At 61.7% G+C, this 41,013-nt stretch carries 45 protein-coding genes, 3 tRNA genes, 2 rRNA genes and 1 pseudogene (2 of these 51 cut by a window edge); 13 read left to right on the top strand and 38 right to left on the bottom strand.

Annotated elements, in window-relative coordinates:
• From SD196_RS22810 to SD196_RS22850, 9 genes are all read left to right on the top strand, one after another.
• A tRNA-Gln gene (locus SD196_RS22810) sits at positions 1 to 32 on the top strand (it extends 43 nt beyond the left edge of the window).
• Positions 33 to 93: 61 nt separating this feature from the next.
• Positions 94 to 168 (top strand) — tRNA-Gln (locus tag SD196_RS22815).
• A 52-nt stretch (positions 169 to 220) separates the two neighbouring features.
• On the top strand, positions 221 to 1,162 hold the full coding sequence (locus SD196_RS22820) for a ribose-phosphate pyrophosphokinase (RefSeq protein ID WP_015478849.1): 942 nt from the start codon (positions 221 to 223) through the stop codon (positions 1,160 to 1,162).
• A 113-nt stretch (positions 1,163 to 1,275) separates the two neighbouring features.
• Positions 1,276 to 1,890, top strand: a complete 615-nt coding sequence (locus SD196_RS22825) for a 50S ribosomal protein L25/general stress protein Ctc (protein WP_275608634.1) — start codon at positions 1,276 to 1,278, stop codon at positions 1,888 to 1,890.
• A 38-nt stretch (positions 1,891 to 1,928) separates the two neighbouring features.
• Positions 1,929 to 2,513 carry an aminoacyl-tRNA hydrolase gene (gene pth / locus SD196_RS22830; protein ID WP_275608635.1) on the top strand — a complete coding sequence of 195 codons (585 nt, stop codon included), beginning with the start codon at positions 1,929 to 1,931 and terminating at the stop codon, positions 2,511 to 2,513.
• Between the two features lie 39 nt (positions 2,514 to 2,552).
• A complete protein-coding gene (gene ychF, locus SD196_RS22835) occupies positions 2,553 to 3,653 on the top strand; it encodes a redox-regulated ATPase YchF (RefSeq protein ID WP_331319302.1) in 1,101 nt (366 codons plus the stop codon).
• 248 nt (positions 3,654 to 3,901) lie between these two features.
• Positions 3,902 to 3,978, top strand: a tRNA-Met gene (locus SD196_RS22840).
• A gap of 154 nt (positions 3,979 to 4,132) precedes the next feature.
• Positions 4,133 to 4,558, top strand: a complete 426-nt coding sequence (locus tag SD196_RS22845; protein WP_416310699.1) for a hypothetical protein — start codon at positions 4,133 to 4,135, stop codon at positions 4,556 to 4,558.
• Entirely contained in the window at positions 4,555 to 5,223 is a 669-nt protein-coding gene (locus tag SD196_RS22850) for a DUF6988 family protein (protein ID WP_416310700.1), read from the top strand. The genes SD196_RS22845 and SD196_RS22850 overlap by 4 nt, the downstream gene beginning before the upstream one ends.
• Here the strand turns inward: SD196_RS22850 and SD196_RS22855 are convergent.
• The 14 genes from SD196_RS22855 to SD196_RS22920 all read right to left on the bottom strand — a co-directional run bounded on the left by SD196_RS22855 (position 5,215) and on the right by SD196_RS22920 (position 13,921).
• Complete coding sequence (locus SD196_RS22855) at positions 5,215 to 5,634, bottom strand: type II toxin-antitoxin system VapC family toxin (RefSeq protein WP_416310701.1); 420 nt, start codon at positions 5,632 to 5,634, stop codon at positions 5,215 to 5,217. The two genes, SD196_RS22850 and SD196_RS22855, sit on opposite strands and share 9 nt — an antisense overlap.
• Entirely contained in the window at positions 5,631 to 5,876 is a 246-nt protein-coding gene (locus tag SD196_RS22860; protein WP_416311768.1) for a FitA-like ribbon-helix-helix domain-containing protein, read from the bottom strand. Before SD196_RS22860 ends, SD196_RS22855 begins: the two co-directional genes overlap by 4 nt.
• Positions 5,877 to 5,902: 26 nt before the next feature.
• On the bottom strand, positions 5,903 to 6,901 hold the full coding sequence (locus tag SD196_RS22865; RefSeq protein WP_416310702.1) for a tyrosine-type recombinase/integrase: 999 nt from the start codon (positions 6,899 to 6,901) through the stop codon (positions 5,903 to 5,905).
• Positions 6,898 to 8,190 (bottom strand): hypothetical protein, encoded by a 1,293-nt coding sequence (locus SD196_RS22870; protein ID WP_416310703.1) that lies wholly within the window; start codon positions 8,188 to 8,190, stop codon positions 6,898 to 6,900. Before SD196_RS22870 ends, SD196_RS22865 begins: the two co-directional genes overlap by 4 nt.
• A 237-nt stretch (positions 8,191 to 8,427) precedes the next feature.
• Positions 8,428 to 9,717, bottom strand: coding sequence for a zonular occludens toxin domain-containing protein (locus SD196_RS22875; RefSeq protein ID WP_416310704.1), 1,290 nt, complete (start codon positions 9,715 to 9,717; stop codon positions 8,428 to 8,430).
• A gap of 7 nt (positions 9,718 to 9,724) precedes the next feature.
• Positions 9,725 to 10,081, bottom strand: a complete 357-nt coding sequence (locus SD196_RS22880) for a DUF2523 family protein (RefSeq protein ID WP_416310705.1) — start codon at positions 10,079 to 10,081, stop codon at positions 9,725 to 9,727.
• Between the two features lie 3 nt (positions 10,082 to 10,084).
• A complete protein-coding gene (locus tag SD196_RS22885) occupies positions 10,085 to 11,443 on the bottom strand; it encodes an attachment protein (protein ID WP_416310706.1) in 1,359 nt (452 codons plus the stop codon).
• 91 nt (positions 11,444 to 11,534) lie between these two features.
• Entirely contained in the window at positions 11,535 to 11,783 is a 249-nt protein-coding gene (locus SD196_RS22890) for a major capsid protein (protein WP_416310707.1), read from the bottom strand.
• 13 nt (positions 11,784 to 11,796) lie between these two features.
• Positions 11,797 to 12,045: a hypothetical protein gene (locus SD196_RS22895; protein ID WP_343577291.1), complete on the bottom strand. Its 249-nt coding sequence runs from the start codon at positions 12,043 to 12,045 to the stop codon at positions 11,797 to 11,799.
• Positions 12,046 to 12,207, bottom strand: coding sequence for a hypothetical protein (locus tag SD196_RS22900; RefSeq protein WP_343577289.1), 162 nt, complete (start codon positions 12,205 to 12,207; stop codon positions 12,046 to 12,048).
• Positions 12,208 to 12,222: 15 nt separating this feature from the next.
• Positions 12,223 to 12,657, bottom strand: coding sequence for a DNA-binding protein (locus tag SD196_RS22905; RefSeq protein WP_416310708.1), 435 nt, complete (start codon positions 12,655 to 12,657; stop codon positions 12,223 to 12,225).
• Between the two features lie 231 nt (positions 12,658 to 12,888).
• Positions 12,889 to 13,095, bottom strand: coding sequence for a hypothetical protein (locus SD196_RS22910; protein WP_416310709.1), 207 nt, complete (start codon positions 13,093 to 13,095; stop codon positions 12,889 to 12,891).
• A gap of 3 nt (positions 13,096 to 13,098) precedes the next feature.
• Positions 13,099 to 13,434, bottom strand: coding sequence for a lysogeny maintenance protein PflM (gene pflM / locus SD196_RS22915; RefSeq protein ID WP_416310710.1), 336 nt, complete (start codon positions 13,432 to 13,434; stop codon positions 13,099 to 13,101).
• Between the two features lie 214 nt (positions 13,435 to 13,648).
• The gene (locus SD196_RS22920; RefSeq protein ID WP_045217776.1) at positions 13,649 to 13,921 is read right to left on the bottom strand and encodes a hypothetical protein; all 273 of its coding nucleotides are present in this window, start codon (positions 13,919 to 13,921) and stop codon (positions 13,649 to 13,651) included.
• Between the two features lie 642 nt (positions 13,922 to 14,563).
• On the opposite strand from SD196_RS22920, the gene SD196_RS22925 reads away from it, so the two are divergent.
• Positions 14,564 to 14,896, top strand: a complete 333-nt coding sequence (locus SD196_RS22925; RefSeq protein WP_416310711.1) for a hypothetical protein — start codon at positions 14,564 to 14,566, stop codon at positions 14,894 to 14,896.
• A gap of 86 nt (positions 14,897 to 14,982) precedes the next feature.
• Here the strand turns inward: SD196_RS22925 and SD196_RS22930 are convergent, their stop codons facing one another.
• From SD196_RS22930 to SD196_RS23020, 19 genes and pseudogenes are all read right to left on the bottom strand, one after another.
• On the bottom strand, positions 14,983 to 15,438 hold the full coding sequence (locus SD196_RS22930) for a hypothetical protein (RefSeq protein WP_416310712.1): 456 nt from the start codon (positions 15,436 to 15,438) through the stop codon (positions 14,983 to 14,985).
• Between the two features lie 23 nt (positions 15,439 to 15,461).
• A complete protein-coding gene (locus SD196_RS22935) occupies positions 15,462 to 16,406 on the bottom strand; it encodes a ParA family protein (RefSeq protein ID WP_416310713.1) in 945 nt (314 codons plus the stop codon).
• A 57-nt stretch (positions 16,407 to 16,463) separates the two neighbouring features.
• Positions 16,464 to 17,318: a restriction endonuclease gene (locus SD196_RS22940; RefSeq protein WP_416310714.1), complete on the bottom strand. Its 855-nt coding sequence runs from the start codon at positions 17,316 to 17,318 to the stop codon at positions 16,464 to 16,466.
• A gap of 319 nt (positions 17,319 to 17,637) precedes the next feature.
• Positions 17,638 to 17,949 carry a type II toxin-antitoxin system RelE family toxin gene (locus SD196_RS22945; protein ID WP_275608654.1) on the bottom strand — a complete coding sequence of 104 codons (312 nt, stop codon included), beginning with the start codon at positions 17,947 to 17,949 and terminating at the stop codon, positions 17,638 to 17,640.
• Complete coding sequence (locus SD196_RS22950; RefSeq protein ID WP_275608655.1) at positions 17,939 to 18,187, bottom strand: type II toxin-antitoxin system Phd/YefM family antitoxin; 249 nt, start codon at positions 18,185 to 18,187, stop codon at positions 17,939 to 17,941. The genes SD196_RS22945 and SD196_RS22950 overlap by 11 nt, the downstream gene beginning before the upstream one ends.
• A 343-nt stretch (positions 18,188 to 18,530) precedes the next feature.
• Entirely contained in the window at positions 18,531 to 18,764 is a 234-nt protein-coding gene (locus SD196_RS22955) for a restriction endonuclease (RefSeq protein ID WP_343577736.1), read from the bottom strand.
• Complete coding sequence (locus tag SD196_RS22960; RefSeq protein WP_343577734.1) at positions 18,764 to 19,120, bottom strand: SOS response-associated peptidase family protein; 357 nt, start codon at positions 19,118 to 19,120, stop codon at positions 18,764 to 18,766. The genes SD196_RS22955 and SD196_RS22960 overlap by 1 nt, the downstream gene beginning before the upstream one ends.
• 55 nt (positions 19,121 to 19,175) lie before the next feature.
• Positions 19,176 to 19,259: pseudogene (locus SD196_RS22965) on the bottom strand (SOS response-associated peptidase); the annotation flags it as partial.
• Positions 19,238 to 19,417, bottom strand: a complete 180-nt coding sequence (locus tag SD196_RS22970) for a hypothetical protein (protein ID WP_331319322.1) — start codon at positions 19,415 to 19,417, stop codon at positions 19,238 to 19,240. The pseudogene SD196_RS22965 and the gene SD196_RS22970, both read right to left, overlap by 22 nt.
• An 86-nt stretch (positions 19,418 to 19,503) precedes the next feature.
• A complete protein-coding gene (locus SD196_RS22975; RefSeq protein ID WP_416310715.1) occupies positions 19,504 to 20,502 on the bottom strand; it encodes an isocitrate/isopropylmalate dehydrogenase family protein in 999 nt (332 codons plus the stop codon).
• 77 nt (positions 20,503 to 20,579) lie between these two features.
• A complete protein-coding gene (gene can, locus SD196_RS22980) occupies positions 20,580 to 21,224 on the bottom strand; it encodes a carbonate dehydratase (RefSeq protein WP_275608658.1) in 645 nt (214 codons plus the stop codon).
• A 63-nt stretch (positions 21,225 to 21,287) separates the two neighbouring features.
• The gene (locus SD196_RS22985) at positions 21,288 to 22,532 is read right to left on the bottom strand and encodes a C69 family dipeptidase (protein ID WP_416310716.1); all 1,245 of its coding nucleotides are present in this window, start codon (positions 22,530 to 22,532) and stop codon (positions 21,288 to 21,290) included.
• Positions 22,507 to 23,898 (bottom strand): flavin monoamine oxidase family protein, encoded by a 1,392-nt coding sequence (locus tag SD196_RS22990; RefSeq protein ID WP_416310717.1) that lies wholly within the window; start codon positions 23,896 to 23,898, stop codon positions 22,507 to 22,509. Before SD196_RS22990 ends, SD196_RS22985 begins: the two co-directional genes overlap by 26 nt.
• 464 nt (positions 23,899 to 24,362) lie before the next feature.
• On the bottom strand, positions 24,363 to 24,815 hold the full coding sequence (gene rimI, locus SD196_RS22995; protein ID WP_370600050.1) for a ribosomal protein S18-alanine N-acetyltransferase: 453 nt from the start codon (positions 24,813 to 24,815) through the stop codon (positions 24,363 to 24,365).
• Positions 24,812 to 25,642 (bottom strand): energy transducer TonB, encoded by an 831-nt coding sequence (locus tag SD196_RS23000; RefSeq protein WP_416310718.1) that lies wholly within the window; start codon positions 25,640 to 25,642, stop codon positions 24,812 to 24,814. Before SD196_RS23000 ends, rimI begins: the two co-directional genes overlap by 4 nt.
• Before the next feature lie 97 nt (positions 25,643 to 25,739).
• Entirely contained in the window at positions 25,740 to 26,249 is a 510-nt protein-coding gene (locus SD196_RS23005) for a DUF6160 family protein (RefSeq protein WP_275608663.1), read from the bottom strand.
• Positions 26,250 to 26,265: 16 nt separating this feature from the next.
• Positions 26,266 to 27,849, bottom strand: a complete 1,584-nt coding sequence (locus SD196_RS23010; protein WP_275608664.1) for a hypothetical protein — start codon at positions 27,847 to 27,849, stop codon at positions 26,266 to 26,268.
• A 1-nt stretch (position 27,850) separates the two neighbouring features.
• Positions 27,851 to 28,933 carry a hypothetical protein gene (locus tag SD196_RS23015; RefSeq protein WP_331319309.1) on the bottom strand — a complete coding sequence of 361 codons (1,083 nt, stop codon included), beginning with the start codon at positions 28,931 to 28,933 and terminating at the stop codon, positions 27,851 to 27,853.
• A gap of 240 nt (positions 28,934 to 29,173) precedes the next feature.
• Positions 29,174 to 29,779, bottom strand: coding sequence for a hypothetical protein (locus SD196_RS23020; RefSeq protein WP_275608666.1), 606 nt, complete (start codon positions 29,777 to 29,779; stop codon positions 29,174 to 29,176).
• 204 nt (positions 29,780 to 29,983) lie between these two features.
• Between SD196_RS23020 and mksB the strand changes: the two genes are divergently transcribed.
• Genes mksB through mksF form a run of 3 tightly spaced genes read left to right on the top strand, consistent with a single transcriptional unit; the run spans position 29,984 to position 34,837 of the window.
• Positions 29,984 to 31,261 (top strand): Mks condensin complex protein MksB, encoded by a 1,278-nt coding sequence (mksB, locus tag SD196_RS23025; RefSeq protein ID WP_343577251.1) that lies wholly within the window; start codon positions 29,984 to 29,986, stop codon positions 31,259 to 31,261.
• Complete coding sequence (gene mksE / locus SD196_RS23030; protein WP_275608668.1) at positions 31,251 to 32,006, top strand: Mks condensin complex protein MksE; 756 nt, start codon at positions 31,251 to 31,253, stop codon at positions 32,004 to 32,006. The genes mksB and mksE overlap by 11 nt, the downstream gene beginning before the upstream one ends.
• On the top strand, positions 32,003 to 34,837 hold the full coding sequence (mksF, locus tag SD196_RS23035; RefSeq protein WP_275608669.1) for an Mks condensin complex protein MksF: 2,835 nt from the start codon (positions 32,003 to 32,005) through the stop codon (positions 34,835 to 34,837). Before mksE ends, mksF begins: the two co-directional genes overlap by 4 nt.
• A 282-nt stretch (positions 34,838 to 35,119) precedes the next feature.
• Here mksF and SD196_RS23040 read toward each other — a convergent pair whose 3' ends face one another.
• The 5 genes from SD196_RS23040 to SD196_RS23060 form a co-directional block, all read right to left on the bottom strand.
• Positions 35,120 to 37,420, bottom strand: a complete 2,301-nt coding sequence (locus tag SD196_RS23040) for a PqiB family protein (RefSeq protein WP_275608670.1) — start codon at positions 37,418 to 37,420, stop codon at positions 35,120 to 35,122.
• Complete coding sequence (locus SD196_RS23045) at positions 37,413 to 38,033, bottom strand: paraquat-inducible protein A (protein WP_275608671.1); 621 nt, start codon at positions 38,031 to 38,033, stop codon at positions 37,413 to 37,415. The genes SD196_RS23040 and SD196_RS23045 overlap by 8 nt, the downstream gene beginning before the upstream one ends.
• Positions 38,020 to 38,676 (bottom strand): paraquat-inducible protein A, encoded by a 657-nt coding sequence (locus tag SD196_RS23050; RefSeq protein WP_275608672.1) that lies wholly within the window; start codon positions 38,674 to 38,676, stop codon positions 38,020 to 38,022. Before SD196_RS23050 ends, SD196_RS23045 begins: the two co-directional genes overlap by 14 nt.
• 409 nt (positions 38,677 to 39,085) lie before the next feature.
• A 5S ribosomal RNA gene (gene rrf / locus SD196_RS23055) occupies positions 39,086 to 39,201 on the bottom strand.
• A 131-nt stretch (positions 39,202 to 39,332) separates the two neighbouring features.
• Positions 39,333 to 41,013: ribosomal RNA gene (locus SD196_RS23060) — 23S ribosomal RNA — on the bottom strand; it runs 1,211 nt beyond the window's last position.

Raw genomic sequence — 41,013 nt, forward strand, 5'->3', positions numbered from 1 at the left:
ATGCGTTGGTTCGAATCCAGCCGCCCCTGCCATAACCCACAGGGTCATACGTACAGCGTCAACGAACACATTGCTCCGCAAGTTGTAAGCTACAGGGGCGTCGCCAAGCGGTAAGGCAGCAGGTTTTGATCCTGCCATGCGTTGGTTCGAATCCAGCCGCCCCTGCCATTTTCTTCTGGCTCAACCGGGCCTACCCTCAAGCCGACACAGGTACCGCAGCGTGTCCAAAATGATGGTTTTCACGGGGAACGCCAACCCCGATCTGGCACGCCGTGTCGTACGGCAGCTGCACATCCCCCTCGGTGACGTTTCTGTCGGTAAATTCTCCGACGGCGAAATCAGCGTCGAAATCAACGAAAACGTCCGTGGTAAGGACGTCTTCCTGATTCAGCCGACCTGCGCACCGACCAACGACAACCTGATGGAACTGGTGGTAATGGCTGACGCCTTCCGCCGCTCCTCGGCGACTCGTATCACGGCCGTCATCCCCTACTTCGGTTACGCCCGTCAGGATCGCCGTCCGCGTTCCGCCCGCGTGGCCATCAGCGCCAAAGTCGTTGCCGACATGCTGACAGTCGTAGGCGTCAACCGCGTTCTGACCGTTGACCTGCACGCCGACCAGATCCAGGGCTTCTTCGATATCCCCGTCGACAACATCTACGGCTCGCCCGTACTGGTCGACGACATCGAAGACCAGCGCTTCGAGAACCTGATGATCGTCTCCCCGGACATCGGTGGCGTGGTTCGTGCTCGCGCCGTCGCCAAGTCCCTGGGCGTCGACCTGGCCATCATCGACAAGCGTCGTCCGAAGGCCAACCAGTCCGAAGTCATGCACATCATCGGTGATGTCGAAGGCCGTACCTGCGTACTGGTCGACGACATGGTCGATACCGCCGGCACCCTCGGCCATGCCGCCAAGGCTCTGAAAGAGCACGGCGCCGCCAAGGTCATCGCCTACTGCACCCACCCGGTGCTGTCCGGCCGTGCCATCGAGAACATCGAAAATTCCGTACTGGACGAGCTGGTGGTGACCAACACCATCCCGCTGTCCGCTGCTGCACAAGCCTGTGGCCGCATCCGCCAGCTGGACATCGCTCCGGTTGTCGCTGAAGCCATGCGCCGCATCAGCAATGAAGAATCGATCAGCGCCATGTTCCGCTAAGGCGGAGCAGAGCTGACGTAAAGCGCCCCGTCATGTCGATGGGGCATAAAGCAAAATCGCCCGAACGCTGGTCGCAAGCGTCCGGGCGATCTTGTCATTTTGGAGATATACAAATGGTTGATTTTGTACTGAATGCTCAAGAGCGTTCCGACCTGGGGAAAGGTGCGAGCCGCCGCCTGCGTCGTAATGCCGGCCTGATCCCGGCTGTGGTTTACGGTGGCGAGAAAGCCCCGCAATCCCTGACCCTGGAACTGCGCGAAGTTGCCAAGCTGCTGGAAAACGAGGCTGCCTTCAGCCACGTGATCACCCTGAACGTCGGTGCCGCGAAGGAAACCGTACTGATCAAGGCCCTGCAGCGTCACCCGTCCAAAGGCTTCGTCATGCACGCTGACTTCCAGCGCGTCGTTGCCGGCCAGAAGCTGACCGCTCACGTACCGCTGCACTTCATCAACGAAGCCACCGCTGTTGGCGTCAAGGTTGGTGGCGGCGAGATCTCCCACGTGATCGCCGAAGTCGAAGTTTCCTGCCTGCCGAAAGACCTGCCGGAATTCATCGAAGTCGACCTGGCCAAGGTAGAACTGGGCCAGATCGTTCACCTGTCCGACCTGAAGCTGCCGAAAGGCGTAGAGCTGGTGCAACTGGCCCACGGTAACGACCTGGCCGTCGCCAACATCCACGCTTCCCGCGTAGTGAAAGAAGAAGGTGAAGGCGAAGCTGCTGCCGAGTAATCGCGCGCACCATTGCCTTTAAGGAAGGGGCCCCCGTCGTGACTGCCGTACAACTGATCGTTGGCCTGGGAAATCCAGGCCCTGAATACGACCAGACCCGGCATAACGCGGGGGCCCTTTTCGTTGAGCGACTGGCGGACGCGCAACGCGCGAACCTGTCTCTCGACAAGAAGTACTTCGGCCTGGTTGGCAAGTTCAACTACAAGGGCCGCGACGTTCGTCTGCTCATCCCCACCACCTACATGAACCGCAGCGGCCAGGCCGTGGCGGCGCTCGCCGGATTCTTCCGCATTCCGGTCGAAGCCATCCTGGTGGCCCACGACGAACTCGACATGCCCCCCGGCGTCGCCAAGCTCAAGAAGGGCGGCGGACACGGCGGGCACAACGGGCTGCGCGACATCATCGCCCAGCTTGGCAACCAGAACGGTTTCCATCGCCTGCGGCTTGGCATCGGCCATCCGGGGCACAGCAGCCTGGTCTCCGGTTTCGTTCTTGGCCGCGCCCCGCGCGCCGAACAGGAACTGCTCGACACCAGCATCGACTCCGCCCTCGGCGTGCTGCCGGAAATGCTCGACGGGGACTGGACCCGCGCGATGCAGAAGCTGCACAGCCAGAAGGCCTGATCACACCTCTTTTCCGCCACCTGGCGCGAGGGACCTAGCATGGGATTCAACTGCGGCATCGTCGGCCTGCCCAACGTCGGCAAGTCCACCCTGTTCAACGCCCTGACCAAATCCGGCATCGCGGCGGAAAACTTCCCCTTCTGCACCATCGAGCCGAACAGCGGCATCGTGCCGATGCCCGACGCCCGCCTTGATGCGCTGGCCGAGATCGTCAAGCCCGAGCGCGTCCTGCCTACCACCATGGAATTCGTCGACATCGCCGGCCTCGTTGCGGGCGCGTCCAAGGGTGAAGGCCTGGGCAACAAGTTCCTCGCCAACATCCGCGAGACCGACGCCATCGCCCACGTGGTGCGCTGCTTCGAAGACGAGAACGTTATCCACGTCTCCAACAGCGTCGACCCCAAGCGCGACATCGAGATCATCGACCTCGAACTGATCTTCGCCGACCTCGACAGCTGCGAGAAGCAACTGCAGAAGGTCGCGCGCAACGCCAAGGGCGGCGACAAGGACGCCCTGGCGCAGAAAGCCCTGCTGGAAAAGCTCATCCCCCACTTCAGCGAAGGCAAGCCCGCCCGCTCGCTGATGAAGAACATGAGCGATGAGGACAAGCGCGTCATCCGCGGCTTCCATCTGCTCACCAGCAAGCCGGTCATGTACATCGCCAACGTGGCCGAAGACGGCTTCGAGAACAACCCGCACCTGGACGTCGTCCGCGCCATCGCCGAAGAAGAAGGCGCCATGGTGGTGCCGGTGTGCAACAAGATCGAAGCCGAAATCGCCGAACTGGACGACGGCGAAGAGAAGGACATGTTCCTCGAATCCCTCGGCCTCGAAGAGCCGGGCCTGAACCGCGTGATCCGCGCCGGCTACGAACTGCTGCACCTGCAGACCTACTTCACCGCCGGGGTGAAGGAAGTCCGCGCCTGGACCGTCCGCGTCGGCGCCACCGCCCCGCAGGCCGCCGGCGTGATCCACACCGACTTCGAAAAAGGCTTCATCCGCGCCGAAGTCGTCGCCTACGACGACTTCATCCAGTTCAAGGGCGAACAGGGCGCGAAAGAAGCCGGCAAATGGCGCCTGGAAGGCAAGGACTACATCGTCAAGGACGGCGACGTGATGCACTTCCGCTTCAACGTCTAAGCACCTGCCAGACCCGAAAAGCCCCGGCTACCCGCCGGGGCTTTTTTATGCCCATCGCTCTTGTAGGAGCGAGCTTGCTCGCGAACACCCCAGCCCCTCATATTCCCCTTCCGAGTCCTGGAAGCCGCCCTCCCCGCCCGGCAATCCCCGAAATCAGGCCTTTCCGCCTAAACGATTGATAGATCAGAAAAATATTCAAGAAAAGGGGTTGACACCCCCCCTCGATCTGCGGAAAATGCGCGCCACTCGGCTACATAGCTCAGTCGGTTAGAGCGCAGCATTCATAATGCTGATGTCCCAGGTTCAAGTCCCGGTGTAGCCACCATACAAAACAAAGGGTTAGCGAAAGCTAGCCCTTTGTGCTTTCTGGGGTAGTGACTACGAAGTGACTACACCCTGTCTACATCTCGTTTTGCCTCTCTGAAGAACTTCCCTTAACCTCCCTGTGGCCTTTTGGCATTACAAACAAGGAGGTTTTGATGTTCGGTATCCCATGGAGCGATCTGCTTCTGCCGATGGCCTGCGCAGTGGGCGCTGTCTTTGGCAGCATTACCCAGGCGATGGTTGCCACCATTCAGATTGATGGCCCTCCAAACAAGCTCGGCATACTCGAAATAGCCCCACCAGAACTCGCAAAGATAAGAGGTGCATGGGTGTCCATGCGAATCTTTATCGGTGCAGTACTGGGCTTTGTCTTTGGCCTCTACTTCGTCGGCTCGCTCAACGAGACGGTGGGCACTTTCTGCAAGATCTGGGCGCTATCATTCGGCGTCGGCTACGCGGCTCCGAAAATTTGGGCTGCTCAAGAGCAATCCCTTCTAAAGCAGGTCGGTGCGGGCAACCCACAAGCCGCCAATCCCGACTTGATATCCTCACCGAGTGGAACTCAGGGTGTCCGTGAATGAGCATGGAGCTGGACGCCATACTGGATAACTCAGACGAACTGTACCTGACGATTGGAAATCTTCTCGAGCTCGCACCTCTCGAAGACTCTGATCGGGTGGAAGCAAGCTTCATCACATGCGAGCTATCACTAACGCACGGTAGTGGCCTCCGACGTCTAATCGCGGTCGGCAATGCAGTTTCCGCAACAGCCTTGCTGCGACTGCAATTCGAAGCTCTTGTGCGAGGTATCTGGCTTTGGCATGCAGCAAATGAGCTGCAGATCGAAAAGATCACCAGTCCTCTTACGACGGAATCAGAACAGGCAGCAAAGGGCTTGCCTGGACTGGATGAGATGATAAAGAAGCTTGCCAATACGCCAAGCGTTCCTCCCATGGCGATATCTCAGCTAAAGCACTTCCAGGACGTTCAGGTGAAGGCCCTGAACTCCTATATCCACGGGGGTATCCATCCTCTCAGAAGGCACGCCGAAGGATTTCCATTACCGCTGGCCCTCCAAGTTTTGAAAAGCTCTAACGGGCTGGCAGTCATGGCAGCAATGATGATGGCAATTCTCACAGGATCGCCTGAGGTATGTGCGGCAGTGCGAGAGCTTCAGATTAAGTTCAAAGGTTGCCAGCCACCACTGCTCTACCCTGCAGCGCAGCCAAGTAGTAGTTCAGGCTGACCAGGGATTAACCAGGGGAACACCAAAGCTTTCAAAGTGACGGACATTCCGTGTAGCGATCTTGACTCCGTGTAACTTGGCAATTGCAGCAATCTGCCCATCAGCCATATCAGCAATTTTTCCTTTTGCCTCGCTCTCTGCGGCCAGTTCAGCGTAATGAACAGCGGCATCCGCATCGAAGGGCAGGATCCTGCCGCCGAAGTCCTCTTCGAACATTGCAATGGCCAGATCCTGCAGAGCTTGTCTGCGCTTCCCCTTCGGCATCCTGGCTATGCCATAGAGGATCTCTGCCACAGTGATCGAGCTGGTCAGCAAATCCTGGGCGGGTTGAGCATCGATCCAAGCAACCACAGCCGGATCCGGTTTGGCCCGCATTAACTCTGACAGGACATTGGTGTCGAGCAGGATCATTCGTCGAAGTCCGCAGCCCGAGCCTTAGTGTTGCGAGCGGGCAGCTCAATATCAGCCCCGCCAACCGACGCAAAGCGGGCGTGAATCCGGCTCCCCAAGCCCCCCTTCTTCTCATCCCGAGAGAGAGCCTGCGCAAGGATCACGCGAACTTCTTCTTCCATGGAGCGGCCATGGTTTGCAGCGACCACGCGAAGCTTGGCCTTGAGGTCTTCATCTAGGTTTCTAATCGTGATGCTGGCCATGAAATCCCCCAACGCAATCAATGAAATCATTGACAGCATACGGGAGATTGTCCGAGCTGTGCGAGCGGTGATAGACGCATGGCTGATTCAAGATGCTCCGGCGACAGGTGCGCGTACCGCATCGTCATCGTGATCGACGAGTGCCCGAGGATCCGCTGCAGCGTGAGGATATCCCCTCCTCCCATCATGTAATGGCTGGCGAAGGTATGGCGGAGGATGTGGGTCAGTTGCCCCGGTGTATCGAATCCACAGCGCTCATAGGCGCAACGGAATGCGGCGCGGCAGGACATGAACAGTCGCCCGGTTCCAGGCATGCCCACCTTGAACATCAGTTGCTCCAGCTCGGCCGGGATCGGCACTGACCGGCTCTGACGGTTCTTGGTCCGGTGGTAGTGGACCTTTCCCCCATGCACGGCACCCCGGGCGATGCTCTCGGCTTCTTCCCAGCGGGCACCTGTAGCCAGGCACAGGAGAGCAACCGGGTAGGTATGGTTGTTCGTGCTGGCTTTGCACTCTTCAAGCAACTGGGCGACCTGATCCAGGGTGAGGAAGGTCAGTTCGACCTGATCGGTCTTGATCTGGCGGACGTTGGCCAGCGGGTTCGCCTTGTGCCAAGTGCCTAAGCGGATCAGCTCCGAGAAGATGGCCGACAGGTAGCGCTGTTCATGGTTGACCGTCTCCGGCTTCACCTCAGTCAGACGGCGTTGCCGGTAGCGTGCCCACGCGAGCGAGTCGAACTCAAAGGCCTGCGGATCTCCGAGGCGTTCGGCCAATGCTTGGCAGCGAGCCAGGCGCTGTTTACCGTCCTTCAAGGTGCAGCCGTGGAGGTCATACCAGACCTTCACCAGATCGGAGATGCGATCATCCAGCGGGCGGCCGGTCTCGCCCAGGACAGCGAAGAAGTCCTGTTCATAGCGAATGGCGGCGGACTTGGTGGCGAAGCCTTTCTTGCGGATCCTGCGACCGGAGCGACCGTTTTCGTAGAAGTCAGCCGTCCACGTCTTCCCATCCTTGCGTGCGGTCATATCGCGTAGCCCCGCCTGATGTAGCGATCGTTGATCAGTCCAATGACGTGCTTTTCGAGGTCGCGAGTGCTGTAGCCCTTGGCGGTGTAGTGGTCTTCGATCACGTGCCAGAAGGGAAGCGTTCTCCCGACCTCAAGCGCTTTTTTTGGTGGGATGCGCTCCCGTGCAATCAGGCTGGCGAACTGGCCCAGGAACATCTCGCAGTTCTTGCCGGAGAAGCCCTGAGCGGTCTTGTAGTAGCGCCGGTACTCGGCGCGCTCTATGAGCGGATCCGCTTCCACCTGGACCTTGGTATCGAGGCTGATCAGAGACCAGAAGGCATCGAACACGCCTTCCCGGGAAAGGAGCTTGTAGTTATCGCAGGCGTACTGCCACAGGCCCTGCAGGTGCGGGCAGAGGCCCGAGTAGGTACGGCAGCCGATCACCTCGCCAGAGGACATCGTGGAGCCTTCGGAGAACTGCTGGACGATGGAGTGGTGATAGCGGAACTCGATACGCCACACGGTTTCCAGCGGGTTGTAGGTGGGTTCGCCATCGCCGAAGGGGTCACCGTTGAGGGAGGCCCACACGGATTCCCAGTAATCGAGCTTGTCGGTCGCCCTCGCCTGCAGCGTCTTGTTGTACAGGCACATCTGCAGGCCATTGGCCGAGCCGAACATGAAGGTCTCACCACGCCCATACACCGAGGCGTTGCCATCGTATTCGATGCGCTCGATGCCGCTGATCTGGCGCACACGCCGGGACCGGCAATGCATGCGATCCACGAAGTCTGCAGGCGGGGTCCAGCCCTGAACGTCGAGCGCGATATGCACAGCGCATTGGTTGGCTTCGCAGGCAACGAGTACACCAGCGGCCAGATCATCCATCACGCCCTGCAGGATCTTCGGATCGGCGCCGTCCAGGGCGTGGGGAGAAACTTCGATTTTCAGGTGCGGACCGATGACGTCGATCTTCACGTTGTGGTTCTTGATCAGCAGGATCAGCCCCATATCGGCGTTCTGCAGACGGTACTGGTAGCCAGAGTCCCGACCGATACGGCCCTTGGCCCACTGGTAGCCGGCGAAGTGAACGATGTCTTCCGGCTCATCGAACAGCGCCATCACTTCCGGGCGGATCATGCCGTTGTACAACTGCCGTACGGTGTCCACGCCACAACGCAGCAGGCGAACACCTGACAGATCCGCAAATCGACCACTGGCCGGGTCCATAAAAATCCGTCCTTCGGACGACTCATAAAAGTCCCCGTTCTCCTTGAGGATCAGGCGTAGGGGGTGAATCGGCTTTTTCATGTTTCTTACCCTTCAATGAGGTTTATTGAGGTGGGTGATCGATAGTTATCCGACGTGTTACAGGGTCGTCGGCCGCGCCTTCGGCCTACCGCTCGTGCCTTACGCTCCCGGCCGGCGGCGCGGCCACGACTCAAAACGGAAACGCCGCTACCGGCTGCATCACCTGCAGCGCCGTGAGAAATCCCAGGGCGTACGCGAGCGCGAGCAGTCCCAGGGCGTTGATCAGTCCATGCAGGGTCATTGGCTTTTCCTCCAGGGGCGTGAGGCGTATTCGGAGTTGGGCACCACGGTCAGCGTGCTGGCCGCTGCTGGCGGGGCGCTGGCGGTCGCCGTGAGGGGCGCGGTGGGGGCGAGGTTGGCGAGGGCTTTCGGCTGAGCGCCGCCACAGGTGACGGTCTGTTTCCACGTCTCAAAAGCCAGCTCGGCCACGCATTCACCCTTGGCAGTGACGTGGTAGCCGGAGCCGATCAGTTGCCAACTGGTCAGTTCCAGATGGCGGCCTTCGGGGTCATCCAGGGCGAACATGTAGATGTCGCCCTTCGTGGGGCGGTAGGCGTGGGCGAGGATGGTGATGCGCCGGTCCGCGAAGGGATGCGCGCTCAGGTCAACAGGCGCACCAGTTGCCCGGTCAGGTACAAGGCCAGCAGGAAGAAGCCCAGTCGCAGCAGGACGCGCCGGAATACCCACGACAGCGCTTTTTGTATCGCTCGCAGCAGCGGCAGGAGGAGTTGCCACATCAGCCTTGGGAGCTGTTTCAGCAGCCTCACCGCCAATCGTGCGCAGAGGCCCCATGTACCAAACAAAGCCAATACAAGCGGCCAGCAGTGCCAATAGAAGAACCAACTTAGGCGACCGGAACAGGCTTTTGCCGGCCTTGGTGTCCTGGGTCTTGCCGGTGGCGGTGGACTGGTAGAGGGCGAAGGTCTGCTTCTTGATGCGCTTGTATTCGATGATGGTGCCATCGGCGGGTGGCCGGTTGAGCTGGGCGTCATGCTGGGCCTCCTTGTAGCGGCCAGGGATGCCGATGACCGCGAGGTTGGAATGCTTGTAGGCCATCTCGCAGGTCATGCGGATGTCGTCGCGGATGTAGGAAATGTTCGGCGTGGTGAGGACGATGTCCCAGTTGAAGTGACGGTGCCGGGTCCAGGCATCCAGCCAGTTCATGGGCCGGTCGGCTGCGTGCGCCGCTTCGGGGCCGCCGGGGAAGTCGAACTTCTCCAGGTCCTTCTCGCGCCAGGATTTGGGGAACAACAGCTGGGTTTCATCGAAGATCAGGAACGCGCCCCGCGGTGCCCACTGAAACCACGTGCGCATGCGTTCAAGGTCATCCAGTGACTCGAGATCGAGGTTGATGATCTGGGCGGTGTTGGGCAGGTCGGGGAAGACCTCGTAGGCGCGCTCCAGGGTGAAGCCGCGCACGTTGGTGATGATCACCCTTCCCTCTTTCAGAGCCGGTACGGCGTCGTCCTGAATCGCGCCGGAGGTCTTGTAGGAGCCGTTGGGGCCGTGGTGAATCTTGATCGACATGATTCACTCACCTCCCTATGAACGGCACGAAGCGCATACAGAAGCGCGTGGCCGCCGCCAACATGATGATGTTGAGCGCCTGGGGGATGCCGAAGAACGCCAGCGCCGCCGCGATATCGCCGGGCAGTGCCGCGTACATGCTGCGCACCATGGCGGAGATACCCAGGCTGTCGATCAGCTCGCGGGCCACAGTGAAACTGACATCGAGCAGCAGGATGAAGGTCTGCAAGGCGCTGTACATGGCCGCCTTGGTGGCGACGACCAGGCCGTCTTTGACGAAGTCGTACACGCCCTGGGCGAAGAAATCCCAGATCCACTGAAAGAAGCTGAGGATCTGGTCGAAGACACCGGATAGCCATTCCATGATTCACTCCTTCAGGATGACGAAGGCGGCGATGAGCGCGGCCATGAGCAGCAGCGCAAGCCGCAGGTTGGAGAGTTCGCTGGAGTAGTCGGCGATGCAGAGCCGATAGGCCTTGCCCCAGACGGTGAAGGACTCGCAGGGCAGTTGGCCGCCGCCGGTGGAAAGCTGCAGATCGAAGGCACCCTTGAGCTGGTCAATGTTGGCTTTCACCGCGTCTTTCAGTTCTTTCTTGGCCTCCTGCACCTTCTTGTCCCACTCCTTGTTGGCCTCATCCCAGCTACCGGCCTCGGGTTCGGACAGATCAGTGCCGGGGCCTTCGCCCTGGCAGCCGTTGGGGTCTTTGGCCGGGTCGCATTGGCCTTCGCCTTCGCCGTTGCCATTGCCATTGCCATTGCCGCTGCCGGAGCCATCGCCGGAGCCGTCACCGTTGCCCGTCCCGGAGCCGTCGCCATTCCCGGAACCACTGCCGTCCCCGGAGCCGGAACCATCACCCCCGCCGCTGTCGCCGCCACCGGAGTTACCGCCACCGGTATCGCCGCCGCCCTCGCCTTCCCCTTCGCCACTGCCGTCGCCGGGATTGGAGGGATCGACTTTCACGCAAGTGGTGCCCGACCAGGCCCAGCCTTCGCCGCAGCCGGGGTCATTGGGGTCGGAGGGCGGCACCGCTGGGTCGGGTGGATCGGTGGCCGGGTTGAGCGGATCGCCCGTGGTGGAGAACTGGTAGGCATCGGCGGAGCAGTTCTCCCCGGTGCCCTTGAGGATGTAGTTGCAGAAACCTTGGGTGGTGGATCCCTTGACCAGATAGCAACTGGTGGAGCGGCCCGATTCGCTGGTGTATTGGCACTTCTCGTAGCAGGCGGTCGGCGGGCCGCTGTCGGCGATGTAGTTACGTCCACCGGAGTTGATCACCGGGGAGTCGGCTCCCTTGGCGGGAAAGGGTGAGCCGATGGTGGCCGAGCAGTCCTTCGGCGGCGCTTTGCACTCACCGGTCGCGGGATCGAAGGTCGCTTCCGGATCGCTGCAGGTATCGCCGAACCGGGTCACGTTGAATTTGAGTCCCGTCGCGCCGGTCTCGGTAGTCGCGCTGCATAACCACAGAAAATCTTGCTGCCGGCTGCACCACTCCAGCTTCCGCCATTTATTCATGGCAACGGCAGCGTACGCCGCCTCCACCGGAGAGGCGCCCTTCGCCCAGCCGTAGCCCTTAACCTGCCAGTAATAATCCGCAGCAAAAACCTGCGAAGAGCCGGCCAGCCACAGGGCCAAAACCATCAATACATGGCGCATAGGAAATCCGCCCAAAGCCAAAGCCGCCAATGCCGGAAAAAAGAACCCCGCCGAAGCGGGGCCCAGGTTCGGCACATGCAGTGCAGTCAGAAGAATTCGCCGCAGCGGTAGCCCGTGATGAAGGCCCCGGCGAAGAAGGCCCCCAACCACACCGACCACAGCACGCTTAGGCTTTACGCAGCATGCTGTAGATGAGACCGGCCACCGCGAGGATGACCAGGGCCGCGACGACATAGCCGCCGATGGTTTTCATGTCGCCTTGGCCATCGGTCATGGCGCTTTCCACCGCGCTGGTGTCGATGACGCCCGCGAAGGCCGGCAGCGAGGTGGCGGCGGTGACGGAGCCGGCGATGCACAGGTTGCGGAAGGAGCGGACCGGGTTGAACTTGGCGATGCGTTGTTTCATGGCGTTCATGGTGTTTCCTCTGTCATCTGGCTTTACGAAGAAGTGACGCGACCCAGCCAGTCAAAAGCCCCGTCACGAAGGCTCCGAGGACGCCGGCGGCACCGATGCCGAAGGCTTCCGGGGAGAAGCCGCCGTTGACCAGGATGTCGATGTATCCAGCGGCCTCGGGCGGTATCAGGTAGGCCTGCTGCCATTGCAGGTGCTGGCACTGCATCAGGCCGTCCGCCGTGGACGCCCAGCTGGTGCAGACCTGAACGGCAACCACGCCCATTCAGTCGTCCTCCGCGTCGGACAGCTCGGTCAGTTCCAGGCAGTCCGGGCAGAGGTGGGTGGCGGGTTCGGGCAGCAGTTCGGGAGCGGCGACCGGTTCGTTCCACAGGTGGCCCATGGCCTCGCCGCAGCGATCACAGAACAGGTAGCCGTCCACGTTCATCGCGCCCTACTCCGCTCAGCTCTTGGCCGCGTCGCCGGGTTTGTCGGCGCTGGGCTTATCGGGGGTCGGCTGTTGCGCCGGGCGCTGGGTTTGCGCTTGGGGCTGCGGCTGACGGTTGGGTGCCGGGGTGTGCACGTCCTTGCCGGTGGCGAGCAGTTCGGTCAGCACCTGAGTGTTCTTGGTGTTGCCGAAGCGGTCCTTGGTCGGGCGGACCACGGTGGCGAACTTGCACAGCACCGGGGAGCCTTCGAAGACAATGGCGTCGAGCAGCGTCGGCTCGATGTCGTATTGGGTGATCTCGAAACCCTTGGCGTTGCCGCGAGCGCCTTCGGGGATCGGGGAAATCGCCTGGACGCTGGCGAAGACTTCGCCGGAGGTCTTGGAGGTGAAGGTGTCGGTCTGGGTGACCCACAGTTCAACGATTCCGCCAGTGGTCGCAAACATGTTCATGTGAAGCTCCTTTGCCTTTTTCGGGCATGAGTTGGCCCGCTGCTGCAAATTGGGCGCGTTGGTGGCCGTCTTTCAGCGGGTGGGGTGGTGCCTGGGGTTTACGGGTGGTGAGTGACCGGGAGAGCGAAGATCAACGTCGTAAGGGCGCTGCCCTTACCATCCCGCTCTCGCCGCCGAGGGCTCAGGAGCGCGGGGCGGTGGAGCTGCCCCACTCTCCCGAGCTGAGGCTATTCAGGGGGGAGCGCGGTCAAGGGTGCGCTTCGCCCGGCGCTCCGTTTGACCGAACGGAAAAGCGTGTTCGGACAAGCCGGTGCGGCGGCCCCTGACCTGATTGGCCCAGGAGGGGATGGTGTGGCGAACGTGGTAACGGCCCACCATCAGTGCGTAGGCAATGATCAGCAGCCAGAAGATCAGGTGCGGGGTCGGGTTAGTGACCATTGTTCAGCCCTCCCACTCGAACGATTCGTGGATAGGAACGAAAGGCGTTGGCCTGCCGCTGTCGTAGACAACGTGCCAATACTTCGGGGGACGGAGCGCGGGCATGTGTTTGTCGCAGGTAAAACCCCGTTCCACCCGGTAGGTCGAGGAGATCGAGCGCCACACTCCAGCGACCTTCTTCATCACGGTAACTACGGTGAAGACTCGCGTAGGGTGGCATTCGGTGCAGGGTGTGGATCGGCAGGGACTGGATTTCGCCAGTTCTCGACGGGACCAGCAGACAGAGCAATCGCAGTCCAAAGAGTGAGGCTTTCCCAGGTACGCACTGAGAGGATTCATGGCTCATGCCCTCACCCCGCGAACTCGATACGCCTGTAGTGCGCGTTCGCGTGTCAGGCCCCAGGAGCGGGGAGCTTCGGCATCAGTGGGGAAGCACGATACGGCCTCATCAACCCAGCGCAGACATTCAGCGCGAGATACATCTTGATGAACACGGTGCCAACGACGCTGGCGAGTCGGGCCGTGGAAGGTGCACATCTCAACCAGATAGCGATTACTCATCGTCGTAATCCCCTTGGCAGAAGATCGACTTGCCCCGGTCTAGGTCGCGGCGGATTTTGTGGAGGTTGATGACGCGGCGGCGGCCAATCTTGGCGGTCGGCACGGTCTTGGTTTCGACCCAGCCGCGCACAACGTCTTCGGTGATGTCTTCCAGGCCCAGCATCTGGGCGAATACCGCCTGGGAGCAGAACGGAGCGGTACGGAAGTCCGTGACCTTCTCCATCGCACCTGTGACGGTGAACCCCACTATTCCAGACTCTTCCATGTGAACCCCCTATAATCGCGGCTACCTACACATTCCGTGCAGGTGGAATATTTCCACAAGACAAGTGGAATATTACCACTCCCCACGAAGAGTGGAATAATTCAACATTGACTTTTTAGATCAATATGGAATCAACGCAGGATAGGGTTCGCATATTTATGTCTAAGATAGGGCACCGAGAGGTGGGCCTTGCCACGGGCATAAAGGAAGAGCGGTGTAAAACCATCCGCTACGACAAGAGGGCAAACCTCCGTACGAATGAGCTTGATCTCATTGCGGAGCACTACCCCCAGTACTCCCTATGGCTACGCACAGGCAGAGTGGATCCAGCCAATGGAGAAATTAGCCCTGCTTACGACGAAGCTGATCGAAACTTGGCCGGACAAGACGCGGGATAGAGATTACTCAGACGGTTGCTAGGCGCTGGTTTGCCCGAGAGAAATCCGCCAGGAAGGAATGAAGCAGAAACACAGCCCTAGCCTCCTACGGCTAGTTAGACGGTAAAAGGCATGACCAGGGAATAGGTACTGCACTCCACATTTCAGTATTTTCCGATTGACGCTAGATGCCCTGAGCATATGGTCTGGCTAAGCCCCTATCTGCCGGGCTTAGTTGATCTTTCACTACAAGGACGTGAATCAGATGAAGACCATACTGGCTAGCCTCGCCCTTCTAAGCAGCTCCTCCCTCGCATTCGCCGAAGAGAAAACCGCCCTCGCCGAAGCCGCCGAGGCGATGAAGCCCATCATCGAAGTCCCCGCGAACTACGTTCAGAAAAGCATCATGCAAAGTCTTGCTGGTGGGAAAGGACCAATGGCAGAGGGGGCGCGAAACAACCTCAAGATGCAGGCTCAGCGCGAGAAGGAAGCCAACCGAGGCGTGCGCAAATCCATGAAGGAATGCATCAAGCCCGGCAATGTCATTGATGATGACGTAAAGGAATGCACCGAGGGTCTAAGGAAGAGAACTTGGTAAATCTAAACCTCCCGCACCAACACAATCAAAGCCAAATACGAGCGAGCAGCCATATTAGAAAAACAATAAAACCAAATTAAAACACATTAATCCTCTCGTTTTCTTTCTGCCTCATCGACAACATTACCGAGAGCAACATTTGTAATTGCCCTATGCGCCAATTCATTTCTAAGCATCGATTCTAACTTCTCTTTTAACGCATCTCTACTTCGGAGACTTGACAGGCCACCACGGGTAATTCCGAAGCGGGTCGATGCAATTTTCTCCATCATCAAACGAGTTGTCTTAGGTGAGCGTATTCTTTCAGCAATCTCATCCGGGCTCATCCTCTCAATACGATCTACATCAAGCGCTCGTCTTTCGACTGGATTATCTTTTATATTTGCATCACCCAGGATATGAAGTACTTCGACCAAACTCCTAGACTTCAAGTATGCTAAAAGAGACTTATAATCACAAACAAGAGACGAGTCGACGCCAACTGACTCCAGATACCTCAGATTCTTTTCGAGAAGGCTAACCACCTTCTTGTGTCTGGACATCAACCCGCTCTTATTTAAAGCCATTAGACAAACCGCTCCTTAATTTCAGCGCAAGCGCGCCGCATCATTGGTCGAGCGCGCTTAATATTTGAAGTCGCGTATACATTCCACACAGGCCAGCCTGCATCTAACGCCTCCGGAATCCCTGTCAAGCTAAGCACTACCTGATCGATTATATCCGCACCCCATTGCCTACGCAAAGCCGCAAGCTGTTCAGTATGCACGTTGGTTAAGCCTGAGGCTGCGTTGCCCGCTGGCTTCGCCATAAATGGCACAATTGCAGCCATCTTCGTCTGCGGGCGGTAGGATCGAGGGACGTCGGCAGGAGAAATAGATGCTGAAGTCCTCAAAAATTCGAGTTTTTGGTCAATCTTAACAGTAACGAGCCGCCTGAAGTGCGTCACCCCTCTGGTTGACATCACATCAGGAATTACCGGAATCACGAAATAATCACTCGCGGCTAGTGCGTTCTGACTTACAAGCTTAGTAGCCGGAGGGCAGTCGAATATAACGTAATCATATTGATTGTCGGCGTCGATCAGATCGAGCCATTCCGCCAGCAACGTACGCTTTTGCCACTCGGAAATAATTGGAGACCCGGTTGTCGTAGAAGCAAGCTCAATTTCGGTGTCATCCAGCTCAAACTGGGCCGGGACCAAATCTAGGGTCGGATACAGATTGTACTGCGGCTGCCGTTTATGCAAAACATTTTTATGTATTATCTCAGCCCCGGGCATTGAAACCTTGCGATTACAAAATGATTCAAATATAGAGTTACAAGTTTCTCTATTCTCTACGGCAGCCTGCCAAAGATCACCACCCATCATAACAATAGACAGGCTAGATTGGTGGTCCACGTCCACAACCAGGACTCGGGCATCTTTAGCTAGATAGGCGGCCAAATGGAAGGCCAGAGTCGACTTACCGACCCCGCCCTTAAAGTTAATTACAGATATCTTCTTTGCCATAGCTCCCCCTACAGATTTCCATTAAATTCAAGACCGTGAATAAGGAACTCATACCCTTCACGCCATTTTCCGAATGCCACGGCAAACAGGAAATTTCTGACAACCCCAGAACTCACCACCTATATTTTCTCCTCGCCTTGCCCTTCTCACGACCATTGGCTCGTTACATAACGGGCAGTATGGGGCCGAAGACTGTATGTTTATTCTTGCCTTCTCATCACCCTTATCGATATGTAATGCTTCGGATCGAAGAGAAATCCAACGCTTAAGGAGTACGCCATCAACCAGTTGGATATTACGCCCCTCCGCAAAACCTCGGGCTTCTGCGGTATATCCACCCGATGTAACAATAAATCCTCCAGCCGCTCCTTCTGCAGCTATCACACCGAAGAATTCGCGAATCACCGTGACACCAACCTTGATGGCTTTCCACTGTTTGCACTGAACCAGATACTTGTCCGTTCCCAAGTGCAATACGAGGTCAACGCCACCATCCGGCCCGTTGCCGCCCTTTTCGATAACGGTGAAACCCTTGCGGCGGAAGGTCTCGCCCACCAGCTGCTCAAACTCGCGCCAGCTGATGCCTTCAATGGTTTGCCCAGACTCTCTCGCATTCGCCACGTTTGCGTGCAACCGCTTACGTTCAGCCCTGGCAAGCACAGAGCCGATGGCGCCGATTACGAATACCGCAGGCAGCACAAACTGGCCGAAAAAGGCAAAAGTACGGAATATCTGGCCAACCATGAACGACCCCACCTGATGCGCGCCCTTCAGGGTGTCCGGCGACTTATCCGCAATAGGGTGAAGAATGAGCCAACTGCCCACGGCAATGAGCAGGCTTACCCACCAGGGCAAGCGGCTGGCGATCTCTATGAGGTCCTCGATGAGCGAGGTTCTGCGGCGACGAGCCATCCCTGTCTCCCAAATACGCATCCATTCATGGCCAGAGGCCATACACGGAAGCTAGCGCGAGGCGCTAGTACCCGTAAAGAGTCTAGGGTGACTACATAAGGCCAATTGTCAGAAACAGCCTGTTGAAATGAGGTTTCGTCGCCCTTGCAAGGCCCGATTTACAAGGCTTCGGGGTAGCTCGGGGAGGCTCTCATGCGATTCATAATGCTGATGTCCCAGGTTCAAGTCCCGGTGTAGCCACCATATCTCGAAAGGGGTTTAGCGAAAGCTAAACCCCTTTTCTTTTGCCTGCAGGAAACACCCTGCTTCGGCACCCAGATCAGAGCCGTTTCCTCGCCGCAGCGTAAGCCTCTCCGCGCTCCCGCTTTCCTGCAGCAATCACCTCGATGATCAGCTCGCCATCATCCACTCGATAGACGAGCCGGTAGCCGACGTCCTTCAGCTTGATCTTGTAGCAGTCCTTCATGCCGGTGAGTTTGTCCTTCTCCACCCGTGGGTTGGCAAGGCGCTCTGCCAGCTTCTTCTTGAAGGCGGCGCGGATTGGCTCAGGCAGTTTCCGCCATTCCCGTTCTGCACTGTCCTTGATTCTAAGCTTGTACTGCGAGGGTCCGTTTGCAGGCTCAGAGTTCATCCAATGAAATTTCCCGAGAAGGTTCGTCACTGCGCTCCTTCACGAGCCGGGCCAGGTGGGCATCGTCCAGAGCTTCCAGCATCCGCTCATAGACATCCGGAGGCACTGCGTAGAACGCCGGAGCGTTCCGATTCAAGATCACCACAGTCTTGCCACGCCCGGCCTCGATGGTCCCCATGGGGTCCTTCTTCAGCTCAGTGATAGAAGCTGCAACATCCGCTAGAACGGAATGTGCCATGGGTAAAGAACTCCTGCCGCATCAAGTGCGTCTCATCAAATGGAAATCACCGAAAAGCGACCGAGTCGGCTCGTTGTAAAAAAGCGTCGGCTCTACGATTTGGCCAAGAAAAAATAGCACTCTTAAAAGTGCCTTTCAATAACCTCCAAAGGCACTCTAAGCTAACTTGCTAAGCCGTCCTAGAGTCCCCACCGCCAGCGCAGCTCGATGAACTCCCGAGCCGCCGCTTCCGTGCCGGCCAGCTCCTGCCCCAAGGGCGGGTAGGCTGTAGCGGGTTTCCTTGCGAGTGATCGAGTCCTGCAAAAATCACCGCCTGCATTAGATCCGCGCTTCGCAATCCTCCTCACCATCCCAGCATTACAAATTGGACAGGAAGGTGCCGCTGGTGATGCGGGGTCACCTTCAGAGTTACCTCGGAGACGTCCCTGTTTCTCCGCACTGATATTTCCCGCAATCCACCGTCTCGCGAGCCCCCATCCACTAGCTGGATATTCCGCCCTTTCGCGAACTCCTTGGCGTCATCCGTATAACTCCCAGACGCCACGACAAACCCACCCGAAGCACCCTGCGCAGCCATCACGCCGAAGAATTCACGGATACCCGCAACGACACCCGGTGCCCCGCAAAGTCCTCCCGTGCATGGTGAATCAGGTCATCCAGCGCTTCTCCGCGTGTGGCCGTGGAGAGCACTTCCCCAAAGTTCTCCGGCGCCAGCACCACGGGCATGCGGTGGTGGATGTGCTCGAGGCTCGCTGCGGCGGATCTGGTCAGCAGGGCGCAGGAGAGGACGGGCTCGCCGTTGGGGTTTATCCACAGGGACCAGAAGCCGGCGAAGACGATGATGGGATTGGCGGGGCTGTGGATGAAGTACGGCTGGTGGACCTGGCGGCCGGCGGGGTTGCGTACGTTCTCCTTCTCGTTCCATTCGTGCAGGCATCAGGCAGCGGGTGTTGCGTAGGGCGTGGAGCCAGAGAGGCTTGCAGGCGGCTTCCTCGCTGCGGGCGATGAAGGCGTAGCGCGGCGGGGTGGATTCCTTCCACCGGGTGGGGATCAGGCCCCAGCGGGCGGGCAGTAGTTCGAGTTGGCCGCCTCGTCCTGGCGCAGGATGGGTACGGTCATGGTCGGTGCGACGTTGCAGCAGGCTTTCAACCTGCGCGGCGGGGTGCGGGCGCCGATGTGCCAGTAGCGTTCGATGGCGGCCTCTTCGGGGCTGACGTAGCGTCCGCACATGCCGGGCACCTTGGGGAAGGAGGTGCTTTCAGCATAGTTCCCGGCGGTGACCAGTGGACATCATGGCGACCGGCGAGATCGGTCAATCAGTTCAGGCGCTGCAACACGCCCTCCCCGATCACCTTCGTAGTCTCCCCACCGAAGTCCACACTCCCCTCCTCCCGCAGGAATCCATCCACCGCCGCATCGATGCGCTCGGCCAGTTCGGGGAGTTGCCAGTGGTGACGCAACAACATCCCGGCGCTGAGGATGGCCGCGAGCGGGTTGGCGCGGCCGGTGCCGGCGATGTCGGGGGCGCTGCCGTGGACAGGTTCGGCCAGGGCTATGCCCTGGCCGAGGTTGAGCGACGGGGCCATGCCGAGGCCGCCGCCCCAGTGGCTAGCGAGGTCAGAGAGGATGTCGCCGAAGAGGTTGGTGGTGACGATCAGGTCGAAGGCTTCGGGGCGTTCCACCAGTTGCAGGGCGGCGACGTCGACCAGGCGTTCGTCGAGTACGTCGCTCCAGCCGTCTTCCACCAGGCGGTCGCGGCAGGTGTCGCGGAACAGGCCGCAGGTGAGCGGGAGGACGTTGGCCTTGTGGACCAGGGTGATGCGTCGGGCGCCACGCTGGCGGGCGATGCGCGAGGCGTCGGCGGCCAGGCGGTCGCAGGCAGCGCGGGTGATGACCCGTTCGGCGATGGCCACGCCTTCGGATTCCCAGTGTTCGCGGCCGCTGTAGAGGCCTTGGCTGTTCTCGCGCAGGATCAGCAGGTCGACGCCCGGGTGGTGCGAGACGTGCGGGCGGGTGCGTACCGGGCGCAGGTTGAGGCTGAGCGCCAGCTCCTGGCGCAGGGTGAGGATGGCGCTGCGATAGCCTTCGACGCGGTGGCTGGGCGAGGAGACGGCGCCGAACAGGCCGGCGCCACAGGCGCGCAGGCGGGCCAGGGTGGTGTCGGGTACCGAGACGCCGCGCCGTTCGAAGCAGTCCCAGCCGGCTTCGGCTTCTTCCACGCGCAGGTCGGGCAGCAGCCGCTGCAGTACCTGGACTGCCACCGGCACCACTTCGCGGCCGATGCCGTCGCCGGGTATCACGCACAACCGATGCATCGCTGACCTCCGCTCGCCGTCTGTCCTTTCATGATCCGCCCTCGCTCCTCGCTGAGGGGCGCGGGCGGACGGTCGGCTCAGAGTTGCCCGAGCGGACGCAGGCGGTATTGCGGCGGCAGTTGGTCGAGGCCGCTGACGGTGACGTTGAGGTTCTTCCAGCGACCGTCGTTGATGCCGTAGATGCAGCCGTGCACGGAAAGCGGCTGGCCACGGTGCCAGGCGTTCTGGACGATGCTGGTGTGGCTGACGTTGGCTACCTGCTGGATGACGTTGAGCTCGCAGAGGCGGTCGACGCGCTCGTCTTCCTTTTCGAACTGGCCGAGATGATCGCGGAATTCGTAGGCGAGGTCGCGGATGGTGCGCAGCCAGCCGTCGATCAGGCCGAACTGGCGGTCCTGCAGGGCGGCGCGCACGCCGCCGCAGCCGTAGTGGCCGGTGACCAAGATGTGCTTCACCTTGAGCACGTCGACGGCGTACTGGATGACCGACAGGCAGTTGAGGTCGGTGTGCAGCACGACGTTGGCGACGTTGCGGTGGACGAACAGGTCGCCGGGCAGCATGCCGACGATCTCGTTGGCCGGCACGCGGGCGTCGGAGCAGCCGATCCACAGGTATTCGGGGGTCTGCTGCCGGGCCAGCTTGGCGAAGAAGTCCGGGTCTTCCCGCTTGATTGCTTCGGCCCAGCGTTCGTTGTTGTCGAACAGTTCCTGCAGATCGCTCATGGTCGGCTCCTCATCGTTGGCTGCCGCACCTTACGCAGCATGGGCGCGCCTGACAAGGCGCTTTCAGCGGGCCGCGTTCAGGCGCCACCAGCGTGGCGGGCGCAGGGTCTCCTGCTGCGCCAGCTGGTGCCAGGCGTCGTGCCAGGCCTGAGCTTCGGCGGCCAGGCGCGGCCAATCCAGGGTGCGCCTGTCCAGCGCGGCCAGCAACTCGGTTTCCAGCCAGCCGTGGCCAGCGCGCAGGGCGTCGGCGAAGCCGGGGTCGGCCAGGGCGCGCTGGTGCACGGTTTCGAAGCGCCACCAGAGGGATTCTTCCACCGCCGCCTCCTCGCGGCTGAGCAGGCCCGTGCCGGCTCCGGGCTCGAAGCCCAGCGGCTGGAACATCGACAGGCACGGTGCCGAGGTGCCGGTGGCGGCCATGCGCGGCGAGCCGCCGTCGAGCCGGGCTATCAGGCTGGCGGTGGTCTGCGAGGGCCGCCAGAAGCTGCCGGCGTGCAGGCAGACCTGGCGGTTGTCGTGGCGCGAGAGCCTATGCCCGCGGTGGCCGTGGCTGCGCAGGGCGACCACCAGCGCCAGCCAGTCGACCTTGGCCGGACAGTGGGCGAGGAATTCCTGGTTGAGCTGCCGCCGCTGCCGCGCCCCGGCGATCCAGGGCAGCACGCGGCCGTCGAAGGCGCGGGCGAAGTGGAAATCACCACGACCGTTCCAGCAACCCAGACGGCACGCATGGTCCTCCAGATTGGCGCTGGCGAGGTCGTAGTCGTGGCCGAGGGTCAGAGCGTTGGAGATTGCCCAGCGCTCGACCTTTTTCGCAGCCCACAGCCGGCCGGCGGTTTCCAGCACCCAGGCCTCCTGCGGGTCGGCGATGAGGTAGCTGTTGTCGTAGCGCATGCGCTTGTTGCGGTAGCCCGCCGGTCCGCCCTGGCCGTGGCGCTCCAGCAGCTCGGTGATGACGGCCAGCGCCTCGCGGGCGGTCGCCGCGCGTTCCAGGGCCAGCCGCAGCAGGTCCATGCCCAGCAGCGCTTCGCCTTCGCGCATGGTCAGGCGGGTGAATACGGCTTCGTTGCCAATGGCCACGCCGCGTTCGTTGACGCCCATCTCGGCGCCCCACAGCCAGGCCGGCTGACTGAGGATGACGGCGTGGCGCTGGGCGGTCTGGGGAATTTCCAGGTAGGTGGTGCGCACCGTCGCCGCGCGGTCGCCGTGCACGGCCGGCAGGCGGATCAGGCGTTGCGGTTCGGCGGGCTCGCGGTCGCTGTTCTTGGCGAACCAGGTGGCTCCGTCGCTACGCAATACCAAGGTGTCGCACATAATCCTCCTCCCCGTGATCGTCTCTCGCGCCAAGCACTTCGCTCGCCGCGCGTTCCCCGGCCTCCACGGCCCCGTCGAAATAGCCCATCCAGCGCGTCGCCGTTTCGGTGCCGGCAAAGTGCAGTCGACCGTAGGGCTCGCGCAGCCGCGCGGCGCCGCTGGTCCACAGTCCCGGCGGGAATAACGCGGCATAGCAGCCACGGGCGAAGGGTTCCTCGGCCCAGGATTTGTCCACGTAATCCACCGGCTTGAGCGCCGCCTCGCCGAAGTAACGGGCGAAGCAGTCGAGCACCTGGCCACGACGGTCGCCTGCCGGCCGCGCGTTCCATTGCCGCGCCTCGTCGCCTTCGATGAAGCCGAGCAGCACGCCACGCGGCGAGTCGGGGACACTGTTGTCGAAGGTCAGGCGCACCGGACCGACCTCGCTGGTGGCCTGGCCGGAGAAGCCCCGGTCGCGCCAGAAGGGTTTGTCGTAGAGCGCCATGCACTTGATCACCGCGCCTTGCGGCAGGCGTTGCAGGAGCTGGTCGCGCCAGCTGGGCAGCAGCGGTTCCTGGGTGATGCGCAGCAGCTGGGTCGGCGGGATGGCGAAGATCACCCGCGAGGCGTGGTGCACGCCACGGTCGCTGACCAGTTCGACGCCACGGTCGTTCTGCCGTACGGCGCGGATCGGCTCGCCGGTGAGCACCGCGTCGCCCAGGCGCTCGGCAAGGGTCTGGCAGATACGCTGGGAGCCACCGAGGATACGCTCCTGCTGGGCGCCGCCTTCGACGCCGAGCAGGGTGTCGAGGTTGGTGCCGCTGCGGATATAGAAGAGGACGTGGAGGAACGACAGGTCATGGGGGCTGGCGGCGAACACGGCGCCGCTCATCAGCTCGAAGACCTTGCGGCCGGTGGAGGTGCGCAGGTTGCGGCGCAGCCACTCGGCGAAGGTCAGGCTGTCCCACTGGCTGGCCTTGGGGTGCAGGCTGGGGTCGCTCAGGGGGACTTCCCGTGCCATGCGATCCAGGCGCACGTGGGCCTGCATCACATCCAGCAGGACGTGGGGAGGAAACTTGGGAATGGTGCCGCGATAGGGTTTGAGACGGCCGCCGAACAGGGTGAGGTTGTCGCCCTGGTTCCATTGCGGAAAAGTCGAAAGGTTCAGCTCGGCGATCAGGGAAAGGATGCGGTCCTGGGTCGGGCCGACCCACTGGCCGCCCACCTCGACCACTTCGCCGCTGGCGAAGCGATGGTTGAGGGTTCGTCCTCCGACGCGCTTGTTGGCCTCCAGCACTTTCACCCGTAGTCCGGCCGATGCCAGACGCCAGGCCGCGGTCAGCCCCGAGATACCGGCGCCCACCACGATCACATCGCTGCGATTCATGTTTGCGACCTTATGTTCTTGTTGTTATTGGTCCTAAGGGTAAGTCAGGAATGGTCGTCGGAAAAACCCGTCGGGCAGGAAATTTCCCGGTTTTTGTGGGGGAGTCGAAGCGGCGGGTAGTGTGGCGTGTGTGGGGCGGGTCTAGTCGCGATTTCGGCGCGCTGGGGGGGAGATATCGCGGACGGAGGGGCGCGATGCAGCGGTAGCCCCCTGGCAGAACGGATTCATCCGGGAGATTTCGCGGACAAGGTCCGCCCCTACGGGAGCGCAGCTTCCGCTCTCGCTCTTAAGCCCGTACGTTCGCGGTTGTACGCCGATACATCCTGATTATCAGTTGGTGCGCGGGGCGAGTTCGCAGCGCTCGATGACAGGGCGTCCAGGATGTATTTCGCGCGGCCGGAAACCCAGGTCAAACGGCGTATGACGTCGAGCGTTATACGCCCAGCGTTTCTGCGCCAGCAGGCTCACTCGACCAGGGTGCAGGCCATCACCAGGGCATCTTCGCGACCGCCGACCGCCGGGTAGTAGCCACGGCGCCGGCCGACTTCGTTGAAGCCGTAGCGCTCGTACAGGCGGTAGGCCGGCTGGTTGGACTCGCGCACTTCGAGGAAGCATTCCACCGCGCCCCGTTCGTGGGCGCGCTTCATCAGGTGCTCCAGCAGGGTCAGGCCCAGGCCGCGGCCCTGGCTCTCCGGCTTGACGGTGATGTTGAGCAGGTGCGCCTCGTCGAGGATCAGCTGGATCACGCCGTGGCCGACCTGCTGGGTGCCTTCGAACATCACCCAGCATTCGTAGCTGTTCAGGGCATCGGCGAAGATGCCGCGCGTCCAGGGGTGGCTGAAGGCGGCGTATTCGATCTTGAGAACGGAATCGAGGTCCGCCTCGGTCATCGGGCGGAAGGAAACGGCATCGCTCATGCGGTGGTCTGACTCATCCAGCGTTGCCGAACCCGGCGCATGGCGCGCCACAGGTCGGCTTTCAAAGAGGGTTCTTCGGCCAGGCGTTCGAGGCCCGGCAGGGCCCAGGCGACACCCAGGCCTTCGACTTGCAGCTCGCGCAGCAGGGACTCTTCGTCCGCTTCGCCGGCGTAGCGCACGGCGGGCATGCCGACCAGCCACAGCAAGCGGCAGGGTGCACCGTCTTCCAGGCGGGCGGCGACGAAGCCCTGGACGAACTCGCGGGCGGCTTGCGGCCCCTGGTCCATGTTGCCGCCGGCGAACAGCGGCCAGCGCACCGGCTCACCCAGCAGTTGCGGGCTCTCCGGCAGGCCGGCGGCGCGCAGCAGGTCCTTCAGCAACAGGTAGGCCGGGTCACGGCTGGCCAGGGGCTCGCCGGTAGGCAGTTCCACCAGCAGGGCACACTCGCCGGCGCGCAGCAATTGCAGGGCGAAGCGTGGCGGCGGAGCGACCGGGGCGCGGACCACGGGCTCGGCTTCCGCCGCAGCCGGCTCTTCGGCGCTCACAGGGGCCGTCGCCTTGGCTGGCGACGCAGGCTTGGGCATCAGGCGGGCGGCGATCGAACCGGGCTCCCCCACGGGCGCGGCAGCAGGAGCGGCTGCAACCGGGGCGGCTTCGCGCGCGACTTCGGCGACGGGCGCCGGCGGCGCTTTCTCGACGGCGAGGGGCGCGGGCGTTTCCAGCAGTTCCGGGCGCGACGGTGCGGCGAACGGCAACGCCACGCGCGGCAGCCAGGTGGCGACCTGCATGGCGCCGAGGTAGGCGCGGCGGCGGGCTTCTTCGATCAAGGGGCGGTTACCTGTAAGTGGAGCCTGCACGAGCAGGCCGGCACATCGAGGCGGGATTGTCGCGTGAAACGCGCCGAGGGGAAAGGCCGGTCAGCGGTTACTGGGTGCCGAACACATATACGTTACCGGTCAGCTTGATCGCGCCGGTGGCCTGGTAGGTGAGCAGGTTGGTCTGCTGCAGGCCGCTGGCGGCGACCTTGCCCTGGTTGGCGCCGCCGAGGGTGAACTGCAGGTTGGTGGCGCTGGCATTGGTCAGGCCGATCTTCATGGCCTGGCGGTTGAACAGCGCGCCGTCGCCGTTGAAGCCGCTGTTGATGGTCACTATGTCCAGGCTCATGCCATCGAAGCTGAAGGCGCCCTTGATGTTGTCCAGCACGATGAAGCCGGTGCTGTTGAGCGGCTGGATCGCCAGGCGCGCACCGCAACCACCGGTACAGCGGGTGTCGCTGGCCACCGGGGCGAGGTTGAAGTTGACGCTCAGGCTGACGCCGTCCTGGCCGCTGACGTCGGACATCTCGCTGTCGTCCAGGTTGCGCATCTCGGCGTGGGCGCCAGCGGCGGCGAGCAGCAGCAAGGCACTCAGGAATCGACGGGGCAGGCGGTTCACGGCGATGCTCCTCATGTCATTGGCGCGGCAGGTTGACGGTACGCACGTTCAGGTAGTCGATCCGCATGCCCCGTACAGCCTGGGAGCCAAGGTCGGTACCGCCGATGTTCAGGTTGCCGATGCTGATATTGCTCTTCTGCACGTTCTGATAGAAGGCGGTGTGGTTGGCCCAGGTGACGCCCGGGGCGTTGAGGACCAGGTCGCCGTTGCTGGCGACGGTGAGGGTCGCCGGCTGGTAGTTGGCGTCGCCCAGGTTGAGGTCGAAGTAGACGTTCTTGGCCACCACGCGGTCGCTGTCCGAGCAGACCTCGCAGCCGCTGATGATCAGCTTGTCGGCGTACATCTGCAGGCTCATGGAAGCCTTCAGGCCGGCCGAGTCGCCCCACAGGTTGAGGTAGGAGCCATTGAGGGTGAAGTTTTCCAGGGCGATGCTGAAGTAGTCCTGCCGCTGTGTAGTGGCGCCGCGGCTGCCGTCGCTGTTGTAGGCGACGCTGGGCAGGGTGAAGCGGGTCTTGATGCCGATGTCCAGGCCCTGGATACGGGTGCCGGCGGAACCGGGCATGGCGTCGGCCACCAGTTTCACCGTGGCGATGTTGTTTCCCGTGCGGGTGATGGTCCCGCCCACGCAGGTGGTGGCGCCGCTGCTTTGCGCCCCGCAGAGCTGGACGAACTTGTCGTAATCGCTGGCGCGCTGGCTGAGGGTGACGCCATTGCGGGTGACGTTCCAGGAGGCGCTGAGGTTCTGCTGCGCGGTGCTCAGGTTGGAGGTACTGGTGTTGTAGCCGTCCACCGAGTCGTTGTAGGCCTTCACCCCGGTGTTGGTACTGCAACCGGCGATAAAGGAGCAGTCGTACTTGGCGCCGAACTCCGGCTTGCTGGTACAGGCGATGCCCAGCACGTTGTCGCAGACCCGCGCGGGAGCTACGGCGTATGTGCTCTGCATGGTGCTGTAGTTGTTCTTCACCACGATCTGTGCGGCATCCACCTGGGCCTCGCGCTGGTTGACCACGACCATGTCGGCGTCGATGCCCGACTTCAACGTGACCATGTCATTGGAATAGGTGCTCAGCAGGGTGTTGCGCTGGGTGGTCAGCGCGCTGAGCTCGCTATTGATCTTGCTGGTCGCCTTGGTGGGGTCGGTGCAACCGGCCTCGCCGAACAGGCAGCCCTGGTAGTAAGACCAGAGGCCGAACTTGTGCGTGTCGTTGATCGGGTCGGTCCAGGTCGGCGTCATCAACTGCAGCGCCTGCTGCCCGACCGGGATGTTGGCGCCAACCTTGTACTTGATCGGGCCGAAGGTGAAGGGGTGCATGGGCGTGCCCATGTACGCCTTGGTGTCGAGCGTGCCGCGCTGGCTGCCGGCGCCCTTGATGTAGGCGCCGGTGATGTCCACCTGGACATCCTGATTGGCGCTGTTCTTCACCCCGGTGATCTTCGCCGAGGCGCTGGCCTGGTCGTAGCTGAAGCCGTCAATGAAGAAGCCCAGGCCCGCGCCGCTGACTTCTCCCAGCTGGTCATCGTCCAGGGCCTTCATGGCCTGGGCCGGCAGGCAGAGCAGCCAGCCGAACAGGCAGGCGATGAGTGTGGCACGTGCGCTCATGTCAGCACCCCGCCGCCTGGGAGCCCATGCAGGTCGACTGGCGAGGCAGGCCGCGCAGGGCATCGTAGAGGTTGATCAGGATCGGATAGACCGCATCCGCGCCATTGCCCACCTTCGGGAAGTTGGCGAAGGCGCCGGACTGGGTGTTCACGAACTTGCCGGCATTGGCCAGGTCCTGCCAGGGCACGTTCTGGTTCTGCAGGGAGAAGAAGATGCCCTGGGCGCCGGTGTTGATATCGGTGGAGCCCGGCTTGCCGATGTAGATGGTCTTGTAGTTGGTCAGGTCGAAGCAGGTGGTCAGGCCCAGCGCCTGGCAGTTGTTGGTGGTCGACAGGGTCGGGATCAGTGCGGCGACCAGACCGCCCGAGTCGGAGTGCAACGAGTCACCCTTGGCGATGCCGATCTGGGTGGCGCGGTTGATCGGCTGGCCATTGATAGTGGCCTCGCCGGTGCCGGCCTTGAGCAGCACCACGTCGGCGTAGACCGGCGTATCCCCAGCCACGGCCAGCGCCAGGCAGTTGATCAGGTTCGGGCAGCCGTTGCGGGTGTAGTAGTCGTAGGCGATGGACGCCGGGCCGTAGATCTGGCCCTGCAGGTTGCCGGTGATCGACAGGATATCGCCGGACAGGTCGCCCTGCGCCTTGCCGAAGCCGACCCGTGCGCCCACCAGTTGGCGCACGCCGTTGTTGGTCTGGAAGGCGAACTCGACGTACGGATCCTGGATCTGGAACGGCACCACCTTGGCATCGGGCGAGTTGGCATTGTCCACCCGGCCGAGGGCGAAGTTGTTGATCAGGATGTCGGCCGGCTGGTTGGACACGGTGGTGGCGCCGGTGCGGGTGTAGTTGCCCAGGCTGAGCTGGTCGATGTTGGTCAGCAGGCTGATGTCGGCGCCGAAGTTGAGCCGGGTGTACTGGTAGTTCTGGTAGGTGGAGGCATCGACGGTGAGCATCGCGCCCTGCCCCGAGATCGCCGACAGCTCGTCGTCATCCATCGATTGCATGCGCGCCTGGGCGGAACAGGCCAACAGGCCCCCGCAGAGCAAGGCAAAGGCACGCATGAGCGGACCGGAGGACTGACGCATGGCACTCTCCTCTGATGGGGAGCTGTTGTTATTGGAAGGGGACGCGCAACCGGCGCAGGGCCGCTCCTTGGCAGCGACCGGAGGCTCGACCCCGTGATGTCACTATAGGAATTCGGCCGCCAAGGCGGCCCGACCCATAGTCGAGAAAATGTGCCTTCGGAAGTGAAAAGCCTGCACGGGCGGAGCGAGCGGTTGGCAGGAGTTGTTACCCATCGTCACACCTGCGTTACAGATACCGGATCAGCGCTGGCGGAACAGGCCGATCAGGTGCTCGGCGATGGCGCCCTTGATGGAGTCCAGGTTCAGGCGTGAATGGCTCTGGAGCTTGGCGATGTTCAGGCGGTGCAGGTGCAGCGAGGGCATGCGCGCCTCGTATTCGCGCAGGTCGCCCTTGACCAGCACCGGCAGGAAGGAGTCCTCGCGCATCCGGTAGCGGTTGATCAGCACCTTCAGCCCGTCCTGGAATGGCAGCTCGCGGGACGCCACCAGGCGGTGCTCGCCGGGAATCTTCAGGTACAGGCCGCTGTAGCCCATGGTCTCGCCGGGCAGTATGTGGATACCGGTGGGCTCGACCGCGTCGGCGGGAATGTCATGGAAGGTGTCGAACCAGGCCTGCTCGTCCGGCAGGATGGTGATGCCGCCTTCCTGGCTCTCCGGGATCACGAAGCTGTAGTTGCTGTAGAGCTTCTCGACGTACGACGAATAGATGCACAAGCGGTTCTCGAAGCGCTGCAGGAAAGCGATGGCTTCGTTGCGGTCGGTGATGGCGTCCAGGTCCCAGTCGAGGTCGTTCTGGCGCTCCAGTTCGGCCCACCGGGCTTTGGCAAGTGCGGCGTCGTAGGTCATGGTGATAAATCAGTCTTCGTCGACTGACTCTGGCAGAAAACATGCCAGAAAATTCAGCTATTTAGCGGCGAAATTCCGTGATCCATTTCACGCATGAGCCGATGGAGCTCGTCGCAATCTGACGCGTTTCGTCACTCTGTCGGCCAGGGCAGACCCTTTGCAGTACAATCGCTCCCTTTGTTCATTCCGGGCCCAACCAAGCCGATGATCGACCCACGACGCGTACTACGCGCCCTCGCCGAACACTGGGTGCTGCTCGAACCGCTGTGCGAGCGCTTCGACGCCGGCACCCTGAGCCTGGTGGAGCTGCGCAACCAGCTCACCAGCCAGCTGCCCGACAGCACCCCGGTGGACATCACCGCCCTGCTCGACCAGTGGGTGCGCCTGGACATCCTCGTCCCGGTGGCCAAGAGCCCCAACCGCTTCGAGCTGAACGCGCAGATCCACGACTTCCTCGCCTACCTGCGCCAGGAACACCGCCTGGGCCTGTGCCTGGAGATCGAAGCCTACCTGCGCCATCTGGAGCGCCTGGCCGGCTATATCCGCGATGCCTTCGAGGTGCGCGACGGCAACGACCTGGCCCGCCAACTGCGCCTGCTCGACATGCGCGTGCGCGACGTGCTGAAGAAGCTGGCCAACGACGAACAGGCACTGGTCGCCGTGGCCGAACGGGCGAAGACCCAGGACCGGCAGATTCCGCTGCGCCAGCGCTACGCGGAAGTCCTGGCCACCTGGGACGAATACGTCGAGCCGATGATCCAGCTGGTCTCCGCCGACGGCGCCTTCGAACAAGGCGTGCGCCGCGTGGAACAGGTGCTGCTGCGCCTGCTCGGCGAACAGGCACGCCTCGGCCAACTGGTGGACGACGACCAGCTGCTGCGCACCCACGCGCGCATCCTGGAAATGCAGACCACCGCCCAACTCACCCTGCGCCGCGCCCGCGAACTGCTGCTGCCGCTGCGTGAGGAAGCCCGTCGGCACAACGCGATCACCCGCGGTGCCGCCCTGGCACTGTCGGTCATCCGCCGCAAGGGCATCGACGCCGTGCCCCAGGCCGCCATGCCGATGTTCACCCGGCCGCAGAGCAACTTCCTGGGCACCGCGTCCCAGGTCGAAAGCTACGTCTTCGCGCTGGCCAACTTCCAGCCAAAGCCGGCGCATTTCCCCAAGGCCAGCGGCAATCGCAAGAGCGACGGCCCGCAGCGCTCGCCGCGCACCGCGCGGGAAATGCTCGACCGCTGCCAGGCCGCGCTGCCGCTGCCGGACCTGATGCAGTGGCTGCTGGAGCAGGAGCCCGAAGGCGCCACCGACGAGCTGCTCTACTGGTTCTCGCGCCTCTCCCGCGATGCCCGCTTCCAGCGCGACCGCCTCGAGCGGGCCCAATACGACACTCTCCAGCACAGCGTCAGCCTGTGCTCCTTCGCCCTGATCGCCGGCGAGAGCGCTGGCAAGGACAGCAAGAGCGAATCGCATGCAGATTAATCTCACCGAAATGACCCAGCTCGCGCCGATCTTCCGCGAGCTGTTCAAGGGCTTCCACATCAGCCGCCGCGACCCGGAGCTGTACAGCCAGTTGTCCAACCAGCAGGACGCCTACCGCGCGCTGTTCCGTAGCCTGGGCTACGAGCTGGTCTGCGATACCCGCGGCTTCTACTACTTCGTCCCCGAGCAGGTCGGCGCCCAGGTGAACAAGACCGCCCAGCGCCTGGCGCTGTTCACCTTCATCCTCGTCGAGCACCTGGCCGACCAGGGCCGCGACCCGCTGGCCGTCCTCGATGGCGGCAGCATCGGCCGCGACGAACTGCCGCCGCTGCTGGAGAAGTACCGCGACCTGTTCCTGCAGGCCGAGGTGACCACCCAGGAAGAACTGGAAGAGAAGGTCATGCGCCGCCTCACCCAGCTCGGCTTCGCCGCCGAGGACAACGGCGTGTACCGCTTCCTGCCGCCGATCCACCGCTTCCTCGACGTCTGCCTGTCGGTCCAGCAGGACCGCGACCTGGCCAGCAACCTGCACGCCAGCGAAATGCAGTTCACCACGCCCGCGCTGATGGACGAGGACGACGAGCCGGTGGTGATCCTGGAGTCCTACGCCGACGAGCCGGCCGACGACGAAGCCATCGTCACCCTTGAAGCACCTGCTGCCGTGATCGTGGAAGAAGAGAGCGAAGAAGACGCCCTCGCCCGCGCCATCGCCGAAGAACAAGCCGACATGGAGGCCCAGGCATGACCCAGGAACGCTACGGCATCCGCCGCTTCGCCCTGCTCAACACCGCCGGCTACAGCCTCGGCATCTTCCCACTGGAACAGCCGCTGTCGGTGTACGGCGCGAACAACCTCGGCAAGTCGGCGTCGATCAACGCGCTGCAGTTCCCGATCCTCGCACGCATGTCCGACATGAGCTTCGGCAAGTACAGCCTGGAAGCCTCGCGCAAATTCTACTTCGCCACCGACACCAGCTACATCCTCATCGAGCTGGACCTGCCCCACGGCCGTCACGTCATTGGTTGTGGTGGTCGCGGCCCAGGCGGCGGCTTCGGTCACCAGTTCTTCGCCTACCAGGGCGAACTGGACCTGGAGCACTACCAGAAGAACGGCACCTGCCTGCGCCTGCGCGAGCTGTACGCGAACCTCGAGCGCGAGGGCATCAAGTCCTATGAGTTGAAGCCGGACGAATTGCGCCGCCTGCTGGTCGGCGGCCACACCTCGATCCCACTGGACCTGACCCTGATCCCGCTGCGCTCCACCAGTGAACAGAGCCTGAAGACCTTCCGCTCGCTGTTCATCAACCTGCTGCACATGCGCGAGATCACCGCGGCCAAGCTCAAGCAGCTGTTCCTCGATGCCTTCGAGCACAGCCTGCGTTCGGGCAGCGTCGACTACATCGCCGCCTGCGAGGAAGCCTTCCGCGACGTACGCCGTATGGAGGGCGACTACCAGGCCCTGGTCGCCGCCGGCCCGCTGGTCGAGGCCCTGGCCAACGGCGTGGCGCAGCGCGAAATCCTGCGCGGCAAGATGCACCGCCTCTCGCCGCTGCTGGATAACCTGCTGGGCACGTGGGAAGACTATTCCGGCGCGCGCAAGGAAGAGCTGGTCATCCAGGCCGAGCACTATCGCCGCGAGCAGGACGGCCTGCAGAACGAACAGCGCGGCAGCACCGCCGAGCTGATGCGCCTGGAGCGCGAGATCAGCGAGATCCAGCGCTGGATGGGCGAACTGGCCGTGCTGAAGAATCGCTTCGCGCTGGTCGAGGATGCCAAGGTGCTGGAGCAGCAGTTGCTCGCCGCCAAGGACGCCCACGACGAACTGGCCGGCGCCCTGGCGCACTCCCGGCAGTTCTCCAGCGAAGACCTGGAAGAGCGCATGCGTGACCTGGAGAAGCGCCTGAAGGGCGTTCGCCAGCAGCTCGAACACGCCGACAACAACAGCTACGCACGCCTGCGCGAGGAGTTCTCCCAGCAGGACGTGGAGCGCCTGATGCGCCTGTTCAACGGCGCGCTGTTCAGCCTGCCGCTGGGCGAGAAAGGCGTGAACCTGGACGAGGACGGCCAGTGGGTCGGCAGCGTCGAGAAGATCCTCGACGCCTTCAAGGGCGAGCGCTTCGAGGTGCCCGGCCTCTCCATCGACCTTTCCACCATCGAGCCACCGGCGCTGCAGGCCCTGGCCGACCGCGCCGCCCTGCGCGACCAGAAGGAGCGCCTGGAGAAGGAGCTCAAGCAGCTCAAGACCCAGCAGGCCGTGGCCGCCGACCGCAACGCCAGCAAGGCGCAGGCGGACAAGCTGTACCAGGACGTGCTCGATGCGCAAAAGGCGCTGGAGGACTTCCGCCGCAGCCAGACCCTGAACGCCGAAGAGCCGGCCAAGCTGGAACAGCTCGCCCAACTGGAAGCCACCCAGGACGAACTCAAGCGCTCCGCCGACGCCTTCACCGAACGCGTCCAGCAGCTCTCCGCCAAGCTGCAACTGATCGGCCGCCAGTTGGCCGACCTGGAAGCCAAGCAGCGCACCCTCGACGACGCCCTGCGCCGCCGCCAGTTGCTGCCGGCCGACCTGCCCTTCGGCACGCCGTTCATGGACCCGGTAGACGACTCCATGGATAACCTGCTGCCGTTGCTCAACGACTACCAGGACACCTGGCAGTCGCTGCAGCGCGTGGACGGCCAGATCGAAGCGCTGTACGCCCAGGTACGCCTGAAGGGCGTGGCCAAGTTCGACAGCGAGGATGATCCGGAACGTCGCCTGCAACTGCTGATCAACGCCTACGCGCACCGCACCGACGAAGCCCTTACTCTGGCCAAGGCGCGCCGTGCGGCGGTCACCGACATCGCCCGTACCCTGCGCAACATCCGCAGCGACTACGACAACCTGGAACACCAGCTGGCGCTGTTCAACCGCGAGATCAACAAGCGCCAGGTGTCGAACCTGCAGAGCTTCCGCATCGTACTGGCGCCCAACAAGGACGCGCTCAAGCACATCGACCAGATCATCCACAGCGCCGGCCAGTACGAGGAAGGCGAGAACCTCTCGGTGTTCGACCTGACCCAGAGCGCCGAGCAGGATGCGAAGAACGAGGAAGCCAAGGACTACCTGTCGCGCCTGGTGGCGGCGAACAACAACCAGCTGGGCCTGAAGGACCTGTTCGAGCTGGCGTTCGAGATCACCAAGATGGGCGGCCAGCCGATCATGCACACCGACATCGACGGCGCGGCATCCAACGGCACCACCATGACCATCAAGGCGCTGACCAACATGTACCTGTTGCTGCACCTGATGGACCGTGAACAAGCCGGCCGTGTGCGTCTGCCCTACTACCTCGACGAGGCGGCGGACATCGACGAACGCAACCAGTCGGCGCTGCTGGAGACCAGCCTGCAGTTGGGCTTCGTGCCGATCCTGGCGAGCGTGAAGCCGCAGGTCTCGGCCCAGGTGGCCATCGACCTGGAAGGCGGCAGCGGCCCCAACGGCATCTACATCGACGAGGCTGACTGGAAGTTCATCCGTCGCCGGGATACCGAGAAGGCTGCGCACAACGATGTGGAGGCCAGCGCCGAACCGGCGTGATCCTCTCCGCGTTAAAGCAAAAGCCCCGCATTGCGGGGCTTTTGCTTTCTGGGCTCCGCGCGGACCTGCTCTTGTAGGAGCGAGCTTGCTCGCGAATCGCATAACACCGAAGTCCAGTTCGTAGGATAGGTGGAGCTTGCGATACCCATGCTGCCCCTGATCGACAATGCTGATGGGTATCGCTTCGCTCCACGCCACCCTACAAGCGTTGCTCCTACCCTGCGAACAACCGTGAAATGAAAAAGGGCCGCATTCGCGGCCCTTTTTCTCTACTGCTGAAACTCAGTTCGCCTTGCCCAGCGGGATCTTCGGCGCCCAGTCCAGCCACTCCTCGTTGGACTCGTCGAACAGCGCGAAGGTCTGTCCCGGCTTGGCCGGCGAGCCCATGTCGGCGTTGTTCGGGGTGGCGAAGGCGACGCCGCCGGCGAGGATGGTCTCGAAGGATTCGGTACGCACCTTCACCCCCTTGAACAGGCCCGCGTCCACACCGACACCGCTGGTGTTCCAGAAGCGGCTGCCGGTACGCACCAGCGGTGCATAGCGCGGCTCGATCAGGATGTGGATCAGTACACGGTCGGCGGTCTCACCCAGTTCGAAGGAGGTCACCTTGCCCACCTGCACCTCGCGGTAGGTCACCGGCACCCCCACCTTCAGCGAGCCGCGACGGGGTGCGCTGAGGGTCAGGCGGAGGCCATCGCCCTCCAGCAGACGGTTCGGCTGGCTGGCCAGCACGCTGAAGGCGGTCTGTGCCTGGCCCGCTTTGTCGGCCGGCAGCACTTCGATGTACTGGCCGCTGACAATAGTGCCCAGGTTGGACACCCCGTTAAGCCCGACCTCCGGTCCGACCACCCAGAAGCGGGTGCCCTGGCGAGCGATGCGGTCTTCCGCACGAGTCAGGCGCGCCTTCATGACCACGCCGCTCAGGTCCTTGCTCAGCTCGACCTGCTCGACGCGCCCTACTTCCAGGCCCTTGTAGCGCAGTACGGTGCCTTCCTTCAGGCCGTCGGCGGTATCGGCGCGCAGCTCGATCATCCGCCCCTTGGCATGGGCCACTTCCTCGCTGTCGAACAGCGCGAAGCGACGCACCTTGGTCACCGGCGGCGCCTTGGGGTCTGGGGTATCGAAGGAGATGCCGCCGGCAATCAGGGTTTGCAGCGACTCGCTTTTCAGCTTGATCCCATCGAGTCCACCACTGACCGTCACCCCGCTGACGTTCCAGAAACGCGTCGAGGTGTTCACCAACTTGGCGTACTCCGGCTCAATATGGGCGCCGATGACTATCCGTGACGGATCACGGCGAGACAGCTGGTAGCTCTGCACGCTACCCACCTTCATCTGCCGATAGAGGATCGGCGTGCCCACTTCCAACGAGCCCAGCTTGTCGGTCGTCAGCACCAGGTGCAGGCCCGGAGAGTCCAGGTTCAGCGGCGGTGCCTTGGGACGGATGACGAAATCGCGGGTCGGCTCGCCGGTCTTGGCGAAGCGCACGCTGATGTAGTTGCCCTTCACCAGCGCTTCCAGGCCGGTGATACCCGCCAGGGAAATGCTCGGCTTGACCAGCCAGAACTCGGTGTCGCTATTGAGGAAGTCTTCGGTGCGCGGATCCATGGACAGCGACGCGGTGGCGCCGTTGAAATCCTGGTCCATGTCGATGCTCTTCACGGTACCGACCTGCACGCCGTTGTACATCACCGGCGTGCTGCCGGCGTTGAGGCCGCTGACATCGGTGACCTTGAGCTTGACCCCCAAGCCCGCCTGGGCGGCATCGTAGTCTTCGTAGAGGCGGAAGGGTTTGGTCGAATCCGTCGGCGGGCTGTCCGGGTAGTTATCCGGCGTGGCAAAGGCGATACCGCCCGCGGCGATGGAGGCCAGCGACTCAGTACGCAGCTTGAGGCCACTCAGGTCGCCGGACAGGGTGATGCCGCTGGCGTTCCAGAAGCGCGTATGTTTGCGCACGAGGTTGGCATAGGCCGGCTCGATGTGAATCTTCACCTCGATGGTCTTCTGGTCTTCCGCCAGGTGATAGCTTTTCACCTGCCCCACCTGAATCTGCCGGTAATAGATCGGGCTGCCCTGCTCCAGCGAGCCCAACCGATCGGCCTTCAGTGTCAGGTGCAGACCGGGCAGGCTATCGGACAGCGGCGGCGGCTCCTTCAGTGCGGTGAACTCCTTCTGCTGTTCGCCTTTCACCGGGTCAATGGCGATGTAGTTACCCGACACCAGGGTTTCCAGGCCAGTGACCCCGGCCAGCGACACGCGCGGCTTCACCAGCCAGAAGCGGGTTTCCTTGCTCAGGTATTCGCCCGCTTCCTTGCGCATCTCGACGGACGCGGTAACCCCCAGGTCAGGCTTGTTCACGTGCAGGTCGACGACCTTGCCGACGCCTATGCCCTTGAAGATCACTTCGGTCTTGTTGATCTGGATTCCATCGCCGCTTTCAAAGCGGATATCGATCATGATCCCTGCCTGGTCGTAGGCCCTCCAGGCCAGCCAGGCGCCGATCGCCAGGGCGATCAGCGGCAGGATCCAGATTGCCGACCAGTTGGAGGTCTTGCGCATCTTCGGGGTGGGAAGATCACTCATTGTCGTTTTCCGCGTCCGTGTTATCCCAGATCAACCGGGGATCGAAGGTCACTGCTGCCAGCATGGTCAGTACCACCACGCTGGCGAAGGCGGCCGCACCGAGGTCTGCCTCGATAGTGGCCAGATTGCCGAAATTCACCAGAGCCACCAGGATCGCGATGACGAAGATATCGAGCATCGACCAGCGCCCGATCCACTCGATGAAGCGGTACATCATGATCCGCTGCCTGGCTGACATGGGTTGGTGACGCTGCACCGAATACAGCAGCAGGGTGATGCCGACCAGCTTGAAGGTGGGAACCAGGATACTGGCAACGAAGACCACCGCGGCAATCGGCACCATATCCGCGTTGATCAGCTCGATCACCCCTTCCATGATGGTCGCGGGCATGCCATTGCCCAGGAAATTGACCGTCATGATCGGCAGGAGGTTGGCCGGGATATAGAGGACGGCAGCCGTGATCAGCAGCGCCCAGGTCCGCGCCAGGCTGTTCGGCTTACGTTCGTGCACCACCGAACCGCAGCGGCTGCAGGTGGTTTCGTCGTCCTCGACGCGCCGATTGAGCTGGTGGCACTCGCCGCAGATCAGCACACCGGCATCAATGGCTCGCATCGTCGAACTCCCCGGACAACTCGCCCCAGACCTGGTGATGCGGCATGGTCACCTCAAGCCACACCTGGGTGAACAACAAGGCCACGAAGCAGGCCAGCCCCAATCCGATATGCAACTCGGCCATACCGATCAGCTTCACGATCGACACCAGGATGCCCATCAGGTAAACCTCGAGCATCCCCCATTCGCGCAGGTGCTGGTATCCACGCAACAGCAACATGCCCTGCTCGCGCATCGTCTTGAAACGCAGGGTCAACAGCACGAACAACTGGCAGAGCAACTTGGCCAGCGGGATGACCATGCTGCACAGGAACACCAGGACAGCGACGCCCTTCATGCTCGACCCATAAAGACCCTGCACCCCGCTCCAGACCGTATCGGTACTGGTCTGGCCGAGGATGGTGATATGCATGATCGGCATGAAATTGGCCGGTATGTAGAGCAGCAACGCCGTCAGCACCAACGCCAATGCGCGTCGCACCATGTGAGGCCGGTGTATTTCCAGCTCGTAGCCGCATCGAGGGCAAACCGACTTCTGCCCTAGCGGCACAGCCACGCGCCGCATCAACAGATCGCATTCATGGCAAGCGGTCAGTTGATCCAACGGCAGGTGCTGTAGCGCGTCACCTTGGATTTCGGACATGAAAAAACTCAGAGAAAAGTTGACGCTATTGTAGACGAGACCAAGCGCCCGACGCTGCGAAGCATAAGCATCGAGTCTTTGCGAATTTTTTGTGAGGAAACAGGGACCGAGGCATCACACCGTGCTTCCTGGCGCTACTCGACAACGCCCCAGCAGTCAGGCAGACAATCTGCCCAGAGATCGAAAGCCATCCTATCCACAGGCCAGTTCGTTGGCTACAAAGTTCACGAACAGCGCCCCAGGCAGGGCATTGCACCCGCAGGAGCGGACTCCGTCCGCGATAGCCGCCGTCTCAGCACGCACTACGGGTTCGGGTTGGGTTGGAGGCCCCCGCACCCAGCCCAACTTTCCCGCGCGCAAAAACAAAGCCCCCGGCCAGCTTTCGCTAACCAGGGGCTTTGGGATAGGCGCTTGACGATGACCTACTCTCACATGGGGAAACCCCACACTACCATCGGCGATGCGTCGTTTCACTGCTGAGTTCGGGATGGGATCAGGTGGTTCCAACGCTCTATGGTCGTCAAGCAATTCTTTAGGACGTTCGTGGCATTCGCACACGCTCATCCAGATTCGGGTATGTGACAGTCATTTGCGGTTCACACGAACTTTCGGTTCGTCGACTTCACCATCGAACACACAAATTGTTTGGGTGTTATATGGTCAAGCCTCACGGGCAATTAGTATCGGTTAGCTCAACGCCTCACAGCGCTTACACACCCGACCTATCAACGTCGTAGTCTTCGACGGCCCTTCAGGGGAATCAAGTTCCCAGTGAGATCTCATCTTGAGGCTAGTTTCCCGCTTAGATGCTTTCAGCGGTTATCTATTCCGAACATAGCTACCCGGCAATGCCACTGGCGTGACAACCGGAACACCAGAGGTTCGTCCACTCCGGTCCTCTCGTACTAGGAGCAGCCCCTCTCAAATCTCAAACGTCCACGGCAGATAGGGACCGAACTGTCTCACGACGTTCTAAACCCAGCTCGCGTACCACTTTAAATGGCGAACAGCCATACCCTTGGGACCGGCTTCAGCCCCAGGATGTGATGAGCCGACATCGAGGTGCCAAACACCGCCGTCGATATGAACTCTTGGGCGGTATCAGCCTGTTATCCCCGGAGTACCTTTTATCCGTTGAGCGATGGCCCTTCCATACAGAACCACCGGATCACTAAGACCTACTTTCGTACCTGCTCGACGTGTCTGTCTCGCAGTCAAGCGCGCTTTTGCCTTTATACTCTGCGACCGATTTCCGACCGGTCTGAGCGCACCTTCGTACTCCTCCGTTACTCTTTAGGAGGAGACCGCCCCAGTCAAACTGCCCACCATACACTGTCCTCGATCCGGATGACGGACCAGAGTTAGAACCTCAAGCATGCCAGGGTGGTATTTCAAGGTTGGCTCCACGCAGACTGGCGTCCACGCTTCAAAGCCTCCCACCTATCCTACACAAGCAGGCTCAAAGTCCAGTGCAAAGCTACAGTAAAGGTTCACGGGGTCTTTCCGTCTAGCCGCGGATACACTGCATCTTCACAGCGATTTCAATTTCACTGAGTCTCGGGTGGAGACAGCGCCGCCATCGTTACGCCATTCGTGCAGGTCGGAACTTACCCGACAAGGAATTTCGCTACCTTAGGACCGTTATAGTTACGGCCGCCGTTTACCGGGGCTTCGATCAAGAGCTTCGCTTTCGCTAACCCCATCAATTAACCTTCCGGCACCGGGCAGGCGTCACACCCTATACGTCCACTTTCGTGTTTGCAGAGTGCTGTGTTTTTAATAAACAGTCGCAGCGGCCTGGTATCTTCGACCGACATGGGCTTACGCAGTAAATGCTTCACCCTCATCGGCGCACCTTCTCCCGAAGTTACGGTGCCATTTTGCCTAGTTCCTTCACCCGAGTTCTCTCAAGCGCCTTGGTATTCTCTACCCGACCACCTGTGTCGGTTTGGGGTACGGTTCCTAGTTACCTGAAGCTTAGAAGCTTTTCCTGGAAGCATGGCATCAACCACTTCATCATCTAAAAGACGACTCGTCATCAGCTCTCGGCCTTGAACACCCGGATTTGCCTAAGTGTTCGGCCTACCACCTTAAACTTGGACAACCAACGCCAAGCTGGCCTAGCCTTCTCCGTCCCTCCATCGCAGTAACTAGAAGTACAGGAATATTAACCTGTTTCCCATCGACTACGCTCTTCAGCCTCGCCTTAGGGACCGACTAACCCTGCGTCGATTAACGTTGCGCAGGAACCCTTGGTCTTTCGGCGTGGATGTTTTTCACACCCATTGTCGTTACTCATGTCAGCATTCGCACTTCTGATACCTCCAGCAAGCTTCT

Source organism: Pseudomonas macauensis (assembly GCF_047902425.1).
Taxonomy (GTDB): Bacteria; Pseudomonadota; Gammaproteobacteria; order Pseudomonadales; family Pseudomonadaceae; genus Pseudomonas.

Coding starts and splice junctions, on each gene's coding strand:
- SD196_RS23045 (WP_275608671.1), bottom strand. CDS start 38,033: ATGCGAGCCATTGATGCCGGTGTGCTGATCTGCGGCGAGTGCCACCAG.
- SD196_RS22985 (WP_416310716.1), bottom strand. CDS start 22,532: ATGTGCGACACCTTGGTATTGCGTAGCGACGGAGCCACCTGGTTCGCC.
- SD196_RS22975 (WP_416310715.1), bottom strand. CDS start 20,502: ATGCATCGGTTGTGCGTGATACCCGGCGACGGCATCGGCCGCGAAGTG.
- SD196_RS22930 (WP_416310712.1), bottom strand. CDS start 15,438: ATGTCCAGACACAAGAAGGTGGTTAGCCTTCTCGAAAAGAATCTGAGG.
- SD196_RS23010 (WP_275608664.1), bottom strand. CDS start 27,849: ATGAGCGCACGTGCCACACTCATCGCCTGCCTGTTCGGCTGGCTGCTC.
- SD196_RS22955 (WP_343577736.1), bottom strand. CDS start 18,764: ATGGCTGCGCAGGGTGCTTCGGGTGGGTTTGTCGTGGCGTCTGGGAGT.
- SD196_RS22870 (WP_416310703.1), bottom strand. CDS start 8,190: ATGAAAAAGCCGATTCACCCCCTACGCCTGATCCTCAAGGAGAACGGG.
- SD196_RS22920 (WP_045217776.1), bottom strand. CDS start 13,921: ATGGAAGAGTCTGGAATAGTGGGGTTCACCGTCACAGGTGCGATGGAG.
- SD196_RS22935 (WP_416310713.1), bottom strand. CDS start 16,406: ATGGCAAAGAAGATATCTGTAATTAACTTTAAGGGCGGGGTCGGTAAG.
- SD196_RS22850 (WP_416310700.1), top strand. CDS start 4,555: ATGAGCATGGAGCTGGACGCCATACTGGATAACTCAGACGAACTGTAC.
- SD196_RS22945 (WP_275608654.1), bottom strand. CDS start 17,949: ATGAACTCTGAGCCTGCAAACGGACCCTCGCAGTACAAGCTTAGAATC.
- SD196_RS22890 (WP_416310707.1), bottom strand. CDS start 11,783: ATGAACGCCATGAAACAACGCATCGCCAAGTTCAACCCGGTCCGCTCC.
- SD196_RS23050 (WP_275608672.1), bottom strand. CDS start 38,676: ATGTCCGAAATCCAAGGTGACGCGCTACAGCACCTGCCGTTGGATCAA.
- SD196_RS22990 (WP_416310717.1), bottom strand. CDS start 23,898: ATGAATCGCAGCGATGTGATCGTGGTGGGCGCCGGTATCTCGGGGCTG.
- SD196_RS23015 (WP_331319309.1), bottom strand. CDS start 28,933: ATGCGTCAGTCCTCCGGTCCGCTCATGCGTGCCTTTGCCTTGCTCTGC.
- SD196_RS22940 (WP_416310714.1), bottom strand. CDS start 17,318: ATGGCTCGTCGCCGCAGAACCTCGCTCATCGAGGACCTCATAGAGATC.
- SD196_RS23040 (WP_275608670.1), bottom strand. CDS start 37,420: ATGAGTGATCTTCCCACCCCGAAGATGCGCAAGACCTCCAACTGGTCG.
- rimI (WP_370600050.1), bottom strand. CDS start 24,815: ATGAGCGATGCCGTTTCCTTCCGCCCGATGACCGAGGCGGACCTCGAT.
- SD196_RS22905 (WP_416310708.1), bottom strand. CDS start 12,657: ATGAACATGTTTGCGACCACTGGCGGAATCGTTGAACTGTGGGTCACC.
- mksE (WP_275608668.1), top strand. CDS start 31,251: ATGCAGATTAATCTCACCGAAATGACCCAGCTCGCGCCGATCTTCCGC.
- mksB (WP_343577251.1), top strand. CDS start 29,984: ATGATCGACCCACGACGCGTACTACGCGCCCTCGCCGAACACTGGGTG.
- SD196_RS22865 (WP_416310702.1), bottom strand. CDS start 6,901: ATGACCGCACGCAAGGATGGGAAGACGTGGACGGCTGACTTCTACGAA.
- SD196_RS22925 (WP_416310711.1), top strand. CDS start 14,564: ATGAAGACCATACTGGCTAGCCTCGCCCTTCTAAGCAGCTCCTCCCTC.
- SD196_RS22895 (WP_343577291.1), bottom strand. CDS start 12,045: ATGGGCGTGGTTGCCGTTCAGGTCTGCACCAGCTGGGCGTCCACGGCG.
- SD196_RS23020 (WP_275608666.1), bottom strand. CDS start 29,779: ATGACCTACGACGCCGCACTTGCCAAAGCCCGGTGGGCCGAACTGGAG.
- SD196_RS22950 (WP_275608655.1), bottom strand. CDS start 18,187: ATGGCACATTCCGTTCTAGCGGATGTTGCAGCTTCTATCACTGAGCTG.
- SD196_RS22860 (WP_416311768.1), bottom strand. CDS start 5,876: ATGGCCAGCATCACGATTAGAAACCTAGATGAAGACCTCAAGGCCAAG.
- SD196_RS22855 (WP_416310701.1), bottom strand. CDS start 5,634: ATGATCCTGCTCGACACCAATGTCCTGTCAGAGTTAATGCGGGCCAAA.
- SD196_RS22880 (WP_416310705.1), bottom strand. CDS start 10,081: ATGGAATGGCTATCCGGTGTCTTCGACCAGATCCTCAGCTTCTTTCAG.
- SD196_RS22900 (WP_343577289.1), bottom strand. CDS start 12,207: ATGAACGTGGACGGCTACCTGTTCTGTGATCGCTGCGGCGAGGCCATG.
- SD196_RS22875 (WP_416310704.1), bottom strand. CDS start 9,717: ATGTCGATCAAGATTCACCACGGCCCCAACGGCTCCTACAAGACCTCC.
- SD196_RS22845 (WP_416310699.1), top strand. CDS start 4,133: ATGTTCGGTATCCCATGGAGCGATCTGCTTCTGCCGATGGCCTGCGCA.
- ychF (WP_331319302.1), top strand. CDS start 2,553: ATGGGATTCAACTGCGGCATCGTCGGCCTGCCCAACGTCGGCAAGTCC.
- SD196_RS22910 (WP_416310709.1), bottom strand. CDS start 13,095: ATGGTCACTAACCCGACCCCGCACCTGATCTTCTGGCTGCTGATCATT.
- mksF (WP_275608669.1), top strand. CDS start 32,003: ATGACCCAGGAACGCTACGGCATCCGCCGCTTCGCCCTGCTCAACACC.
- SD196_RS22970 (WP_331319322.1), bottom strand. CDS start 19,417: ATGTGCGGACGCTACGTCAGCCCCGAAGAGGCCGCCATCGAACGCTAC.
- SD196_RS22825 (WP_275608634.1), top strand. CDS start 1,276: ATGGTTGATTTTGTACTGAATGCTCAAGAGCGTTCCGACCTGGGGAAA.
- pflM (WP_416310710.1), bottom strand. CDS start 13,434: ATGAATCCTCTCAGTGCGTACCTGGGAAAGCCTCACTCTTTGGACTGC.
- can (WP_275608658.1), bottom strand. CDS start 21,224: ATGAGCGATCTGCAGGAACTGTTCGACAACAACGAACGCTGGGCCGAA.